This window comes from Paenibacillus sp. NMA1017 (genome assembly GCF_058895805.1).
In genome coordinates this window covers 115344-173014 of the sequence record NZ_JBZXYR010000007.1, presented here as the reverse complement: position 1 = coordinate 173014, position 57671 = coordinate 115344, and the positions used below count along the sequence as shown (strand labels likewise).

Annotated in this window: 54 protein-coding genes and 1 tRNA gene (2 of these 55 cut by a window edge); 20 read left to right on the top strand and 35 right to left on the bottom strand. The window is 45.9% G+C overall.

Features of this window, described 5'->3' with window-relative positions; genetic code table 11:
- Positions 1–1033: the 5' portion of an MFS transporter gene (locus AC5ELV_RS17985; protein ID WP_493431263.1), read on the bottom strand. The gene continues 191 nt to the left of window position 1, outside the view; the window shows 1033 of its 1224 coding nt (coding positions 1–1033); it begins with the start codon at positions 1031–1033; its stop codon lies beyond the left edge, outside the window.
- A gap of 188 nt (positions 1034–1221) precedes the next feature.
- On the opposite strand from AC5ELV_RS17985, the gene AC5ELV_RS17980 reads away from it, so the two are divergent.
- A complete protein-coding gene (locus tag AC5ELV_RS17980; RefSeq protein ID WP_493431262.1) occupies positions 1222–1800 on the top strand; it encodes a TetR/AcrR family transcriptional regulator in 579 nt (192 codons plus the stop codon).
- Positions 1801–1902: 102 nt separating this feature from the next.
- Here the strand turns inward: AC5ELV_RS17980 and AC5ELV_RS17975 are convergent, their stop codons facing one another.
- Positions 1903–2325, bottom strand: a complete 423-nt coding sequence (locus AC5ELV_RS17975) for a MarR family winged helix-turn-helix transcriptional regulator (RefSeq protein WP_493431261.1) — start codon at positions 2323–2325, stop codon at positions 1903–1905.
- Positions 2326–2489: 164 nt separating this feature from the next.
- On the opposite strand from AC5ELV_RS17975, the gene AC5ELV_RS17970 reads away from it, so the two are divergent.
- Positions 2490–3968 carry an MFS transporter gene (locus tag AC5ELV_RS17970; protein WP_493431331.1) on the top strand — a complete coding sequence of 493 codons (1479 nt, stop codon included), beginning with the start codon at positions 2490–2492 and terminating at the stop codon, positions 3966–3968.
- A gap of 48 nt (positions 3969–4016) precedes the next feature.
- Positions 4017–4517: an NAD(+) diphosphatase gene (locus AC5ELV_RS17965; RefSeq protein ID WP_493431260.1), complete on the top strand. Its 501-nt coding sequence runs from the start codon at positions 4017–4019 to the stop codon at positions 4515–4517.
- A 167-nt stretch (positions 4518–4684) separates the two neighbouring features.
- Here AC5ELV_RS17965 and AC5ELV_RS17960 read toward each other — a convergent pair whose 3' ends face one another.
- The 9 genes from AC5ELV_RS17960 to AC5ELV_RS17920 all read right to left on the bottom strand — a co-directional run bounded on the left by AC5ELV_RS17960 (position 4685) and on the right by AC5ELV_RS17920 (position 14962).
- Positions 4685–5761: a Gfo/Idh/MocA family protein gene (locus AC5ELV_RS17960; RefSeq protein ID WP_493431259.1), complete on the bottom strand. Its 1077-nt coding sequence runs from the start codon at positions 5759–5761 to the stop codon at positions 4685–4687.
- Positions 5762–5992: 231 nt separating this feature from the next.
- Complete coding sequence (locus AC5ELV_RS17955) at positions 5993–6406, bottom strand: DUF350 domain-containing protein (protein WP_254326948.1); 414 nt, start codon at positions 6404–6406, stop codon at positions 5993–5995.
- Positions 6407–6501: 95 nt separating this feature from the next.
- Positions 6502–7935 (bottom strand): glutathionylspermidine synthase family protein, encoded by a 1434-nt coding sequence (locus AC5ELV_RS17950; protein WP_493431258.1) that lies wholly within the window; start codon positions 7933–7935, stop codon positions 6502–6504.
- A gap of 1 nt (position 7936) precedes the next feature.
- On the bottom strand, positions 7937–8275 hold the full coding sequence (locus tag AC5ELV_RS17945) for a hypothetical protein (RefSeq protein WP_493431330.1): 339 nt from the start codon (positions 8273–8275) through the stop codon (positions 7937–7939).
- Positions 8275–8832 carry a hypothetical protein gene (locus AC5ELV_RS17940; protein ID WP_493431257.1) on the bottom strand — a complete coding sequence of 186 codons (558 nt, stop codon included), beginning with the start codon at positions 8830–8832 and terminating at the stop codon, positions 8275–8277. Before AC5ELV_RS17940 ends, AC5ELV_RS17945 begins: the two co-directional genes overlap by 1 nt.
- Before the next feature lie 90 nt (positions 8833–8922).
- Complete coding sequence (locus AC5ELV_RS17935; RefSeq protein WP_493431256.1) at positions 8923–9828, bottom strand: M15 family metallopeptidase; 906 nt, start codon at positions 9826–9828, stop codon at positions 8923–8925.
- Positions 9829–9979: 151 nt separating this feature from the next.
- Positions 9980–10705, bottom strand: a complete 726-nt coding sequence (locus tag AC5ELV_RS17930; RefSeq protein WP_493431255.1) for a phosphoribosylglycinamide synthetase — start codon at positions 10703–10705, stop codon at positions 9980–9982.
- A 20-nt stretch (positions 10706–10725) separates the two neighbouring features.
- Entirely contained in the window at positions 10726–13851 is a 3126-nt protein-coding gene (locus AC5ELV_RS17925; RefSeq protein ID WP_493431254.1) for a DEAD/DEAH box helicase, read from the bottom strand.
- Positions 13852–14008: 157 nt separating this feature from the next.
- Positions 14009–14962: a helix-turn-helix transcriptional regulator gene (locus tag AC5ELV_RS17920; RefSeq protein WP_493431253.1), complete on the bottom strand. Its 954-nt coding sequence runs from the start codon at positions 14960–14962 to the stop codon at positions 14009–14011.
- Positions 14963–15067: 105 nt separating this feature from the next.
- Between AC5ELV_RS17920 and AC5ELV_RS17915 the strand changes: the two genes are divergently transcribed.
- Positions 15068–15607 (top strand): dihydrofolate reductase family protein, encoded by a 540-nt coding sequence (locus AC5ELV_RS17915; RefSeq protein ID WP_493431252.1) that lies wholly within the window; start codon positions 15068–15070, stop codon positions 15605–15607.
- A gap of 282 nt (positions 15608–15889) precedes the next feature.
- On the opposite strand, the gene AC5ELV_RS17910 is transcribed toward AC5ELV_RS17915, so the two are convergent.
- From AC5ELV_RS17910 to AC5ELV_RS17900, 3 genes are all read right to left on the bottom strand, one after another.
- Entirely contained in the window at positions 15890–17185 is a 1296-nt protein-coding gene (locus AC5ELV_RS17910) for an ABC transporter substrate-binding protein (RefSeq protein ID WP_493431251.1), read from the bottom strand.
- Between the two features lie 220 nt (positions 17186–17405).
- Complete coding sequence (locus tag AC5ELV_RS17905) at positions 17406–18242, bottom strand: carbohydrate ABC transporter permease (protein WP_025721894.1); 837 nt, start codon at positions 18240–18242, stop codon at positions 17406–17408.
- Complete coding sequence (locus AC5ELV_RS17900; RefSeq protein WP_493431250.1) at positions 18243–19124, bottom strand: carbohydrate ABC transporter permease; 882 nt, start codon at positions 19122–19124, stop codon at positions 18243–18245.
- A gap of 207 nt (positions 19125–19331) precedes the next feature.
- Here AC5ELV_RS17900 and AC5ELV_RS17895 point away from each other — a divergent pair, with 207 nt between their 5' ends.
- Both AC5ELV_RS17895 and AC5ELV_RS17890 read left to right on the top strand, forming a co-directional pair.
- Positions 19332–21146 carry a sensor histidine kinase gene (locus AC5ELV_RS17895; protein ID WP_493431249.1) on the top strand — a complete coding sequence of 605 codons (1815 nt, stop codon included), beginning with the start codon at positions 19332–19334 and terminating at the stop codon, positions 21144–21146.
- A gap of 7 nt (positions 21147–21153) precedes the next feature.
- Positions 21154–22779 (top strand): response regulator transcription factor, encoded by a 1626-nt coding sequence (locus AC5ELV_RS17890; protein ID WP_493431248.1) that lies wholly within the window; start codon positions 21154–21156, stop codon positions 22777–22779.
- Here the strand turns inward: AC5ELV_RS17890 and AC5ELV_RS17885 are convergent.
- The 3 genes from AC5ELV_RS17885 to AC5ELV_RS17875 form a co-directional block, all read right to left on the bottom strand.
- Entirely contained in the window at positions 22745–23332 is a 588-nt protein-coding gene (locus AC5ELV_RS17885) for a GNAT family N-acetyltransferase (RefSeq protein ID WP_493431247.1), read from the bottom strand. The genes AC5ELV_RS17890 and AC5ELV_RS17885 overlap by 35 nt on opposite strands.
- Before the next feature lie 119 nt (positions 23333–23451).
- Entirely contained in the window at positions 23452–24576 is a 1125-nt protein-coding gene (locus tag AC5ELV_RS17880; RefSeq protein ID WP_493431246.1) for an NADH-dependent flavin oxidoreductase, read from the bottom strand.
- A gap of 248 nt (positions 24577–24824) precedes the next feature.
- Positions 24825–25775, bottom strand: coding sequence for a bile acid:sodium symporter family protein (locus tag AC5ELV_RS17875; RefSeq protein ID WP_493431245.1), 951 nt, complete (start codon positions 25773–25775; stop codon positions 24825–24827).
- Positions 25776–26019: 244 nt separating this feature from the next.
- Here AC5ELV_RS17875 and AC5ELV_RS17870 point away from each other — a divergent pair, with 244 nt between their 5' ends.
- Positions 26020–26775: a TspO-related membrane protein gene (locus AC5ELV_RS17870; protein WP_493431244.1), complete on the top strand. Its 756-nt coding sequence runs from the start codon at positions 26020–26022 to the stop codon at positions 26773–26775.
- 222 nt (positions 26776–26997) lie between these two features.
- Here AC5ELV_RS17870 and AC5ELV_RS17865 read toward each other — a convergent pair whose 3' ends face one another.
- Positions 26998–27378 (bottom strand): RidA family protein, encoded by a 381-nt coding sequence (locus AC5ELV_RS17865; RefSeq protein ID WP_493431243.1) that lies wholly within the window; start codon positions 27376–27378, stop codon positions 26998–27000.
- Between the two features lie 264 nt (positions 27379–27642).
- On the opposite strand from AC5ELV_RS17865, the gene AC5ELV_RS17860 reads away from it, so the two are divergent.
- Together AC5ELV_RS17860 and AC5ELV_RS17855 are read left to right on the top strand one after the other, a co-directional pair.
- Positions 27643–28170, top strand: coding sequence for an RNA polymerase sigma factor (locus AC5ELV_RS17860; protein ID WP_493431242.1), 528 nt, complete (start codon positions 27643–27645; stop codon positions 28168–28170).
- The gene (locus AC5ELV_RS17855) at positions 28167–29435 is read left to right on the top strand and encodes a DUF4179 domain-containing protein (protein ID WP_493431241.1); all 1269 of its coding nucleotides are present in this window, start codon (positions 28167–28169) and stop codon (positions 29433–29435) included. The genes AC5ELV_RS17860 and AC5ELV_RS17855 overlap by 4 nt, the downstream gene beginning before the upstream one ends.
- 77 nt (positions 29436–29512) lie before the next feature.
- Here AC5ELV_RS17855 and AC5ELV_RS17850 read toward each other — a convergent pair whose 3' ends face one another.
- The 6 genes from AC5ELV_RS17850 to AC5ELV_RS17825 all read right to left on the bottom strand — a co-directional run bounded on the left by AC5ELV_RS17850 (position 29513) and on the right by AC5ELV_RS17825 (position 35348).
- A complete protein-coding gene (locus tag AC5ELV_RS17850; protein WP_493431240.1) occupies positions 29513–30232 on the bottom strand; it encodes an NAD(P)H-binding protein in 720 nt (239 codons plus the stop codon).
- A gap of 46 nt (positions 30233–30278) precedes the next feature.
- Positions 30279–31724 carry an ATP-binding protein gene (locus AC5ELV_RS17845; RefSeq protein WP_493431239.1) on the bottom strand — a complete coding sequence of 482 codons (1446 nt, stop codon included), beginning with the start codon at positions 31722–31724 and terminating at the stop codon, positions 30279–30281.
- 173 nt (positions 31725–31897) lie between these two features.
- Positions 31898–33400 (bottom strand): HD-GYP domain-containing protein, encoded by a 1503-nt coding sequence (locus tag AC5ELV_RS17840; RefSeq protein WP_493431238.1) that lies wholly within the window; start codon positions 33398–33400, stop codon positions 31898–31900.
- Positions 33401–34153: 753 nt separating this feature from the next.
- Entirely contained in the window at positions 34154–34462 is a 309-nt protein-coding gene (locus AC5ELV_RS17835; RefSeq protein WP_493431237.1) for a hypothetical protein, read from the bottom strand.
- Between the two features lie 99 nt (positions 34463–34561).
- Positions 34562–34684: a hypothetical protein gene (locus AC5ELV_RS17830; protein ID WP_023986778.1), complete on the bottom strand. Its 123-nt coding sequence runs from the start codon at positions 34682–34684 to the stop codon at positions 34562–34564.
- Positions 34685–35018: 334 nt separating this feature from the next.
- Positions 35019–35348 carry a hypothetical protein gene (locus AC5ELV_RS17825; protein WP_023986776.1) on the bottom strand — a complete coding sequence of 110 codons (330 nt, stop codon included), beginning with the start codon at positions 35346–35348 and terminating at the stop codon, positions 35019–35021.
- A gap of 141 nt (positions 35349–35489) precedes the next feature.
- On the opposite strand from AC5ELV_RS17825, the gene AC5ELV_RS17820 reads away from it, so the two are divergent.
- Positions 35490–35858 (top strand): VOC family protein, encoded by a 369-nt coding sequence (locus AC5ELV_RS17820; RefSeq protein ID WP_493431236.1) that lies wholly within the window; start codon positions 35490–35492, stop codon positions 35856–35858.
- On the opposite strand, the gene AC5ELV_RS17815 is transcribed toward AC5ELV_RS17820, so the two are convergent.
- From AC5ELV_RS17815 to AC5ELV_RS17805, 3 genes are all read right to left on the bottom strand, one after another.
- The gene (locus AC5ELV_RS17815; protein ID WP_493431235.1) at positions 35843–37507 is read right to left on the bottom strand and encodes a CoA-disulfide reductase; all 1665 of its coding nucleotides are present in this window, start codon (positions 37505–37507) and stop codon (positions 35843–35845) included. The two genes, AC5ELV_RS17820 and AC5ELV_RS17815, sit on opposite strands and share 16 nt — an antisense overlap.
- 189 nt (positions 37508–37696) lie before the next feature.
- Positions 37697–38989: a homocysteine synthase gene (locus AC5ELV_RS17810; protein ID WP_493431234.1), complete on the bottom strand. Its 1293-nt coding sequence runs from the start codon at positions 38987–38989 to the stop codon at positions 37697–37699.
- A gap of 152 nt (positions 38990–39141) precedes the next feature.
- Entirely contained in the window at positions 39142–39771 is a 630-nt protein-coding gene (locus AC5ELV_RS17805) for a flavin reductase family protein (RefSeq protein WP_493431233.1), read from the bottom strand.
- Positions 39772–39869: 98 nt separating this feature from the next.
- Between AC5ELV_RS17805 and AC5ELV_RS17800 the strand changes: the two genes are divergently transcribed.
- Positions 39870–40559: an ArsR/SmtB family transcription factor gene (locus AC5ELV_RS17800; protein ID WP_493431232.1), complete on the top strand. Its 690-nt coding sequence runs from the start codon at positions 39870–39872 to the stop codon at positions 40557–40559.
- Between the two features lie 16 nt (positions 40560–40575).
- Here the strand turns inward: AC5ELV_RS17800 and AC5ELV_RS17795 are convergent, their stop codons facing one another.
- Both AC5ELV_RS17795 and AC5ELV_RS17790 read right to left on the bottom strand, forming a co-directional pair.
- Positions 40576–41169, bottom strand: a complete 594-nt coding sequence (locus tag AC5ELV_RS17795; RefSeq protein ID WP_493431231.1) for a dienelactone hydrolase family protein — start codon at positions 41167–41169, stop codon at positions 40576–40578.
- Positions 41153–41317: an aminoglycoside 6-adenylyltransferase gene (locus AC5ELV_RS17790; protein ID WP_493431230.1), complete on the bottom strand. Its 165-nt coding sequence runs from the start codon at positions 41315–41317 to the stop codon at positions 41153–41155. Before AC5ELV_RS17790 ends, AC5ELV_RS17795 begins: the two co-directional genes overlap by 17 nt.
- Positions 41318–41610: 293 nt before the next feature.
- Between AC5ELV_RS17790 and AC5ELV_RS17785 the strand changes: the two genes are divergently transcribed.
- The 3 genes from AC5ELV_RS17785 (at position 41611) to AC5ELV_RS17775 (ending at position 43678) form a co-directional block, all read left to right on the top strand.
- Positions 41611–42153 (top strand): GNAT family N-acetyltransferase, encoded by a 543-nt coding sequence (locus tag AC5ELV_RS17785; protein ID WP_493431229.1) that lies wholly within the window; start codon positions 41611–41613, stop codon positions 42151–42153.
- 109 nt (positions 42154–42262) lie between these two features.
- Positions 42263–42628, top strand: coding sequence for a cupin domain-containing protein (locus AC5ELV_RS17780; RefSeq protein ID WP_493431228.1), 366 nt, complete (start codon positions 42263–42265; stop codon positions 42626–42628).
- Between the two features lie 150 nt (positions 42629–42778).
- Positions 42779–43678, top strand: coding sequence for an alpha/beta hydrolase family protein (locus AC5ELV_RS17775; RefSeq protein WP_493431227.1), 900 nt, complete (start codon positions 42779–42781; stop codon positions 43676–43678).
- A 134-nt stretch (positions 43679–43812) separates the two neighbouring features.
- Here AC5ELV_RS17775 and AC5ELV_RS17770 read toward each other — a convergent pair whose 3' ends face one another.
- On the bottom strand, positions 43813–44628 hold the full coding sequence (locus AC5ELV_RS17770) for a DUF2935 domain-containing protein (RefSeq protein WP_493431226.1): 816 nt from the start codon (positions 44626–44628) through the stop codon (positions 43813–43815).
- 227 nt (positions 44629–44855) lie between these two features.
- Here AC5ELV_RS17770 and AC5ELV_RS17765 point away from each other — a divergent pair, with 227 nt between their 5' ends.
- Both AC5ELV_RS17765 and AC5ELV_RS17760 read left to right on the top strand, forming a co-directional pair.
- The gene (locus tag AC5ELV_RS17765; protein WP_493431225.1) at positions 44856–45881 is read left to right on the top strand and encodes an SPRY domain-containing protein; all 1026 of its coding nucleotides are present in this window, start codon (positions 44856–44858) and stop codon (positions 45879–45881) included.
- Positions 45882–46129: 248 nt separating this feature from the next.
- Positions 46130–46771 carry a hypothetical protein gene (locus AC5ELV_RS17760; protein WP_493431224.1) on the top strand — a complete coding sequence of 214 codons (642 nt, stop codon included), beginning with the start codon at positions 46130–46132 and terminating at the stop codon, positions 46769–46771.
- Positions 46772–47082: 311 nt separating this feature from the next.
- On the opposite strand, the gene AC5ELV_RS17755 is transcribed toward AC5ELV_RS17760, so the two are convergent.
- A complete protein-coding gene (locus AC5ELV_RS17755) occupies positions 47083–47733 on the bottom strand; it encodes a glycosyltransferase (RefSeq protein ID WP_493431223.1) in 651 nt (216 codons plus the stop codon).
- Between the two features lie 1134 nt (positions 47734–48867).
- On the bottom strand, positions 48868–49113 hold the full coding sequence (locus AC5ELV_RS17750; RefSeq protein WP_493431222.1) for a WGxxGxxG family protein: 246 nt from the start codon (positions 49111–49113) through the stop codon (positions 48868–48870).
- Between the two features lie 156 nt (positions 49114–49269).
- Here AC5ELV_RS17750 and AC5ELV_RS17745 point away from each other — a divergent pair, with 156 nt between their 5' ends.
- Positions 49270–49788 carry a DUF3231 family protein gene (locus tag AC5ELV_RS17745; RefSeq protein WP_029516021.1) on the top strand — a complete coding sequence of 173 codons (519 nt, stop codon included), beginning with the start codon at positions 49270–49272 and terminating at the stop codon, positions 49786–49788.
- A 182-nt stretch (positions 49789–49970) separates the two neighbouring features.
- Here the strand turns inward: AC5ELV_RS17745 and AC5ELV_RS17740 are convergent, their stop codons facing one another.
- Positions 49971–51392 (bottom strand): transcriptional regulator, encoded by a 1422-nt coding sequence (locus tag AC5ELV_RS17740; RefSeq protein WP_493431221.1) that lies wholly within the window; start codon positions 51390–51392, stop codon positions 49971–49973.
- A gap of 632 nt (positions 51393–52024) precedes the next feature.
- On the opposite strand from AC5ELV_RS17740, the gene AC5ELV_RS17735 reads away from it, so the two are divergent.
- Positions 52025–53017 (top strand): YiiG family protein, encoded by a 993-nt coding sequence (locus AC5ELV_RS17735; RefSeq protein WP_493431220.1) that lies wholly within the window; start codon positions 52025–52027, stop codon positions 53015–53017.
- A 308-nt stretch (positions 53018–53325) separates the two neighbouring features.
- Here the strand turns inward: AC5ELV_RS17735 and AC5ELV_RS17730 are convergent.
- Together AC5ELV_RS17730 and AC5ELV_RS17725 are read right to left on the bottom strand one after the other, a co-directional pair.
- Positions 53326–53397: transfer RNA gene (locus AC5ELV_RS17730), tRNA-Thr, on the bottom strand.
- Positions 53398–53470: 73 nt separating this feature from the next.
- Positions 53471–53818, bottom strand: a complete 348-nt coding sequence (locus AC5ELV_RS17725) for an MTH1187 family thiamine-binding protein (RefSeq protein ID WP_013308518.1) — start codon at positions 53816–53818, stop codon at positions 53471–53473.
- A 527-nt stretch (positions 53819–54345) separates the two neighbouring features.
- On the opposite strand from AC5ELV_RS17725, the gene AC5ELV_RS17720 reads away from it, so the two are divergent.
- Together AC5ELV_RS17720 and AC5ELV_RS17715 are read left to right on the top strand one after the other, a co-directional pair.
- Complete coding sequence (locus AC5ELV_RS17720) at positions 54346–56679, top strand: ribonucleoside-diphosphate reductase subunit alpha (protein WP_341162418.1); 2334 nt, start codon at positions 54346–54348, stop codon at positions 56677–56679.
- Between the two features lie 20 nt (positions 56680–56699).
- Positions 56700–57671, top strand: partial view of a ribonucleotide-diphosphate reductase subunit beta gene (locus tag AC5ELV_RS17715; protein ID WP_493431219.1) — the 5' portion only. 60 nt of this gene lie beyond the right edge of the window; only the first 972 of its 1032 coding nucleotides appear in the window; the start codon lies at positions 56700–56702; its stop codon lies off the right edge, out of view.

Sequence of the window (57671 nt, the reverse complement as noted above, 5' to 3'; positions counted from 1 at the left end):
AACGCCCTCTCGCTTCACTTCCCAAGGAGTAAATCACACGCTGTCCAAGTACAAGATTTCCCGATACAGCCATATCCAGTGTAATCGCTGAAATAAAGAGAAGTACGAGTGCAGCCGTCGAATGACTTTGAAAAAGATAGATGAGCAAAAAAGACAAGGCTGCAATGATCATAGCTAACCCGGTTAAACCTTTGCTCCAGCCTTTATCCGCCAATCTGCCGGCAATCGGAGCAGCTACTGCGCCGCCTACGCCTACTAAAGCAAACAATGCAATCCCTTGTTGAGACATTCCGAAATCATCCGCCAAACGTAGAGGAACAACAGTCCAAAATAGGCTGAAGGCTCCAAATAGGCAGGCTTGATAGAGGGCACGGCGGCGCAGTGCAGGCGTTTGTTTCAGAAGAGTGCCTAGCGAGAAAATTAATTTACTGTAAGATACCGTAGGCACAGGCTTACGCTCTGGAAGGGCTCGCGAGAGCAGAAACGTCAACAGCGTCAAGACAATGGCTGACAAAATAAATACGGCTTGCCATCCCCAGATGCTGGTGATAAAGCTTGCTACTGGCCGTGCGAACATAATGCCTAGCAAGAGTCCGCTCATGACATTCCCAACAACGCGGCCGCGTTGCTCTTCGGATGCTAGATAGGTGGCGTACGGCACCAGTATTTGGGCTACCACAGATCCAATTCCAATGAACAAGGATGCGGTCAGGAACAACGGGGCATTGGTAGCAAAAGCGGCAACAACCAATGCACAGACTGTAATGATTAGCGATACGACCATGAGCCGTCGATTTTCAATAATGTCGCTGAGCGGCACGATAAATAGCAATCCCACCACATAGCCGATTTGAGTCAAGGTGACAATGAAGCCCGCGGCTGTAGAAGAAAGACCCATAGCAATATGAATAGGTCCTACAAGGGTTTGAGCATAGTACAGGTTGGCAACAATAAGGCCGCATGCGGCTGCCAACAAAAACATCATCCAATTTGAGATACGGTTACTTTCTAAGGCTTGTTGTTCTCTTTGCATGATAATCCTCCTCGTTAATTTAAATACTAAACGTATAGTTCATTAATTCGATAGTTAAATAATATACTGAACGTTTCGTTTTGTAAATAGGCAAAATCAACTTTTTATTTTTACATGGTATTTGATATACTGAACGTATAGTTTATTTTTTATGTTTACTTATATCTATTAAGAAGGTGAGCATTCCAGTGCAGAGCAAAAGAGGACGTCCACGTAATGTCGAGACGCAAAAATCTATCCTTAACGCTTCCTATGATTTACTGTTGGAGCAAGGCTTTGGGGCGGTTACGGTAGAAAAAATTGCTGAGCGAGCGAAAGTTAGCAAAGCCACCATTTATAAATGGTGGCCTAACAAAGCTGCCGTAGTGATGGATGGTTTCCTGTCAGCCACCATAGCAAGATTGCCCGTGCCCGACACGGGCTCTGTATTAGATGATATTCTCATTCATGCCACGAATTTAGTGCGGTTCTTAATAAGTCGAGAGGGTAAAATCATTACGGAGTTAATAGGCGAAGGGCAACTTGATTCAGGATTGTCAGAGGCATATCGGACCCGATATTTCCACCCTCGGCGACTTGAGGCCAGGCTTCTTATTGAGCGCGGAATGGAGCGCGGAGAATTGAAGGAAAATCTCGATATTGAATTATGTATCGATCTCATTTATGGGCCCGTTTTTTATCGATTGCTGGTAACTGGTTATCCATTAGACGATTCCTATGTGCGACAATTAGTCATGAATGCGTTCAAAGGAGTTGGCATGGACTGAATGACGTGGTATCAAGCAGCCCTCACAGAGTATCCTCTGTGAGGGCTGCTTTTTCTTTTACCTGCCACGATCCTCTGGCTAACTCCTTATTTGTTTATTTGTTTATTCGTCAGGGTCTATACTAATTTTTTGTAGTAAGCCGATCAGAAGATCCTCTTCCTCTTCGGATAGATTGTGGACAAGGCTGACATTGAGCTCGTCCAATATTCCTTGTAAGACAGGAGCGAACTCTAACGCCTTGGCCGTGGGAGATACAAGTTGGGAGCGACGATCATTCGGGTCCGTTTTACGTTCAATGTAGCCTGATTCCTCCAATTGTTTCACAGAGCGTGCCGTGGTTGCCTTGTCAAATTTAAGTTCATTCGTCAACTGCTCTTGTGTAATGCCCGGCCGCTGCAAAATGAGCTTTAAAAAGCTGTGTTGTCCTCCACTGCCGATTCCGTAAGGGGCCAGTTTTTTGGAAAGTATTTTTTGATTTCGACGGTACAAGTGGGAAATTAGCTTTCCAATCGGTTTTTTTCTCATCAAATACACCTCATTGGCTTGAAAATGACACATCCCCAGTTGGGACCAAAGCAAAGTTTACAACAATATTGTTGCGCACGCAACTAATTTGCTGTACACTAGAACCGTTCATTTAGTTGCACGTGCAACTAAATAGAAATTGTTAACGATAACGAGGTGTAATGATGAGTTCAACTGCTACAACGGCTACAACGGCTACAACCTATCAAGAGAATATGGAAGTCCAGAAGAAACGTTGGCTGATTTTAATTGTTTTGAATCTGTTTACGTTTATGTCCACCTTGGATGGAAGCATCGTTAATATCGCTCTTCCTGTGTTGTCTCGCACGTTACATTTACCCGTGGCACAGATTGAATGGGTGACAACCGCCTATTTAATGGCGATATGTACCGCTATCTTATTTTTTGGCAAGCTTGGAGATATCGTCGGTAAAATCAAAATATTCAAAATTGGCACAATCGTATTCATTCTTGGCTCCCTAATGTGCGGTCTTAGCTCTTCGCTCTCTATGCTGCTGATTTCACGTATTATTCAGGCGATTGGGGCGTCCATGACCATGGCGAACAGCCAGGGGATCGTGACAGATATCTTCCCGTCCAATGAACGGGGCAAAGCACTTGGCCTCATTGGAACCTTCGTTTCTCTGGGCAGTATCGCCGGGCCAAGCTTGGGCGGTATTATTGTCTCGTCGCTGGGCTGGCAGTACATTTTCTGGGTCAATGTACCGGTAGGGCTGATCGCTGTCTTTCTTGGCTGGAAGCTTCTGCCGAAGGATTTGATCAAGGTGAAAGATAAAATTGACGTTCCCGGTAGCTTAGTGTTTGCTATTTTTATTCTCACTTTGTTCGTCGGATTGTTGCTGGGACAGCAGGTCGGGTATGGAGACACACGTATTATTACTTCGCTGGTGGTGGCTGTAGTTGCTTTTGCCATGTTTATTAGGTTGGAACTTCGTCGTCCACAGCCACTGCTACAGCTCGCGCTATTCAAAAATCCGTTATTTTCGCTCAGTATTTTGTGTGCTTTTCTGGTGTTCGTCGCTAATTTTTGCTTTAACATCATTTCACCTTTCTATGCGCAGAATATGCTGAACTTGTCGCCTTTTCATGCCGGGTTCCTGCTGATGCTGCTCCCCATATCGATGGTTATTGTGGCCCCTCTCAGCGGTGCGCTTTCCGATAAAATCGGATCTGAACTGCTTACATTCGCCGGGCTGGTCGTTATGGTTATTGCCCAAATTGGATTGGCCCAATTGCATGCAGGCAGCTCCATCCCGCTCGTGGGTCTGTGGATTGCCATGCTGGGCATTGGCAGTGGTTTATTCCAATCGCCGAACAACTCGCTGATTATGTCCACGGTACCCCGCACACAGCTCGGCTCAGCCGGGAGTGTCAATTCGCTGGTTCGCAACGTCGGTATGGTTGTGGGGATCACTTTGGCTACATCGATCCTCTTTTATATTATGAGTAAAGAGGCTGGTTATCGGGTCACCGGCTTGGTCCCGGGTCATCCAGAAATTTTTCTGGCAGGCATGCATGTAGTCTTTATGACATCCGCCTCCATCTGTCTTGTGGCGGCATTGTTAACAGGCTGGCGGCTGATCGGGGCTAGACGGGCAAGAACGCAGCAAGAAAAGGGATAAAGACCAACATTTACAATTTTAAAAATGGGATACAAGGGTGGAGCTTACATGAAATATTGCTATGAATGCGGAACAAAATTGATGGTGAAGAAGTGTGAAGGCGAAGGCCCTATCCCCTTTTGTCATACATGCCAGGTCTTTCGTTTCCCAATATTCAGCACTGCGATCAGTACCGCTGTATTGAATAGTCAGAGAGATAAGGTGCTGCTCATACAGCAGTACAATATTCAGGGCTTCATTTTATTGGCAGGTTATGTGAACAAGGGTGAATCCGCCGAGCAGACATTGGTGCGTGAAGTTAAGGAAGAAGTAGGATTACAAGTCGTTGAGTATCAATATATGCGCAGCGAGTATTTTGAACGAAGCAATACACTGATGCTGAATTTTGTATCCATTGTGAATGACGATCAGTTGGATGTTCTTAGTACGGAGGTAGATCAAGCATGCTGGTTTACACTGGAGGAAGCCAAACAAGCTATTTTGAAAAACAGCTTAGCTGAATCCTTCTTGCTGACCATTATTCAAAAGATTGAGACAGGATTGATTTGAAGTGATATAAGTGTGGCGATGCCAAAATGATGAAAAAGATGAATTTACAGATATATTGAATTGCTAAACCGCAAGATGGCTGATCTTTCCAGGGAACCCTCTTGCGGGTCACAGCATGTTTATACTCTTTGTCATTGCTGGAATTTCAGCGACTCCCCTCACATCCCCTACATTTCTACTAAACGTCCATTCTCTTTCCATGATTGCAGTATTTTCTCAAGTACCCATTGGTTTTTGTAGCCGTCCTCGAATAAGGGGGCACGATCCACAGACTTTCCCCTTGCCAGCTCAACAAAATCTTCATAGGCCGTATGATTATAGATTGCAGGGACAGTCCAAGTCTCGTATTCGGCACCCGGGTGTTCCAGGTCACGCAGCACGATGCGGATACTTTCCGGGTTATTGAGGCTGGCGTGCAGCGTACCAAGTTCTCCATAGATATCGACTTCGATATCGTGCCGTATGCCGATGGCATTTTTATGAGTGATAAAGGTTCCCACGGTATTGTCGCCTACGATGCCATGAAAGGCAGCGAGATCTTCCACATCCACTTTTACAGGCAGACCCGTGATCGGATCGAACCGCTCGGGAGTAATAGTATGTAGTAGCGCCGCGACACTTTTAAATTCACCCACTAGAAAACGGGCCAGATCAACGATATGTGAGGCTGTATCCCCCACTACTCCAGAACCAGCCTTGGCTAAATTGTGACGCCATGTATACGGGTGCTGACGATACGGCGCAAATGCATCCATTAGATAACGAAATTGAATGTTATAGATTTTGCCCAGCTTTTGCTTATCCAGCAGTTGCTTGGTATATTGGAAGGCTGCGCCGTAGCGATGCTTGTAGTGAACCAGCAAAGGCACCGGATTCGATGTATATAGCTTTTTCAACTGATCCGCTTCCTCCCATGTGAGAGTCAATGGTTTTTCTGCCAGTACAGCTTTGTGTTCTTCCAGCGCAATACGAATAATGTCAAAATGCACATCATTGGGTGTGAGCGACAGAATCGCATCTACCTCTGGGTCACGGATTAATGCTTCATAATGGGCGTACCGCTTGGAAACAGGCAGTTGCAATTGTTCTCCGATGGCTTGAAGGCGATTGGGATTCACATCACTAACGGCCACAATAGATACCCCCAAGATGGTGTGCAGTGATCTCATGTGATATTCAGCGATAAGACCCAGGCCAATGATACCCATCCGAATGGGTATGGTTGGGGAGGTGGAGGTACTCATATGTTCAGAATTCCCTTCTCTTCAATTTGGTTTGAACTCTGTAGCAAATTCCTTTTTGCTATGCAGTATCACCCGTTGCTTTGTAGAATAGTCCCCACAGGAAGTGATCGTCGACCTTCAATTCAACTCAACAGGCTGATGCCGGGCAGTGAATACAATGTTCCATAAAAAAAGGATCTGCAGCTCCGTTGTCCGGTGTTGCAGATCCTTGGTATTCCTTCTCTATATCAACTACATCAAAAATGTACCTACCACAAAAGACACCCCGACGATAATCGAGCGCAACAGCTGTGCCAGAGCCACATTGCCTTTGGCAATTTCCTCGCATACTTTGGTACGCGGCGTCACCAGATCAAAAATCACATACACCAGACACAACACTACAATGCCCACAGCCGACCATGTCAGCATATCGAGCCATGAATGACTGCTGTACGACACCATCCCCACGATGATACACAGACCTAGCAGCTTTGCACCCATATAGATGCCTGCCGCCTCATTGCCGCGTGCGATTTCTTGATTATCGTTATAACGTGTCAGCAAGCTGAACACAAAATAACCTACGATTAAGATGGCAAATAGGATAAGCAGGCCGATACCTACATTGCCCAATGCGTTGCCCAAACTGATATAAGAGTCCAATTTTCTTCCTCCCTATGATACTTCAGGATTTTGCAAAATCCTCACTTGTGAAAATGAACAGATATGTTCAAATATTGTATATTGTTTAATTCAGCTTATATAACGTGCGGATTAGGAGATGCGGTGACAACGGCGGCGGCACAATAGTAGGCCATATCACCGGTTACCTTTTCACCGATTCGCGGCAGGACACCCGCAAAACGCCCCCCAATTACAAATATGCCTGTCAGCATATAGCCGTAGAATAGCCCTTCCTCGGTCTGTACCTCTGCGCTCTGCATCGGCCACAGCCGCTGATAAATCTTAGGCTGTCCCTCGTAATAAGCAGCAATATGTGCGGCTTCCTCCTGCTCAGGCGTTCGTGGAGCATCAGCTTGGTGAAGAAGATCGGAGTTGTCAGTCTCCGCAGGTTCAGCCTCTCCCAAGGCGCCTTTTAGCATCTCTTCGGATTGAGGATGTTCAATCAAGTGCGTCCCTTTACCCTCCCGTCCCCATATGCCTTTGGCCACATAAGGCTCTTTATTTTGCATAAACACCGAGGGTTCAAAATACGTAGGCAGCAGGTAGGTTCGTATCACCTCCAGCTCGCGGTCGTCAAACAAACGAAAACCGCAGAATTCTGGTGTCTGCTCATTGCGCTCATACAGTGACCACACGGTTGCGGTGAACCCTTTACTCTGGGTAATGATATGCTGCGGCGGGTTGATTAATCCTATTTTCCCGTCTGCCACCATATTCATTAGCGCCTGCCCCACCTCAAGCCCCGTATCCTCCTCCCGGTCATCAATGAGATACTCCAGCGGATACAGGCGATAGAGAATGTGGATTTGCTCTCCCCGGTGATATAATCCTTCATTCGGGATGATCTCCAGTTCTTCCAAAGGCGCATAAACCACTTCAAACCCGGCTTGTTCACATAAACGCATAATATATTTGGTATTTGTCTGATCCTCAATGTGCCAGTCATAGCAAGTAAAATACACCTTTGTTCCTAATCCCTTATTGCTATAAAAATGAATGAGCTCCGTCAAGGCAGACTGAATCGCCTCGTCCATTCCAGTTGAGGGTCCATGTAGTGCATTGTCATCCTCCGACATTCCTCCCTTACTCAGCACCTCCAGCAGCTTTCCTTCGAGATAAGCCACCTCGGGAATCCCGGTTGGGGTATCGGTGTTATTCTCAATGCACTTGATACCCGCTTCCCCCACAATCCAGTCCTGGCGAGTTATCCCATCCGGCTCGGTCTCCATTCGTGCAGCACGCAGCAAGCCCGGATGAATCCCCAACCGTTCCACCAGGTATTCATCCGGCATATAGCGCTGGATAAATTGCTGGACCTTGCGATAAACACGATGTACCGCCTCAGAAGCAGCCTGAAGCTCTGCCAGTTCGCTTTCCTGATACACTGTTAAGGCCGGCACGCAATAGGACTTGCCGTACATGCGATGATACGGAATCATACGGCTGATTTCACCCTTAAAAAGCTCGTCATGTTCATAAGGCAATTGCCGAATCGTGCGCATGCTCATCTTAACCCCCAGAAAAAAAGCCGCTGCGTGATCCGCTGCTGCCAAAACCGCTGTGTGAGCTGGAAGATGAGGATGAGCTTTTGCGGTATGAGCTGGAAGAAGAACGACTGCTATGGTATGAGGAGCCTCCACTATAATAGGTCGATCCGCCATAGTAATACCCGCTGCTGCCTGAATCCCGACACGCCGTTTGCTCCGATACAGGAAGCTCATCGCAGTCATAATACTCGTCGTCACCGCAACCCGTCAGAGCGGCCGGGACAGCCAACATCAGGGCAAAGGCCGCCATCCGTGTACGAGAGCCGGGCTTGGATTTCATTTTTTCCCAAGTATGCTCCATCACAGATCGACCTCCTTCACAAACAGATGTACCTTTTTCAACTGAGGGTCCAGTACCGAATATATAAATTCATATGTTTTGCCACCTAGTACTGTATAGTGATCTAATAGCCGTTGGGCCAACTCCAAGGTAAATACCGAACCATCCCGCTGATCCATACTACGGAATGCAGGTTCATGCCATATCCAGTACATTGCACTGAATGTGGAAGTGTAACCTCCCTCACTGGCCAGCACGAGGTCTGTGATGGACGCACCATAAGGCTTTGCACGTTCCCCTGTAAATTCAGTCACATAGACGGAATGATCCGTATGTTCCTCACTTTCATTCGAGATATGCGACCATAGTTTGTCATGGAGACGCGTAGCGTCTACAAGCTTGCGTAGAAACAGCTCATCTCCCGATACGGATTCCCGTGTCAGGCTGCGCAGTTCCTTTTGAGTGTCTTCCGACCATTCGCGATACGTTAATGAATAATAAATGATGATTCCCTTCCCTTCCTGTACGCTTCTGTCATGAGGTTTGCAACAAATCAAAGCGCTTCTGTCGTCGTTCACTATACGAGATTCTACCTTGAAAAGGTTCAATTTGGAAGAAAAACACGACAAAAAGCCGCAATCCCTAAGATTACGGCTTGGTTTTAGCTGCTACAGCTTAATATTGTTCTCGTCGAAATATTCCTCCAACGTCATCCCCTGCTTGACTACATCCTCCGCAATGTCTGTTCCCACATAACGAATATGCCAAGGCTCGTACACGTAGCCGGTTACATCTTCCTTACCCTTCATATAACGAATAATAAATCCGTATTCCGGTGCATGTTTTTCCAGCCATTCGCCTTCCTTGGAAGCTCCGAAGGATTGCTCCAGCACATTACCTACACTTGGGCTGGATACATCAATGGACAAACCTGTCTGATGCTCGCTCGTACCCGGTACAGCACTAACTTTAGAGGCATATTCCTGCCCCTTTGTCTTTACATTGTTGTTGAAAATAGATACCTGACGCTTATAGGAACGGTATCCCGATACCGCACGCAGCTCGATGCCGTCTTTTTCCGCACCGTCGAACAGCTTCTCCAGTGCCTCTGCCGCTTCCTTACGCAAATGCCGCTTTTCATGCGGCCCCTCGAAGGAAAATGGCACCTGCGGCTCCACCAGGTCATCCGGGACATAGCCTACAGGCAAGCTGCGCTTTTTGTTCACAACGACTGTATCCGAAGTCGCATTGGTGACGATCGCGGTTCCATCCTCTTCCTTAACCGTGGCTTGCAGCGCACTCTGGCTTCGCAACGCCATCACAGGGTCGGCTTGTCCATTTTCTGTACCCACAGAGACTTGTCCAGCGCTAGTGCTGCCATTGCCCGCATCCGGCTGGGTGGAAGGCTGCACATTCTCCTGTACCGCTGTAGATGACTTCAACGGCTCGCTTTCCTGTCCACCTGATCCTCCCTGCTGGCAGGCTGCCAGTAACAGACCTGGCAGGATCAGCCCTGGAATGAGCGCTTTGGTCCAGCGCTTAGTTGCTCGCGTCTGTTGTATATGTCGTTTCATGCTGGTATCTCCTCCAATATTGCATTTGATGCATGACTTGCTGTGACTTTTCCGTTTCCCCATTGTAACTGAACTTTTGGCACTCTTCGAAGCCTTTATCCTGTTCGATGAAGGCGAATAGACTCGAAAAAGGAAGTATATACCCGAATTGTTACGGAGTATGACGTTTTTGCGGGATTGCCGCTCGGGACCGCTCGGCTACCCGTTCACGTATGAGTTTCAATGCCTCTTCCGCACGAGGTAAACCCGGCAGCAGAGACGTAATATCCGTTTCCTTCTTTGGAACAAGCTTCTGCGGCAGACGAATCTCAATCGCGTGAAAGCCCGCACCGGGACGGTGCAATGCTCCTTCTGCAGCAGACTCTGCAATCCATTCGCTAATCGCTGCCGATCCGCTGCGTCCGCCCTCCGGCCGCGAGGTAGACTCAAGCGCGGGGGATGTCCCCTGCACATGGGATAACTCCCCGGCCCAAGCACTGAATACGTACTCCAGCAGCTCTTCCCGTGTCATTCCGATCAGTTCTAGACAGGTCTGCGGCTCGCTTTCCAGACCGGTTTGAAGAGCTTTCTTCATATCGTCGACTACACCCACGCCATCCTCCATGCTGGAAGTGGCTGCCTCAGCTGCTAGCTGAACGATCTCATCCAGCGATAGACAGGTTTTCCCTTGCAAAAAACGGTAGATGTCCAAAGGATCTGCTTTTAGCTGCTCCAGCCATGCTTTTCGCTGTTCGGGGTTCAGTACAGGCGCTGGGCCAGTCCATTGGACAGCATGTGTGGAAGGTACACCCGTTGATTCGCCTTCCAACCCATTTCCGTCTGATTCCGCTATCCATTGACCGTCAGTTACTTGCAGCTTCACTCGCGGCCTCGTCATCGCCTTCATCCTTTCTCTGCTCACTCAATCCATACATCATTTTGCAACGCAATCAGACCGCGCAATTCATCATCAGACATTTCAGTAAGCCAATGTTCACCGGAGCCGACAACCTGCTCGGAAAGTGCCTTTTTGCTCTCGATTAGCTCGTCGATTCGCTCCTCCAGCGTACCTTGGCAAATCAGCTTGTGCACTTGTACATTGCGACTTTGACCAATACGGAATACGCGGTCCGTCGCCTGATTTTCCACTGCAGGATTCCACCAGCGGTCATAGTGAATGACATGGCTGGCACGTGTCAGATTCAGGCCCACACCACCTGCACGCAGGGAAAGTACGAATATATTCGGCCCTTCCCCCTGCTGGAAGTTGTGAACCATTTCATCCCGTCTGGTTTTCGCCAGTCCTCCATGCAGAAAATACGGCTCTTCCCCGAAGATTTTGGCCAAACGAGAGACCAGCAATTCTCCCATCGACACATATTGGGTGAATATCAACGCCGATTCGCCGTTCTCGCGAATCGTCTCTACCAATTCCAGCAGTCGCTCCATTTTGCCCGAATTTTCAGTTTTACCACTATCAGCCCGCCCCGGAATGATCAGACCCGGATGGTCACAAATCTGCTTCAACTTGGTCAGTGAAGACAGAACAAGCCCTTTGCGGGCTATACCGATCTGGCCATCCAGTGTTCCCAATAATTGATCCACCACGCCCCGATACAACCCGGCCTGCTCTGGTGTCAGTACACAGTAGGATTTCAACTCCAGCTTCTCCGGCAAATCCTTGCGTATATCTGGGTCGCTTTTGAGTCGACGCAGCATGAACGGGGAGACGAGGCGATGAAGCTCACGCAACGCGGACCCCCGCTCCTCTCCCGCCAGACTGTACCGTTGGCGGAATGAAGAAGCCGTACCGAGGTAGCCTGGATTCAGAAATTGAAAAATAGACCACAGCTCGCTCAGCCGATTCTCTACCGGGGTACCCGTCATGGCAATCCGGTGTGGAGCAGACAGCTTCATGACGCTTTGTGCTTGCTTTGTTCGTGCATTTTTTATATATTGCGCCTCATCCAACACGATGGAGGACCAGTGTACCGCAGATAAATCGCTGCCGTCCCGGCCCGCCAAATGATAGGTAGTGAGGACGATATCATACTCACGTACACTTTCCTGAAACAGCTCGCCGTGAAGTCGCTGGTTGCCATGGTGAATATACAGCGACAAATCCGGTGAAAAGCGCTTCAACTCGCGCTGCCAGTTGCCGAGCAAGGACGTCGGACAGATGATCAACGCCGGACGTTGATCATCTGCGCCGATGCCACCGTCGAGCAGACAGGTGATAACCTGAATCGTTTTACCAAGCCCCATGTCGTCCGCAAGGCAGACGCCAAAGCCCAATCCACGCATCGCGGCCAGCCATTGAAAGCCGCGCTCTTGATAGGGCCGTAATGCACCGTGCAGCGTCTCCGGCACAGGCCGCGGCTCTACCGAACGAAGTACGCCCCCCTCAGCCAAAGACGCAAGCAATCCGGCGGATTCCGCGCCAAAGATGGACAAGCCTTTCCACGAGGCCTCGCCTGCACTTTCATTTTCTGCAGCCAGATGCATCCATTCGGACAAGCTCATCTCACCGTTTTCCCCGCGCTTGATAAAGCGCAGCACCTGACGAATTTCCTTAGGATCGACCTCGATCCATTCCCCTCCGAGACGTACATAAGGCAAATTGGCCGCGACGATGCTTTCCAGCTCCTCCATCGTCAAAGTCGTATCACCCAGCACAACCTCGGCATCAAACGAAATCATGCGGTTAATGCCGACAGACGATGTATCGGCAATCACACCATCTGACTTGGAACCCTGCTCTGTCGAACGCATTTTGAGCCGCAAGCCTGCACGTCTTCGGCCCTCCCGGCTCCAGCGTGAAGGCATTTGCACGGTGATACCGTTCTTTTGTAATGCAGGAACGGCTTCCGTCAGGAAGCGGAAGAACAGCTCTGGCTCCAGTGTCAGCCCTTCGGGATAAGGGCGGTTCAATGCTTCTTGCAATAAAGGTGCCGCTTCAGACGCCTGTCCGAGCCTCATTAGCAGTTGCGCCTGCACTTGACGATATACAATTCCGCCGCGAACCAGATCACGTTCAGAATGCGCCCATAGTGCCAGAGCAGGCAGCCGCAACCCCGGCTCAGCATCGCTTTCTGTCCAAAAGGTAATACGCCATTCCTTCACACTCTCTTCCAGCGAAGGCTCCAAACGAAGGCACAACCGCAGTTGCCCTTCTATCGGCTCCTTGTCTTCCCGTTCCGTGACAGGCATTGCGCTCCCCTCAAGAGAAGACGCTTGAATCACCAGCTCCTCCATCTCAGCGGGCGTTCCCTGAATCGCCACCGGGCGGGAACCTGTCAGCAGACTGTTCCACCACAGCTCTGCCAGCGGCGACCCTCCGCGCCGATACTCTGCGCGATATCGGCCCAGCTCACGGTCTGATGCTGCCAGCACCGCGGTCGTTTCCGCATGGATGACCGCACACAAGAAGGAGTACAGCACGATTCCGGCTGCATCCTCGCGTGTTTCAGGCTCCTTACCCGCGAACACGGCCGGAGCCGCCATACAAACAGCCGGCATCGCAGCAGCCAGCTCATGGAAGCGGCGTATGTCCTCCTCTTGACACAGTCGAGGAATCCACACCCCGACAGCCGCTTCCGGACCGCGACGACGCGGTCCCGATGGACGCGCCTCTGTAAGCGATGGCGCAATTTCGCCCCGCTGCATCAGTTCTAGCGCAAAATAAGCGGCTTTTCGCCAATATTGCATTTCCTCGCCCAGCGTAATGCCCGATGCCGCACAGCCCTTCTCGTCCATGCGGGTCAGCAGTGCCATCGTCTCGCGCGGTTCCAGCGCCAAACCCTCCAATGTACGCCCCAGCATGGAACGTCTTTTGCCAGCTCTGCCCGCGGTTTCCACACGAGCAGTATTCGGTATCCGTACCTCAGCAAGACGCAACGCAGCCTGCCGAAACGGCCGAAGGTCTCCCTTTAGCGTCAGCCTGCGGATTACACTGCTCCACGCATCGATACGTGGTTCCGACGTCTCACCAGAAAAGCAAAAAAACACATCTCCGAGCCATATTCCATAAAGCGGTTGATTCATATCTGTCTCCCGTCCAGCCTTTTGAATTATTACTCTTCATCATATACGAAAACGGGCTCTTTTCAAAACTTTATCACAAAAATAAATGGAAAGTCATAAGTCAATAACCTTAAATATTCATGTGGTTAACTATAAATAAGAGAATCAATTTACAGGATTAATTGTCTTTTTCTTCATCATCCGCTTTTGCATCCTTCAGATAAGGGTTCAGGCTGTCTTGCAATAGTTGCTTGACCTGTACACGCAGTTCTTTGGGATATACGACCTCGGCCTCTGGCCCGTATTTTAACAGAAGTCTGGATACATATCTAAACTCTTCGACCGGAATATATCCCTGCCATTCCTGACCCTGCCCATCATGATGGGCAACATTTTGGAAGAGGGCATCTGATCCGGCCAGCCTAGCACCCAATGCGGTAAATTTTATTTTAGACGGAATTCCTAGACGGGAATCCTCCGAAGCCAACCATTCCTGAAGTGTGGGGAGGCTGTCCAAGGTGTCGTCCAGCATCGTTATTGTGATCACCCGATCTGAACGGTACAAAATGATGCGATCTTTGTTATGCGCTGGCATATACCAATATCCGTGATCAAAATACAGCCCAACCGGATATACCTGGGTCCACTTTGCCCCGGATGCAGAGCGGTAGTGCATGTTCACCCTGCGCTTATTCAGCGCAGCCTCCAAAATGATTGAGGTGTAGGGTGACTCTGCGTGAGTGGGCAGCATACGAAAAGAAATGTACTCCTTTAATTGATCGATACTGTCCTGCACATCCTGTGGAAGCTCGGCATAATAATGCTCGGATAAATGCTCACGAACCGAGCCAAAAGGGATATCTGGAATGTTCTCCAACAGTTGCAGCATGAGAAAAAGACCCAGAGCCTCGTCGCGGGCAAGATGAAGGGGAGGAAGAAGCCGATTGGGAAGTGCCCGATACCCGCCATGAGGGCCCATTTCGGTATAAAGGGGTAACCCGGTCTGCTGCAAATAGTCGAGATCTCTTTGTATCGTCCTGACGGAGACACCAAAACGTTCAGCCAGCTCACGTGCCGTATATTTTTTTCGGGAATCCAGTATCCTCATAAGAGCAATTCTGCGTTCGTTCATAAGGTACCCCTCGAATCAAAAATTAATTTTAAATGACCGTTTAACTACGACATACGATGTCATAAATACATTGTAACATTGGGAAATAGAAAGGAGGAATGAACTATGGAAGATTTGAAATCAAACGCAGTTGTGCTGTATATTGCCATGAGTCTCGACGGGTATATCGCTTTGCCGGACGGTTCGGTGGACTGGCTGTATGATGTTAAAGGGGATGGCGGGGACAATGGATATGCCGACTTTTACGGCACCGTAGGTACGGTGCTGATGGGCCGGCTGACGTATGAGGAAGTATTGAAGCTCTCAGATGATTTCCCTTATGCTGGCAAGCCATGCTATGTGCTCACACGAGCATTAACGGAGCAACAGCAAGCGCCACATGTTACATTTACGGACGAAGCTCTGTCTGAACTGGTTCCACGTCTACAAGGACAATCGGAAGGTGCGGTATGGCTAGTCGGTGGAGGCCAGTTAGTCCAGGCCTTCTTACAAGCTGGACTGCTAGAGAAGGCTATCATTGCGATCATTCCCAAAGTGCTTGGACAAGGAATACCGTTATTTCCAGAAGGAACACTACCAAGTACGTTTGAGCTTAAAGAAATAGAACGCCGCGGGGATATTGTTCTTCTCCATTATAATGTATAAGCCGCACACGAAAAATGAACATAAAAACGGAGTAGGCGGAATGGTGCTGTACAAGCGTAGCGGTCGCTTTTGTCCCCGGATTTCTCCCCTATATAAACGACAATATTCAAGAAATCCGGGGGCGGTGGCGATGGGAAGCACCATCCGTCTGCGCAGTGGCACGATAGGCAACCTTTAAATTGCAGCTTTGATATCTATAATTGTGTTCACAAAAAAGCCTTCGTATTTCAGGATCATGCAATCTCCCTGAAATATGAAGGCTTTATCGTGTGCTTTTGATCATTATTTGGTCTTCAAATTATCCCATGTTCTCTGGAAATCCTCGAATAGCTTCCCGGCATCTGATTTACCTGCTACATAGGCTTGCATCTGACTTCCGAATTCTTGCTGTGCTCCTTCAGGATAGCGGCTAAAGAACCAGCCCAACAGCTTGTTTTCCTTACTGTATTTCACTACTTCTGCACCCAATTGGCCCATATCAGCCTCTGCCCCTTCGATATTCTTGAACGCTGGAATAAACTTAAATTCCTTGGTGATGTACTTTTTACCCTGCTCGGATGTCACCATCCAGTTTAAGAACTCCTTCGCCTCGGGTTTGACAGCCGAATTTTTATTAACCACCCAGTTGTTGGCGACACCTACAAACAGCTTATCTCCGGCTGTTGCGTCTTCACCAATCGGCATAGGCAAAATCCCCAAATTCAACTTCGGATTAATACCGTCAATTTGGACCTGAGTCCAGTTCCCTTGCTGCATCATGGCGGCCTTTCCAGTGGCGAAGTTCGTTACCTGCGTGTTGTAATCGGTCGTGAGCGGCTTCGAATTGCCATACTTCAGTGTCAGATCGAACAGCTTAACCCACTCAGCGAATACAGCGTTGCCCGGAATCTTTGCAGTACCATCATTCAGTCCCTTGACGAAGGCCGAAGGGTCCGGCTGATTGGCAAATGCCACGTTCAGCAAATGATTGCCCAGCACCCAAAACTCCTGATATCCATTCGAAAAAGGTGTAATCCCTGCGGCTTGGAGCTTTTGCGCAGCTCCCTCCAGTTCAGACAATGTATTAGGGGTCTCCGTAATCCCCGCCTTCTTGAACAAATCCTTGTTATAAATAAAGCCGTATCCTTCCAGATTCATCGGCTGGCCATACAGCTTGCCGTCTTTGGTCATCGGCTCTTTGGCGACATCGACCACATCGCCAACCCAAGGCTGGTCAGACAGGTCCTCCAAATATTCCAGCCACGTATCTAGCTCGCGGTAACCTCCTACGTTAAAAATATCTGGCTGCTCCCCGGAGGCGAACTTCGCCTTTAACGCCGCTCCATAGTCACTTCCCCCGCCCACGGTCTGAATATCGAGCTTGATCCCTGGATGAGACGCTTCGTATTCCGCCTTCATACGATTCAGCGCTTCTGCAATCTCTACCTTAAACTGAAAAATGTGAATTGTTTTTTCCTTCACTTCCTCTTTGCCTGCATTTTGTCCGCCACTGCTGTTACAGCCTGCCAAAACCAGAGCAAAGGCCGCGAGAAGCAAGATCAGTGCTTGAGCTTTCTTTTTAAAAGTATGCGTTTTCATATTCATGTTCCTTTCTATTCTAAATTCATATCAGTTGAACTCGAAAAATTCATGTGAAAACGAAGCAAACGGAATGGTACTGAACAAGCGATAGCGCTCACCTTTGTCTCTAGATTCCCACCTTTATTCGTTTATTCAGGGAATCTGGAGGCAACAGCGATGGTAAGCACCATCCGTTTGTGGAGTGGCACACCGTGAACATTTTCAACTCATCCCACACTCAACCCTTGACCGAACCCGCCATAATACCTTGTATAATGTATTTTTGCATGGCCAGAAAGAATACGATGACTGGCAAGATACCCAGCACCAAAGCAGGCAATGCCAAATCCCACTGCTTCGTGTATTGTCCGAAAAAGGCATAGGTCGCAATCGGAATGGTGCGCAGCTCAGCCTTTTGCAGCACCAAAGAAGGCAGGAGATAATCATTCCAAATCCAGAGCGTATTTAAAATAATAACAGTTACCATCATCGGCAGCATCAACGGATACACAATTCGGAAAAACACTCCATAAGGCGTACAGCCATCCACCGTAGCTGCTTCTTCCACCTCGACCGGCACACCTTTGACGAATCCATGAAAGAGAAAGATCGACATAGGAGCTCCGAATCCCAGATAACAGATCACCAGACCACTTATACTGTTCATTAAATCCAGTGTACTTACAACCTTGACCAAAGGAATCATCACCGATTGAAAAGGAATAACCATGGCAGCTACGAACAGGCTGAACAACACTCGATTATAACGCGTCGGACGCCGGACCATTCGGTAAGCTGCCATTGAGCTGATCAGTACGAGCAGCAGATTACTAACTACCGTAACTACAAGTGAATTCCATAAAGCTTCGGGAAAACGTGTGATGCTCCATGCTCTAGCATAGTTGCTCCATACAAAGGTTTGTGGCCAGGCCGCAGAATCGGTGAGCAGGTCACCAAAGCTTTTGACCGAATTCACGAATAAAAAGTAAAACGGGACGAGGAATAACAATGCGACGAGGATCATCACCATCTCGGTCGCCCATGTTCCAAAGCGGTAGCGCTTGCTTGTTTCCATTTACGCTTCCACCTCCCGACTTTTCGTCAGTCGTACCTGAAGGCTCGTAACCAGAGCAACAATGATAAAGAAAATGAGTGCTTTAGCTGTTCCCAGTCCATAACGATTATTCACAAACGCTTCATTGTAAATATTGAGTGCAACCGACTCTGTGGACCCGAAAGGACCTCCCTTGGTCAGTGACAAATTGAGATCGAACATTTTGAACGACCATGATATCGCCAGGAAAAGACATACCGTAACGGCAGGCATAATCAAAGGAAGTATAATCGACCGCAAAATTTGCATCCGGCTTGCTCCGTCAATTTCGGCTGCTTCCAGCATATCGCGGGGCACATTGGTCAGGGAAGAGATATAAATCACCATCAAATACCCGGCGGTTTGCCAGATAAACACAATGACTATGCCCCAGAAGGCCGTGATCTCATCTCCCAACCAGGACAGGTTGAAGAAGGACCAGTTCGTGCTCTCTCCGATGGCTGCAAATCCCTTGACGAAAATAAACTGCCAGATAAAGCCCAGCAACAGACCTCCGATCACATTAGGCATAAAAAAGATGGTTCTTAGTACATTTTTTGTTTTCAGCGGTTTGGTTAGAAAGTACGCCAGCAGAAAGCCAAAAATATTCGCAGCCACCACTCCTACCACCGTAAAACGGACCGTAAACCAGAACGCTGTCCCAAATTTGTCATCATTCCATAAAATGTGACTGAAATTATCCAGCCCGACCCACTTTGCCTCATTGGCTACCCCATTCCACTCTGTAAAAGAATAGTACATTCCGAGCATAAAAGGGATTACAATAATGATAACGAAAAATAACGTCGACGGCCCTACAAAAATGCATTGCTGGAGCCATTGCGACGACTTGGCGCGATTCAATCCGATCCCCCCTTTTGTTGTCTGTTGGTGTCTGGAACGCTCCCTTACGGCTTTCTTTCAGCAGCATGATGCTTGGGCCGTACGGATATGCGATTCACATGTTCATTATGTCGAATAAGCGCTCTCGAGAACACGTAGGATCGTGAACCATTAGGGGGGAATATATTGACCTCTGGCTCACCTTGAATTGTGAAAGGAGCTCACTGCATGAAATTTCACAGCATTCGTTCCCGTCTAATCTGGTTTTTGCTCATTGCGGTCACCCTGCCGCTGCTGCTGTCGATGACCATGACCTTCGTTCTCACCAAGCAATCCTTGCGGGAGCAGGCCACACAAGAAAATGAACGGCTTATTTTTCAGGGAATTACGAATCTGGATAACTATTTACAAGGATTGAATCGCGCGTCCATCGGAGTCTATAATGACCCTCATTTTCTGCGTAATTTGGCCAAAATCCCAGATGATTACCGGGCCGTCGCTGAAATTTACACCACGCTGCAAACGATGATGAATGCTTCGTCAGGCATTGACCAGGTGTATTTGCATTCTTTTGAGGCTGGGCAATCGACATTGATTACCAGTACAGTCCCTCTACGGGAATTCCGGCTGGAGCCATTTACCGGCTCTATTCATTACGGCCCTTCCGGACTATTCATACAGCCTTCGCACATGAAGCATTTGTACGGTTTTTCAGCGGTTTCCTATACGGAGCACAGCACAGAGCGTCAGGTATTTACACTTCATCGGGCGATTCGGAACATTCCTGCCTCAGAGACGCTTGGGGTACTGGCTATAGATGTTGATCTGGAGCCGCTGCGCAGTATTTGCCGTCAATTGTATGATGCGGATACAGAGGAGCTGTTTTTGATCGACCGGAACGGAACGATCATATATAGCGGAAAAGAAGCATCAATTGGAACACACTGGAAGGAATCTGGCCTGCTCAATCGAATTTCTAAAGAAGGCGAGCACGGAGTGATTGAGGATGATACAGCATTGCACGTGTACGGCAAGCTGGATGCCAACCTGTCAGGCTGGACGCTCGTCAAGAAAATTCCACATCGTACGCTGTATTTACGGGCTACTCGCCTGACTCAGATCAATGCGGTCATTACAGGCACAGCGTTGCTACTTGTAATTGTTGCCACGTTATGGATTTCGATAAAAATCACAGAACCTATTAAGCGACTGACTCGCTACATAAACCAGATTCAGTCCGGTCAACTGGATGTAGACATTCGGGCCATGAGTAACGATGAGATCGGAGTACTGTCGCGCCGTTTCAGACAGATGATGGATACCATCAACAACCTCATTTTGCGGGAATACAAGCTGGAGCTGGCTAACAAGACACATCAATTGAAAGCGCTTCAAGCACAGATTAATCCTCACTTTTTATATAATACGCTACAGTCTATTGGAACCCTGGCTCTACAGCATGAGGTGCCGCGAATTTATTCTCTGCTCTCTTCCCTTGCCAAAATGCTGCGTTATAACATGCGGGACCATACGGTCGTTACACTCAAGGAAGAAGCCGAACATGTAAAACAATATCTTGATTTACAAAAGGAACGCTTCGGTGAGCAATTAGAGGTCACTTACCAGTGGGAGGATGAGGTCCTGAATGATCGGGTGCCTAAAATGATTCTCCAACCGTTGGTGGAAAACTACTTTAAACACGGTGCCGATCCCCGACTGGGGCCCGGTGAAATTCGCATTACAGGTAGCCGAATCCGGGAAGGCATTGTGAAAATAACAGTGGAAAATAACGGAACTTCCATTCCGCAGGCCGATTTGGAGAAACTCCAGCATATGTTAAAACGTCCACTGAAAGCCTACGAAGAGCCAGACACTAGCGCGCAAGACTCCATTGGCCTTCGTAATGTTTTATTGCGTATTCAGCTTCATTCGGAGGATGGTTCTAACACCCTGTGCGTAGACAACATTCTGCCTCATGGCGTCCGTTATACACTCGAAATTCGCACTGAAGCCCATACGGAAATTCATATTAAGGGAGAGTGATCTGTCAATGAAAGTCCTGATTGTGGATGATGAGAAGCATGTACGCCATGCCATACGGATGCTCGTACATTGGGAAGCCTGCGGTGTGAGCGAGGTGATTGAAGCTGAGTCGGGCGATCAGGCGATTGAGGTCATTACCGCCCTTTCCCCACCCGTTGTACTCACGGATATGCGGATGCCCGGCAAGGATGGAGTAGCACTGATGGAATGGATTCAAGTGAATTCCCCAGCAACTAGAGTCGTGGTGGTCAGTGGCTATGATGATTTTGACTTGGTTCGACAGGTCATCCGCCGGGGAGGCATGGACTATATTCTTAAGCCCGTGGATCCAGTGGAGATTAACGAGGCTTTAAATAAAGCCACTCAAGCCTGGCGGACAGCGGAGCAAGACCGGAACAGGCAAACGATGCAGGCAATGGAGGTCAATCGCATGAGGCCGCACTATGCTGATAAGCTCCTGACTGAAATTGTTTCCGGTATAGCGAATACCCCTCTTTCCATTACGCCCTTACGTGAGGAGCTACGTCTTCCCGCAGCTATTCAGATATGTAATGCAGCTGTCATGAGTACCACTCAGCTGGATGCCGATATACTGGACAAATATAAAACGCGCCGTGCGCTTTTGAGCTTTTCCCTCATTAACATCTGCAACGAATTTCTCGGAACTTCTCAAACTGGAGTTGCATTCCGTCATCTAGAACGTATGGATGAAATTATTCTGCTGTATTGGGGCGAGCCATCTCGTTGGTCACCGCTTTTGCAGGATATTCATACAGGAATCAAAACGGCTTTGCGGTGCTACATGCACATCGGAGTTGGCTCTTTTGGTGCCTTTCCCATAGCGGCAGCCACTGCCTACCAAGAGGCACGGCAAGCGTTATGGAAACGGGATGTGTTGCAAACCGCCGACTGGATGCACCAGAATTCTCAGACACGGCAGAGCATTCGTCTTCCCCAGTTGCCTGAGATGGAAGAGGAACTACGGCTTAGTGCGCTCAGCTGTAATGCCAGTCGTGTGTCTATAGCGGTAGGCCGCTGGATAGCAGCCGTAGCCGAGCTGCCTTCGGTGACAGCAGAGCAACTAGCCAGTTGGAATCAGGAGCTGGACTGGATGCTGGCCCGCTGGCTGAATGACAGACCCGGAGATACCGATGGCGAGGAACTGGCAGATGAGTCCGGCTCCATCCATGCCTTGCCGATCGACAACCGCGGCATGCTTTCGTTGCCCTTATGGCAAAGACAGGTCGAAAACCGACTGCTGGCAGCCGGTCAGGCACTTACACCAAGCCATAGCCCAAACAACCCGACCATCCGTGATATTGCCCGCTATCTGGATGCACACTACGACGAGGACATTTCTCTACAAGATATGGCGAGCCGCTTTTACCTCAGTCGGGAATATATTTCTCGTAAATTCAAGCAGGAGTACGGGGTTAATCTGTCGGACTACTTGTGCCAGATCAGGATGGGCAAGGCGAAACTGCTGCTGCTGAATGACAAGCTGCGCCTGCATCATATTGCCGGTATGGTCGGGTATCAGGATGAAAAATATTTTGGCAAGGTGTTCAAAAAACTGGAGGGGGTCACGCCTGGTGAATTCAGAAGACGCCATTCTGCAAATCCTCAGCCGTGACCGCATACAGCACGTGATCTTCCCACACACCATTAATCTTCAAATAGTTGAGAGCCAGCCCTTCGCGGCGAAATCCTGCCTTTTCCATCACTCGATTGGAAGGCGTATTTCTTGGCATCACTCCAGCTTGAATACGGTTTAGTTCCAACTCATTTAAGGCGTAGCGTACAATATCCTTCACAGCGGAAGTGGCATAGCCTTGTCCGTGGTATGCAGGATCTACAAAGTAGCCCAGATTGGCGTTTTGAAAAGGGCCTCTAGCGACACCCGACAGCTCCATTCTGCCAATCAGCTTATTATTTTCCGGCAAAAAAAGTCCAAACGTATATCCCTGTCCGGCTTGTGCCGCTTCCAAACCGTTGGAAATCAGACGCGCCTGTTCTTCTAGCGTAAAGTAAATTTCAGGTCGTTCCGGCTCGAACGGTTTGAAAAAATCAAAATTTTCACGTCTGATCTCTAATAAACGTTCTGCATCACTTACTTGTAACAATCGAATCTGTAGCCCTGGATGGGTGGACTTCATCGAAATCGTACCCTTAGTTTCATTTAGCATTTTCATTCGCCTTCTTTCTCTGTTGCTCCTCTATTATTGTAATTGTAATTCACGGTCACGAGACAGGAAAATACCCCAGGTGCATGAGAGCAGCCTAGGGTATCTCCATCTTTCAAAATTTAGTCCGTAACAGGCATCCAGCCTGGAAGGGTCGTCAACACATTCCACAAATAGTCAGGAATGACTAGCTCCTGCTGAGCTTGCTTGGATAATGTCGTGCGAATGGTATCTTCTGTACCGTTTTGCACCTTCTGAACCCATTGCGGCTCCATCAAAAGTGGACGTCCCAGCGATACAAGCGGTACACCTGTCTCCAGTGCTGCAAGCGCCTCGTCCGGTGTATTCAGCGACCCGACTCCCATAATCGGCACACGGTTACCTACCTTCTCTTGGATGAGAACGGTACGTGACCGTTCGTCACTACGGTCACGGAACGAACCACCAAAGAAATGATTTACGGAAATGTGCAGGTAATCCAGCCCTTGATCCGCCAGACGGTCTACAAGCACCATCGTATCATCCAGCGTAATGCCTGGCGTGTGTCCTTCCTCAGGAGACAAGCGGTATCCGAAAATGAATGGACGCTTCGCATGCTCTGCGATCACTTTCTTCACTTCGTGAACAATCGCCAGCGGAAAGGCCAAGCGTTTCTCAAGGCTTCCTCCCCATTCATCAGTACGGATGTTGGAATGCGGGGAGAAGAACTGCTGCACCAGGTAACCGTTCGCTCCGTGCAGCTCCACACCATCATAGCCTGCTTCAATCGCGCGGCGAGTTGCTTCGCCATAGGCGCGGATGACGCGGTGGATATCGTCGGATGTCATTTCACGCGGCACAGGTGCGCCTTCTTTTTCCTCAGCTACTGCGCTTGCACTAATCGGTTGTCCGTCTGGAATCTGATCCGGTGGACACAGACGGCCACCATGATAAATTTGCAGGATCGCTTTCGCGCCCTCCTGATGAATCGTATCTGCCAGACGGCGCAGGCTAGGAATCATTTCATCCTTGTCCGCACCAAACTCATTAACAAATCCTTTACCATCTGGAGTTACATACACACAAGCGGTAATAACCGCGCCCACACCACCGGAGCGTTCACGGTAGTATGCCAGTTCCTCGTCACTGACTTCACCATTTTCGTGGGAAGCAAAGTTAGTCATAGGTGCCATGGTGATACGGTTCTTCAACGTAACACCGGATGGCAGGGTAAAAGCTTCAAATAGTGAATTATATTTTGGGTTCATTCTTTCTCTCTCCTTCAGTTAAATCAGATCAGATAATATAAGGCTGTTGAGCATGAAGCCGAATACGAATTCGATGTAGCTTTCCTCCATAACGAACTCAAGCTACTGTTGCTTACTTAAATACAGTGGTTATAATAACCACAGTATAATGATCCGCAACTATAAAGTCAAATCTATCCTTTCTGATCATCCCTAAACTGTTCGAAAAAGCTGAACCGTAGCCACTTGGCACAATCCACTAGCAAAGCTTAATGCTTCCCGGCTGTGCTTTTCTTCTCCTCCCGGCGGGAAAACCAAGTCGCGAGCAGCGAGCCGGAAATATTATGCCACACGCTAAAAATCGCACTCGGTACAGCAGCAATCGGATTAAAATGAGCTGCTGCCAGCGCAGCGCCCAGTCCGGAATTCTGCATTCCCGTTTCCAGCGTAACAGCTTTACGTTTGGAAAGATCCATGCCGAACAGCTTGGCAAACCAATATCCAAGCAGGAACCCGATTCCGTTATGCAAAATAACCACACCAAAAATAATCGGACCTGTCTCCAAAATCTTGCCTTTGCTGCCTGCAATCACAATAGCCACGATGAGCATAATCACCAGTGTTGATATGAGCGGTAGCGCCTGGACACTGGCTTCTGCCTGTTTGCGAAATAGCGATTTGACGATAACACCCAACACAATGGGGACAATAACCACGATGAAAATATCCATGATCAGCGACTTCGAATCAATATTCATCCAACGTCCAGCAAGCAGGTTAATCATGGCCGGGGTAGCTAGTGGAGCAATCAGCGTCGATACTGAAGCAATCGACACGCCCAACGCCACGTCGCCTTTGGATAAGAGCGTCATTACATTGGACGCGGTTCCACTCGGGCAACAGCCTACCAAAATGACACCTACCGCAATATCCGGTGGCAGCTGCAATACTAATGCCAATCCAAAGGCCAGAAACGGCATAATCAGATAATGCCCGACCACACCAATAGCCACATCCACTGGACGCCGGAATACTTCACGAAAGTCAGCGGCAGATAAAGTCAGCCCCATCCCGAACATGACAATGCCCAGAAATAACTGTATGTATCCTTTCAACCCTGTAAACGCCGCAGGAAAGAAAAATCCCAAGCATGCAAATAAAAGTACCCAGATGGAAAAGGTCCCTCCTACAAATTTCCCTACTCTCTCCAAGCCATTCATTCTACTTATCTCCTTACTTCTATATAAGCTGAATCTGAGGAATTTCAGCTTATATAGTGCTTAAAATTTTCACCATTGTACTACATATGACTGCATATACATACAAGTTTTTATGATTATACCGGGATCAAGAAACTTTTTCCCGTTCGGACATATTCGAAAGCAAAGTGGGTATATTCATAATAGAAGTTTGTGACCAGTCGGTCATTTTTGGATTATCATTCGTTGAGGAGGAGATATCCCTATGTCACGAAGCCACCCGTATAAATGGTGGAATATTATTGCATTTATCGCTGTCGTTCTCGTTAACTTTCTGGCTTCTACACTTCCTATCGGCGGCAGAAGCACTGCTGCTGTATCCAACATGTACCCTACCTTGATTACACCAGCAGGTTACGCTTTTTCCATCTGGTCGGTCATCTACGTGCTGCTCGCCTGCTTTGTCGTGTACCAAGCTACACCTACAGGGCAAGCTAAGACAAGTGTTCAATCCATCGGTATTTTCTTTATTCTAAGCTGTATTTTCAATATCATCTGGATTTTCCTCTGGCAGTATGTATACGTAGAACTGTGCGTCATCGTCATTATTCTATACTTGCTTTCCTTGGGCGTCGTGTATGTACGTACCCGCACGCCGCAGCCAACCCGCGGAGAAATGTGGTTCGTCAAGCTACCGTTCAGCCTCAACCTCGGTTGGGTATGCGTTGCTACTATTATCAATATTGCAGTGGCACTGGAAAAGAATGAATGGAGTGGCTGGGGACTCAGCGATACGACATGGGCGATCATTATCCTGCTCATCGGCACCGCATTGGCAATCATAGTCAGCTTCCCTTATCGCGACAGCATTTATCCTCTCGTATTTGTATGGGCCTATATCGCCATCGCCGTCGAGCATCCGAACAATGAAAATGCACGGCTAGCCGCATTGATCTTGGCGGCAATCATTCTGGTGTACGCGCTATGGCTATTCTTTGCCCGTAATCGAGACCGGGATTAAAGAAAACGAATATGATCTCTAGCAAGAACAAGCGAGTTTGGGTCTGAATCATCTAGCCCAAGCTCGCTTGCTTTGTTTATTCATTTTTAACCATGTGATTAGGTATAGACCTTAATCAAATCTATAAGCTTGCTTGTCGAGTGATCTGCACCGGGTGTCTCTATTTATTAGGGACACCCGGTTGCCATGCAAACTTTTTATTTTATGAACGGATCTTTCAGACTATTCGCTCTTCAATGCAATGACTTCAATCTCTACCAGTGCATCCTTGGGCAGACGAGCTACCTCCACCGCACTGCGTGCTGGATAGGGTTGCTCAAAGAAAGAACTGTACACCTCATTGACGCTGACAAAATCGTTCATGTCCTTCAGAAATACAGTCGCTTTCACAACCTGGTTCATGTTGCTGCCTGCCGCTTCCAGAATGGCTTGTACGTTGCTCAAGGACAGGCGTGCCTGCTCCTGTACATCCTTACCAAACTCACCTGTTGCCGGATTCAGTCCAAGCTGTCCCGACGTGTAAATAAACCCGCCTGCCTCTACCGCTTGGCTATAAGGGCCGATAGCACCGGGTGCTTTTTCAGTAGCAATTGTTTTTTTCATATGGGTTGGATTCTCCTTCCTGATACTGGTTCACCGTATTATAGCATGTGAAGTCCAAAGCCACTATTCCGTGCGACGGAAAAACGCCCTGGGTTTCTTTTAAGACATCCCATTGCTACGTTGCTATATTTTTTTATCTTCGCTGTAACCTTTAGCGTCTATGTATCATCTAACTCCTATAACCTGCAACAAAATAAATTCTACAAATCCAGATACAGGTACAATGATCATAGCTAAGTATAGACGGGAAAGGAGCACCATCCTTTGAATCTCGAAACAAACTTACACCAAGCAAGGCAGGGGGACCGCAAGGCATTCGTCGCCTTGATGAAACATATGGAATCCGATATGTACGGCATGGCGCGTTCCATTCTTCACAGCAATGAAGATTGCGCGGACGCGATGCAAGAGGCGATGCTCAAGGCATACCAGTCTCTGGGTGAGCTGCGTGAACCTCGCTATTTTAAAACATGGCTGCTTCGCATTCTCATTAATGAGTGCCATCTCATTATCCGCAAGCAAAAACGGATCGTACCCGTGGCGGAATTTATAAAGGAACCCTCCACCTCAGGTGGATATGAAAAAATCGAACTACGCGAGGCCATCGACCACTTGGAGGAATCCATGCGAACCGTAATTTCCCTGCACTATTTGCGGGATATGCCGATCAGAGAAATATCAGAGGTACTGGATGTATCAGAGGGGGCCGTCAAAACACGATTGCACCGTGCTCGCAGAACATTAATGGACCTGCTACAAAATCGCGGAGAAAGGAAGGCGACCTTTCAATGATCCCTTCAGAGTTTGAGAAACAGAATCAAGAGCTGGATCGGAAATTACAATCAGAAAAAGAAAACTTGGAAGCCGACACGGTAATGATTCCCGATTTGGTAAGAGAACGCTTAGATGCATTTTACACACAAATGGAATCGGCTGTAGAGCCGTTATCCAAGTCTCCTTCCTTACATCGACCGGTCAAAAGATTTCTTCGGGGGACCGTAATTGCCGCTGCTTCTGCGGCTGTCATTAGCGTTATGATCATTGGTAGCGCCTTTGTTTCGCCAACAATGGCAGAATCATTGAAACGGGTTCCCCTTGTAGACAGCGTGTTCAGACTTGCTGGGGATCTCGGGCTGCAAACCGCTGATCAGAGAGGGTTGGCAACTTCCTCGAATCTTAGTGTTACCCATAGCGGTATTACATTAAAGGTACCACAAATCATATTTGACGGGACACGCTTGGTCGTAGCGTTGGAAAAGAGCGGCGGAGATTCGCAACATCAAACCCTATATCCGGCGATCCAAACGCAAGGACAGCCCGAAGAGGACATTCTGGAGAAAGTGGACCTGTTCATCAATGGGACATCGGTCAATAGCAATAATGGCGCCTTTAATTTCATGTATGGCCGCCCAGGCAAAGATAGTAATTCTATGCTGATTGCGTATATGCGTGACCCTGCCAGTGGTAAACCCGCCTTACCAGATCAGTTTGAGCTAGAGGTATATGCCAAGTTAAAAGGTGTAGCCGAGCCGTTTCACATACAAGCCACAGTTCACAAAACTAAAATAAATAACAAGATACTTCAGCTGCAAATGAGTAAATCTAATCCGTATCTTGCATTTACGGCAGAAAAGGTAGAAATCACACCCATCACGACCAAGATCACAACGTCATTCAAAATGCTGACCGATATTGCACATATGCCAGATGATTACACCGTGGAGCGAGAGTACAATTACATCAAAAACGGACAAACGATCCAGTACACCAAAAAAGAATTGGATATGCTTGATTATGCTGTATTCGACGAGCAGGGAAGAGAACTCCAACTCCTAAGCGGCTCTGGAGTTCCCCTTACTAAAGAGCGTAACAGCAAAATGATCACCCTATTTACTCCTTTTGTGGACACTCCTCAGAAGATCATTTTCAAGCCTTATATCTTGCCAACACAACCAGGAGGCAGTGCCCTACTCGATGCTCATGGCAACTGGACACGCCATTACATGGATGAATTAGAGATTACGATAGATGTGCCGCAGAACACAAACCACCCATAAAACACAAATAACGTCGCTGTTGTCCGAATCATCGGGCAACAGCGGCGTTATTGTCATTTTTAACCCTAGTCGTGGTTTTACACGTTTACATCCGTACCCGTTCCTGAACCAGGTTCCTCATCATCGGATGTTAGTTCCGCACCGATGACCCGAATGATGTCGTTCGGATAAATATGTACGCCGCTCGCCTGCGCAAGAGCAATTCGTACCATGGCTCGTGCGATGACCGGGGCCGGGATGGCGCGGTAGGAAGCGAGCTTGCCCGTCATCAGGCCGTCCAGCGCTTTCATGACAACAGCGGCAGCGGCTTCGCCTAAACGTCGTTCAGGCCTCGCGCCCAAAATCAGCGACGGACGGAACAAATGCAGTGCAGGCAGTCCAATAGCAGCAAGCGCCTCTTCAGCCTCACCCTTGGTGCGGTTATAAAACACGCGTGAATCTGGATCGGCGCCCATCGCAGAGACCGCAAGCATCTGTACCGCTCCAGCTTCTTTGCCCAACTGGGCTGCCAGCACCGGGTAATCCAGATCCACCTGACGGAACTGCTCCTTGGAGCCTGCCTTTTTCATCGTTGTCCCAAGGCAGCAAAAAACATCATCCACCCCTTCGAAGGCGAACGCCGCTTTCTGTGGCTGTTCCCAATCGATGAGCGCCTGCTCCAGCTTGGGATGCTTGATGTCCAACGGACGTCTGCCCATAACCATGACGCGGTTGTATTCCTTTTGCACCAGCAGCTCTCGTACAACATAACCCCCGACAAGCCCTGTTGCACCCACAACGACCGCTTTGCGTTCCATGATAAACCTCCTTTGTGCCATAACGCTCCTGCTCCTACAATTGCGATTAGGTTAATTTAAACGGCTGTTCGTCCGCCTCCTTGCTTTTGGACGGACACATAGGTAGGTACAGGGAAAATGCACTTCCCTTGCCCTCCTCACTCTCCAGACGGATAAACCCGCCCAACAAGCGGGAAAAATCACGGCTGATGGACAATCCCAACCCAGTTCCTCCATATTTACGATTAATGGAACCGTTCGCCTGCTGGAATGCCTCAAAAATCACATGCTGCTGAAGCTTGGAAATACCGATACCCGTATCTTTAACAGCAAATACAACCCAATCTCCCTCCTGTCCCTTTCGATCCAGATGCTGTGTGCTGATTTCCAGCAATACACGTCCTTCATGAGTGAACTTAAAGGCATTGGACAACAGATTACGCAAAATTTGCTGTACGCGTTTGGAATCAGACCGGATTTCATTCGGTATAGGCTCATGCTCCTTTAAGCTGAATTCCAGGTTTTTATCCTTCGCAGTGACTTCAAAATGCATCATCATCACCTGCGCAATCTCACGCACATTGACCGGCTCACTTACGATTTCCATGTGCCCAGCCTCGACCTTGGACAAGTCCAAAATGTCGTTAATCATTTGGAGCAAATCATGCCCCGAGGCATAGATGAGATCGCTGTATTGGTATAACTCGTCCTCATCCAGTTCTTTTCCCTGCTCGTTAATAATCTGCGCCAGATTAATGATGCTGTTAAGAGGTGTACGTAACTCATGCGACATCGTTGCCATAAAATCTGATTTATATTGGGAAGCCATCATCAGTTGCTTGGCACGTTCCTCTAGAATGACCTTTGCCTTCTGCAACTCATCTCGCTGCTCTGATAACAACTCATTCGCCTGCTTAATCTGATGATTGCGCTGTTGCTCCATCTGAAAGTCCCGTAAAATCAGAGCAAATAAAAAACTGAGGACGATGCCGATTGGCAGTGTAAGAGGAACAACCTCCGCTACATAATAGCGCCAGGGAATGACGCCCAGACAGGCAATATTTAACGTATTTACGATATTAACCGCTAAAATGGTCACCGATGCCTTAATAATCAGACGCCAGGTGGAGCGGCGCATCCAGTAGTTCAATCCGGCGCACAGGACGCCCAGAATGCTCATATTCAAAAAGCCGACCCACGCCGCCATATGTAGACCAAAGGTAAATCTCGTAAGTCCGATTGCGACCCCAATAATAATAAGCGTATAGGAGCGGGGATACACCAATGCCGCAATGATCAGCGGTACAAAACGCAGATCAAAAATAACCGTTTCACTAAAGTTAAAACCAAAGCAAGAGCTGACCCATCCGCCAAATATCACTAGCAGCACCGAGCTGACATATTTGAACCGCGAAGAGGTACGACTCAAACCATATTTATAAATCACATTCGCCACATAGGCAACGGCAATCAACATCCCTAAATTCATTAAAAACATCATTGAAAATTGCATGGACTCACACTCCCATAGCGCAAAAAATTGGATGCCAGGCCTATGTTAACCGCGTTTTCCTTTCTTGTACATCATAACATGAAGCCCCATCTTTCGACATGTCAAAAGATCTTACATCCGTATATAAAAAAAGCGAACCTCAATGGCTCGCCCTAGTGCTGATACCTATAGAGTCAGCTTGTGATGCCTTTGTTTCGGCGCCACTCTTTGACAAATAATTCGGCAAAATAAGGGTCCCATTGGGTCCCCTTTCCCTCTTCCAATATCATAACCGCCTTCTCTTCCTTCATACCTTTCCGATAGGGACGATCAGACGTCATCGCATCATAAGCATCCGCTACAGCAATGATTCGCCCAAATAAAGGGATATCTTCCCCAGCGAGCTGATCAGGATATCCCTTGCCATCATAACGTTCATGGTGCGAGCGCACGCCAGGCAAATAAGGGGCCATAGCATAAGCCGGTTCAACTTGCCGAAGAATGCTCTCTCCCATAACCGGGTGCATTTTAATCTGATCAAACTCCTCGTCCGTCAGCTTGCCGTCCTTGAGCAGAACAGCGTCAGCTACGCCGATTTTACCGATATCATGCAACAAGGCTGTTTTGCGCAGCAAGTCGAGGTCTGTCTCATTCAAACCTCCCTTGCGTCCAATGAGTACAGAGTACTCAGCTACACGTAAAGAATGTCCTGCGGTGTAGGCATCTCGTGCATCCAGTGCTGCCGCCAAGGTGGCGAAGTAACTGTCCAATAGCTGACCGTTCTTTTCTTCCCGTTCCTTCAGGCCCTCGATCATCATGTTAAAGCCTTCAACCAACTCGGCAAATTCGTCGGAGTACAAGTCGCTGGCATTACTGTTCAGGCGGCCTTCCTTCACTGCATTCATTTTTTCCAGCAGGTGGTGGATCGGCTGTTCGATCTCACGGGTCAGCAACCTGCCTCCCAGATAAGCAAAGGCCACACCAAAAATTAAAATTGTACCCGCCCATGCCCAATAGGAACTAGAATTCGCCGCCTCCAAACGTTCCAAGCGAATCTGTGTAGCTAAACAAAATAAAAATAAAGGAAAAGCACCAATGAGCGTCGCACTTAACTGAAATTTATGCCGAAGCGATAGTAGGACTCGTCCTCGCAGAGACAGATTTAATCCATATCTCTGGTAGGTTCGATCACGAATTTCCTCCAGCAGCGGCCTGATTGCTCTCATTGTCAGGAAAAATTCAACCAGTGCGTGCATGGAAGCGACCAGACAAGCTCCTATACAGGCGATTCCTACATAATAAAAGGGAAAGGTAAGTTGTCCAGTATGTATCATCCATAAGGCAATGACGGTTGCCGGGATAGAGAAGCCTAACAAATGCGGTCCTACAATACGTAAAACTGACAAATTAGGCAGATGATGAACCCGGATATACACCGCTTCTACATCCTTGAGCGTTTCCTGGTTACCTAGAAAAAAACGATGAACCGGTCTCAAATGGATTCGAAACACTATGGTTTCACAAGCAATCATAATGACGCTGGAAAATGCAATAATTTTAACAAGACCCAGAATTTCATAGTGGGCTACATTTAACGTGGAAAATACAAAAATCATACCTACCAACAATACAGCGATAAACGAACCTATAATATAGTTCAGGATAACATGCTGAATAAAGCGCTTATAGGTCGGCAAATTGCTACCCCTCTTTTCATCCGTACACTCTAAAATATCTTGTGTATTCAATATCGGAGTCCAACCATCAAAAGTTTACCTTCTTGCTTGAGCATTTTATATAAATACGAGGACGGCTTTTAATCTGCAATTTATAGATAGGAAATCATTTTTAGCCAACATTTTTTCCAGTCTATCATCAAAAAGCCAAAAATGACTTGTGTTTTATAATCATTCTTGCTATACTATTGAAGTATGTATTAACCCCATAAGATTCCACGCAACAAGCTATTACTCCTAATCACCGTATGGAGCTTCTCCAAATTTTATGTATAACCCTAATGTAGAATTTTGAGCTTTTGCCGAAGATTTTCACATTCACACTGGCGCGGTCATCGGAGCCGCAAGGACGAAAGAGAGGTAGGGCTTTTGTCGTTTGGAAAATGAACAGTGGAATCACACTGCCCCTTATGAACATGCTGACCATATAATGCAAGGTAGCAGGGGTTGAATATATATTATGCCATCAAACGATGAAGTTTGAGCAGGCCGTGCAGTATATGCAAACTGCACCCATCCTCCGGATGATCCCCGGGGGATTTTTTATATTATACGGAAAGCGTATCTATGAACAAAAAAGTGGCCCTGCCGATACATCGGCAGGGCCTATAGCTTGATCAAAAAGGGGTTAATAGGGTCATTATAGTCTCGCTTTCTTAAAACTAAATGATATGCACCTTAAAAACTCATTAATTTTCCAGTTTTATATACCTTCTAATAATTCGTCCAATATTCTGTACCATCGGGCGGCATCGTTTGCGTAGTGGAACGTCTTGTTTCTACTTGAGTGCGCCTTTGGGTCGAGGGACGCTCCCACCCTTCCAGTAAAACAACATGCTGGGTATCCGAATTGTTTTCCCAAGTGATGTAGCGTTCCTGTTCCATATGTCGTAAGGCGACTGTAATTTCAGCGTCTCGCTTGCCCGTTTTTACGGTCAATTCCGCCATTGTGGGCATGTGGCGATGCTGGGCGAAATAATTATACAAAATACGTAGCAGCTTTCGTTCCAAATCTGGCAACATCGTCTTCCCTCCTGTAAAGAACATATGTTCCCATTATAACATATAAAAATGCACCCTCCTACTGGAAGATGCATTCGAGCTTGTATGCCCATGTTGAATTTAGTTTTTTTCCTTCTCCTGACGACCGACAGAGCGCAGCCACCAGGCGATTCCACCTACACTTCCAAGTGCCAGAACCGTTAAGAAAATAATATAGAACAAATGAAATGCACGATCACTCATGGCAATCGCCTCCTTACTTTATGTATACACTTTCCAGCTAAGCCTGTAAACCTCTTTTTAGTCCCACATTCTAATTTTCCCCAAGCACTCGACAATAGATACTTGCTTGAGATCCGACGGTACATACTAACTAAAAGTGGTTAATACCAAATATGAGACAGACCAAGGAGGTTATTGAATATGAAATTCCTATTGATCGTGATCATCGTCGTGCTGATCGTTGTATTGCTTATGAGAAGACGCAGATAAGCAGAGACATCCTTCATTTAAAAAAATACAAAAAAGGCTTTCGGCACATTACCGAAAGCCTTTATCCATCTGAGGTAAGGCTAAATTACGCCTTGTTCTTCTTGTTATATTTAATAAAAGCAATTACAAGCGCTACAGCAAACAATATTCCGCTGACCACCCATGTTGTCAGAAATGCCATACCCAAACCGACATTAGACCCCATCGTCGGGTGATTCATGGCGGTAAACACTGATCCCTGCATCATAAATATGGTACAGAACAAAACAACGGGCGCTAAAATAATCGTGCTTGCTGTCTTCCGAGTACCAGATACTGCGATCACGCACAGAGCGGAAATCACCAAGATCACCCAATATATAACTGCTTCCCAAATCACTGAAGTGCCCACCTGTTCAACCTCTTTTCTATCCATTCGTATATGCCTCTTCTATTGTAACAGACGTCACACAGTGAACCAAGCCATAATTTGATCAGAAAAGGGGTAAACCCTGCGGATAACGTAAATAATGTACAGTAGCAATCCTACATCAAAAACATGAAAGGAAATGATTCCATGAGAAGTGCAAGTCCTTTTGTCATTGTAAACGATGTGCAGCAGTCAATTGACTATTACCAATCGGTTTTAGGTGGAAAAATCAAAGTGCTAAACAAGCAGGAAGGCAGACTCTTGCACGCTGAACTTCACCTGGGTAGCAGTCATATCCATTTTTCGGATTCCTACGGCAAACCGCTGAAAGCGCAGCATGTACAAATCATTCTCGACTGTGAAAGTGAGGACGAGCTTAAGCAGGCTTACCACGCACTAGCAGAAAAAGGTATGGTTACCGTGGAGCTACAGGATACCTTCTTTGGTGCGCTGCACGGTGAAGTAACGGATCACCTCAATCAGATTGGATGGGTGATGAACTATTTTAAGAGATGATCACGTTCAGCCATAACCGAATACGTCTTATAGCCACCATCAACGTTCCTCACCCGATAACCGTATTGGGTCAAAATTCGGGCCGCAATATAGCCCCGCAGACCGACTTGGCAGGATACAGCGATCTCCAGATCACTAGGGATTTCCGCCATCCGCTCTCTAATCTCGGCCAGAGGAATATGAATCGAACCTGGAATAGCTCCTGCCTGCAGCTCCACTCCATCCCTAACATCAATAATAAGACCACCCTTGCGGTGAAAATCATCAACTTCATGCCACTGTATCGTTTGAACCAGCCCATCCATGATATTCGAAGCCACGTACCCCGCCATATTCACAGGGTCTTTTGCTGAAGAATAGGGAGGTGCGTAAGCAAGTTCAATATCAGCCAGTTCACGGACGTTCAAATGACCACGAATAGCCGTCGCAATGACATCAATCCTTTTGTCTGCTCCATCAGCTCCAACAGCCTGCGCCCCATAGATCATTCCGTTCTCGGGATTAAAGAGCAGCTTCATAGCGATGGGTGATGTGCCAGGATAATAACCGGCATGCGAACCAGGATGAATATGAACAGCCTGATAAGGAACGCCCAGCTGCTGCAACGTTTTTTCATTATTACCTGTAGAAGCTGAAGTCAATGCAAAGGTCTTAATTACGGATGTTCCAAGCGCCCCATCATAAGATATTGCCTGACCGTTAATATGATCCGCTGCCAAACGCCCCTGACGATTGGCTCCCCAGGCTAGCGATACCATCGTTGCAAACCCATGATTGCGGTCTTTGACCTGGATGGCATCCCCCACCGCATAAATGGCCGGATCGCTGGTTTGCAGTTGGGCGTTTACCTGAATAGCGCCTCGAAAACCAAGTTCCAATCCGCTTTGCTTGGCCAACTCATTTTCAGGAACAACACCGATCGCCAGAATAACCATGTCCGTCTGAAGCACACCCCCAGAGGTTAAACGAAGTTGTGTACCCTGCTCTTCAAATGCCGTGACTCCTTCCTCTAAACGCACCTCCACCCCATTCAGTCTCATATGCTGTTCTACTAATTTGGCCATTTCAGGGTCCAGCGGATTCAATAATTGTTGTCCCATATCAATAATGGTTACTGCAAGTCCACGCTCCCGCAAATTCTCGGCCATCTCCAGCCCAATAAATCCGGCCCCGATCACTGTGACATGTTTGGGATGTCTTTCATCTACATATGCCTTAATAACGTCTGTGTCATGAATGTTTCTTAATGTAAATACATTTATAGCTTCATGTAATCCGGGAATGTCCGGTATCATCGGTTTGGCTCCCGGCGACAATACCACAATATCGTACCGCTGCTCATCTGTTTCCCCTGTAATCATATCCCGGAAACGGACAAGCTTTTGCTCGCGGTCTATTTGTATCACTTCTTTCAGTACCCGCACATCTATATTAAAGCGGTCTCTTATCCCTTGAGGTGTCTGGAGAAACAGCTTCTCCCGCGCATGGATTGTCCCGCCAATATAGTAGGGAAGGCCACAGTTCGCAAAAGAAACATGCTCTCCGCGTTCAAACAGAATAATCTCGTCTTCCTCATTCCATCTACGCAATCTCGCAGCAGCAGAAGCTCCACCTGCTACCCCGCCAATAATAACTATTTTCCTACCCATTTCTTCCCCTCCTTATATACCCTACGGGGTATAATATATACCTATGGGGGTATGGTGTCAACCGCAAAAAAAGACGGAGGTTGCCCCCCGCCTGCTAAACAATGAACGAATACTGATCTGGGTCGAAAAATCACTTGCGATGCTACACGAATGCTCTGTCACACTTAGTCTAAGAAGAGTCTACTGCTACTACTGCTGGCTGGCCGCGATCGCCTGCTCCAGATCGTACAATATATCGTCTATCGCTTCTGTCCCAACAGATAGGCGTAACAGCTCTGGTTTGACTCCGGCAGCAACCTGTTCTTCCACATTCAACTGCTGGTGCGTTGTGCTTGCCGGGTGAATAATTAAAGACTTGGAATCACCCACATTCGCCAAATGGGAAAACAGCTTCACATTCGCAATCAGCTTGCTTCCCGCCTGGCTTCCACCTTTAATACCAAAGGTCAGGATTGCTCCTTGTCCTTTCGGCAAATACTTTTGAGCTAATGCGTAGGACGGATGGCTCGGCAACCCGGTATAGCTGACCCACTCCACATCCTTGTGGCCTTCGAGATATTGCGCTACCTTCAAGGCATTCTGACTATGTCTTTCCAACCGCAGATGAAGTGTCTCCAAGCCCTGAAGCAGCAGCCATGAATTGAACGGAGAAATGGCCGCTCCCAAGTCCCTTAGCAATTGCACCCTTGCCTTGATAATATATGCGATAGGCCCCACCGCCTCGGTGTAAACAACTCCGTGGTAGCTCGGGTCCGGCTCAGTCAGTCCTGGGAAACGACCACTCGCTTTCCAGTCAAACTTGCCGCTGTCCACGATCACCCCACCAATAGACGTACCGTGCCCGCCAATAAACTTCGTTGCAGAATGCACGACAATGTCTGCTCCGTATTCAATAGGACGCAACAAGTAAGGACTTGGGAACGTGTTATCCACAATCAGCGGAATACCATATTCGTGCGCAATCGCCGCTACAGCTTCCACATCCAGCACATTGCCCTGCGGGTTACCAATCGTTTCGGCAAATAATGCCTTTGTCTTATCCGTGATGGCTTTGCGGAAGTTCTCTGGATCATCCGAATCGACAAAATGTACTTTAATGCCCAATTTCGGCAGGGTTGTAGAAAATAGATTATATGTACCGCCATACAGACTGGAGGCCGACACAATTTCATCCCCAGCTCCCGCAATGTTCAGGATGGAGAAGGAAATCGCCGCCGCACCCGAAGCCGTTGCCAACGCGCCAGCCCCTCCTTCCAACGCGGCGATCCGTTGCTCAAATACATCCGTGGTCGGATTCATCAGACGCGTATAAATGTTGCCGAATTCTTTCAGCGAGAACAAATCAGCCGCATGCTCCGCATCCCGAAATCCATATGAAGTGGTTTGATACAACGGAACGGCGCGGGCAAAGGTAGTAGGATCAATTTGTTGTCCGGCATGGACTGCGAGAGTTTCGAATGACAGCTTGCGTTCTTCTGACATGGTTATTTCCTCCCTTGTTATACGTGCTGTATGAATCGTATCTTCCTGTATGCGTACTCATGGATGATTTTTCAATCATTCTCGCACAAAAAGAACGATTTGGGAAGATAATTCTCATTATTCAGGTAGGATATTATATTTTTACTAAAATATCAGGTTTCAGATCGAAAGGTTTTGCCCAAATGCTCACCCAAACCAAAATAATGACGGAAGTTATAGATGAGTGGGCTCCACTTTGTCGGATCAATATGGTTCTCACCGAGGATGATATCCTGATGAACATGCACCTGTATGGCTTGAGTTTCGACGATCGCAAAATAAGGAGAATGGTCAGGAATCCTTACCTCCTTCACTTTGGCTTCAACTTGAATAGGGCACTCCCTGATTCGGGCAGGCTTGACCCTATTCGACTCAATCGAAGTGAGTCCGCTGATCTCATACTTATCTTTATGGTGCATAAATCCATTTTCCTTCTTTTCCGCTGGAACAGGATTCTTGCCTGTATAAGGAGCCAAACGTTCTACATTTTCCCACATCGAAGGCCCCGGGACGTTGATTACACATTCGGGATGCTGCTTCATATTTTCAAATGCTTTCCCACTAATTCCAATGCCTAATACCACATAATCTCCTAATGCCCACGAGGAGGAAATGGGGCTAATATTGGTCGTTCCATCCTCATTCAGCGTATTGAGTAAAATCACAGGGGTTCCGTAGTATAAAATGCTAGGGCTAATCGTTTTAACGTCTAGGCTATGATTCATCTGATTTATTGGGTTCATTATCTCTTCTCCTTCTATTCAGATCTACCTCCCTATTGTAAAATATAAATATTTCAACCTTCATCGAAGTGTGGATTACAAAGGGGGATAACCGTGTCATGAGCACCAAGTCAAATGTAGCCATGATTGCTTCTCTTGTCAGCGAGCCTTCCCGTGCAGCTATACTCACCGCTTTATTAGACGGCAGATTCCACACGGCAAGTGAATTGGCCCATATGGCAGGCATCAAACCGCAAACCGCCAGCTTCCATCTGGCTAAAATGACCGAGGCACACGTCGTTACTGTGGAAAAACAAGGGCGTCACCGTTACTATGGCATTCAAGACCCCGAGGTTGCCCAGGTGATGGAGTCACTTTTATCCATAGCTCCACCTGTTCCAATCAAGTCATTCAAACAAGCCTCCGAAAACGAGGCCATACGGTTGGCAAGAACTTGCTACGATCATGTTGCCGGTCAATTAGGCGTACAGCTCATGAGTTTTTTCATGCAAAAGGGGATTCTTTCCGAGGATCAGGACGGGCTTCATATTACGGAACCAGGAGAGACTTTCTTCACTGACTTTCAGATTGACCTGAAAAAAACAAGACAAAAGCGCCGCTCCTTCTCACATAAATGCCTGGATTGGAGTGAACGACGCCATCACCTTGCAGGTGCTTTAGGAAGTGCTGTTCTGGACAGATTATTCGAATTAAATTGGATCGAGCGTCTGCCCACAACCCGAGCGATACGCATTACAGCCGAGGGTAAAAGAGGTTTTAAGGAGATATTTTCGATAGAGGTCGACTAGATGAACAGTTCATTGATCAACCTTCCTTGAAAAACTCTACCATTTCTTTAAATGATTGCTGAGCTGAGTGTACGTTATATCGGGGAGAGTACGGGTCACTGAATCCGTGCTGTCCACTGAATTTATGTACCCGGATATTACGGTTATCTAAAGTTGAAATGAGCTCATCCACATTAAATGATGGTTCTTCCTGTGGAAAAAAAAGCAATGTTGGACAATGTGGAGCTATTTCTAAATAATTTCTAATACGAGACCCATAGTATCCTACGATTCCATCAACGTACTTTTCTTTACTACACAGCCAGGCAATCGTTGCCCCTATGCTAAATCCGACGATAAATACCTTTTTATAGCGCGCTCGAATACTTAATAATAAAGTTTCGATATGATAGAAAGCCCGCTCGAATCCTATATTATCCATAAAATTGGTGTAGGCAGTTTCCACTTGCGAATAGTCATAAGGCGTTTCCTCGCCTAGTAAATTTGGACAAAAGACGTCATAACCCTGATTCGATAGTAAGCTGCAAAATTTTCGTATATGCTGGTTAATCCCATAAATTTCATGAAGCACAACGATTAGGGTGTCCGACTTCTTATCTATGCTTATCATATTGCACCCCTAACCAGGTTTGAATATGGGAAAACAATTCATCCGGATACGCATAATTATACTTAGCCGCCACTTCCGAGGATAACCGGTTGAACAACTCCAGGGATACGATCAGTGCTTCCCAACTATGATTGGGTTGAAAACTCATCAAAAGGGTTGTCCTTTCTTGCCCGGGACCCAACGATATAGACCGCTATAATCTCATCATTAGAAAGCCCCCATTCGGATATGCGCTCCTCGAGCACTTCGTAAGCATTATTCATTACAATATATCCTCCTTTTTTTAGAAAACATTATATCCAATTCAATAATTACGGTATATATTTTTTAGTTAACATTCAAAGGAATACTTCCTGATATACACCATTCATCAAATCGATTTCCCAATCTTCAGCCTGTGGTATAATTCTTTCAATATTACAGTTTGGAAGGATGGTGCAGATGTCGGAGCAGCGAGTATACATCCGGTTCTCTGAGGAGAGGGACGCCGCAGAATTGGCAGCAATGTACAAGCGCAATCAGGAGTTCTTTGATAAGTTTTCGCCAAACAACCAAGAGAAGTACTATACGGAGGAGTACCAGCTACAGACGATTATTAAGAGCAAGGCCGACATGCTGGAGGACCGGAAATATTCCTTTGTGGTATGCCACAAGGAGGACGACCGGATTATAGGCAGCATAAGCCTATCTTTTGTGGTGAGAGGACCGCTTCAGAGCTGTATGATCGGATACAGCCTAGACCAAGCATATAACGGCAAGGGCTATACGACGGAGGCGGTGAAGCAGGTGGTAAGCTATGCTTTCGATGAGCTAAAGTTTCACCGAATCTTCGGGGAAGCCTCTCCTCGGAATCCAGGATCCATCCGTGTGCTTGAGAAAGCTGGCTTTCACAAAGAAGGCATCTCTCGAAGCAACGTAAAGATCAACGGAAAGTGGGAGGATCACCAGGTACTGGCGATTATAAATCCGTCAGAGGATATCTAGTTTTTCAGAGCGAACAATCGTTTAACCATTGTAGGTGGTAGATAAAAGTACCAAATTTCAATATTCTTATTATTGTAATTGAATTTCGGGAAATTCCAAGGAGGTTATTATGAAGTATCAATCAATCAAACTGAATGAAAAGTTATCTAAATTTAGTGATCATTGGTCTCCAAAAGTTATTGGTGAAATGAATGACTATCAATTTAAATTGGTGAAAATAGTTGGGGATTTTGTATGGCATGATCATCAAGATACCGACGAGGTCTTTATTGTACTCGAAGGTGAGATGTTCATTGATTTTAGAGATGGACGGGTACAAGTTTCTCAGGGAGAGATGTTTATTGTACCTAAGGGGGTCGAACATAAACCTTTCGCCCATGAGGAATGCCATATCATGCTAGTAGAGCCGAGAGGTGTAGTAAATACTGGAGGAGCAGAGTCAGAGTTAACGGCAGTCAATGATATTTGGATTTAAATATTTAATAATAATTGGAAGATAGTGAACAAGAGAAATTGAAGCTGCTCGGAGATGGAGCCGTATGTACCCGGTAGCTGCCCACTATTTCATTAAGCAACGGGCAGGAGGATAGTTAAACAAAATTTCGAGAAAGGAAAGGTGTGGTGGATGATAAAAAACGCAGAATTTAAGAATAGTTATGCAGGATGGCGAGAAGTAGAAATAAAGGATTCCTCTCTAGGCATTACATTTCCCATGATGGTAATGTATCCAGCGGACGAACCCGAACAAATAGAGCGATTGGGTCCATACCAGTTAGAGTTGGCGAGAGAGGCAGATCTATCGGAAGGAAGATTCCCTTTGGTTATCATCTCTCACGGTACTGGCAGTACACCGCTTGTGTATCGGATTTTGGCGCAGTATTTAGCACGCAACGGTTTTATTGTCGGCATTCCAGAGCATCCATTTAACAATCGAAATGATAATAGTTTGGAAGGAACAGCCCAGAATCTTATCTATAGACCCAGACACCTTAATCTGGCCACCGACTGGTTTTTCGATAGTATGCTGTTCAAGGACAAATTAATACAGAATGCTGTGTCGCTCATTGGACATTCCATGGGCGGTTACACGGCATTAGCGGCGGCGGGTGGCGTACCGACTTCTTTTCCTCACGAGACCTCGGACGGAAAGCCCCAGCTTATAGAGGTTACACCCAATTACCGAGTAAAATGCCTTGTTTTGCTAGCGCCAGCGTCGGTCTGGTTTCGAGCTGAAGGCAGTTTGCGTGCGGTTAATCTACCTATCTTAATGATGGATGCAGAGAAGGACCAGTATACTCCCTCTTTACACGCGCGTATAATACTAGATGGCGTGCTGGATCCTAAAAAGGTACAATACAAAACAGTAAAAAACGCCGGGCATTTCTCCTTTCTGAGTCCTTTCCCGGAATCAATGAGGAATCCGGCATTTCTCCCATCGCAAGACCCTCCCGGCTTTGATCGCGAACATTTCCATAGGATGCTTAATGCTGACATATTGGATTTTCTATGTACTCATACACGTTAGTTGAATGATAACAGCGGCTGTCTAAGACTTTATTTTTCAAGTCTTGGTCTGCCGCTGTTTGATTTTTTGTTCAGTCTAAAGCTTTATTTCCACTGGATATTTTAAAGAAACTGTATTCGTTTTGCAGGACTCTCTCAGTGCATAATTTCTCTCTTATTCACCTTAACACCTGATAAGGATTGATCAAACATATCGAGAATAAAAAGGAACCTCTCAGCTTCACGAAATACATGATCGGCCAATAAAGGATGGATAATGCTTTTTATTCGGCACTCGTCGATTAAATCACGCGCGGTTTTCTTAAAATCACGTAAGGACTTCACAGAGACACGGTTTTCATCAACAAATTGACTCAGGAGTGGAACGGTCTGTGACTGTGGTCGCATATGACTTAAATCAATCGCTTGAAACATCAGCGTATCAAAATCATTACTAAACTCCCTAGCTTGTTCAACCAGTTTACGTTCGGATGGATCAAGCAAATGGCCTATAAATTTTGCGTGATCGGCCATGATTTTTAAGAAAAATACATTTTCATCAATAATTGCATCGGGTAATGGTTCGAGTTTTCCTGAATTGAGTTCCCCTAAACGGTTTCTGAAATAATTTGCTTCCCGGCTTATGTGATCTACCAGTAAAGGAAAATTGGTTTGTCCAGGAAGCTTGCATTGTAATATAAGGCCCAATACCATTCTCTTAAATGCCCAAATATTCGTCGCCGCATTCTGAACTTCCGCATTAAACTCTTTGATTGTATAAGGATCTGTCTCGATATTAAATTCATGCGACCTTTTCTCAATATCCTCAAAAATGGCGTAGAACTGATTGGCTTCTGTTTTAAGTTGAGTATCTTCCGCTCGAAAACCTAACCCCAGAAAAAAGGAATGCTCCTTCATGATTCTGGACCAAAATCGTATTTCATCTAATGAGCGTGAAACGAATGCATCCAATCATATCCCTCCTCTATGTGAGCAAAAAAGCACTTACTTAGTCATATGGGATATGCCTTGTCATTATGAATATTGAATTCTACGCCTCATACTAATCTAATTCCGAAGTTAACAAATTAAATTCCATAATAATACTCATATTTGAATATATATCATTTAATGTTTGGACAATTCTCCCATTCTAGTTCTATAATTCACTTGTTATTACATATATTTAGGAGGAAGTCATGAAAAATATTATATTCAAAAAACTAGGAACAATAGTGCTAGCCCTTCTTATTGGAGCTTCGGTGTTCTCCTTGTTTCCTACTGTTACAAAAGCTGAGACTACAAATGTGACTTGGTCCGATGGATCTCTAACAAAAACAATTCCAGAATGGAATCAAACCGATATTGCTAATGTAGGTAAAAGCTCAGGGAAATGGTATTGGGAAGTAACCCTTAATAAAGGAAGCGGCGATATTGGAGTCGCAAATTCAGACAAGAAAAAACAAATCAGGTACACTGGTTATCATGGAGGTGGTCATGGTCCTACCAGCCAATCTTTTGGTACAGGAAATTATGATTACGGGGCCGTTTATACAGTAAATGATGTCATTTCGGTCGCTTTAGATCTAAGTAATAATACAATTATTTTTTACAAAAATGGAGTTTCACAAGGTGTTTCTAAGTACACTCCTTCTTTATTAGGCGATACTGTATATCCCTACATAAGAAACGATCAATTAAATGGTTCTGTTGTATATACTGCTAATTTTGGAGCAAGTGATTTTAAATATCCTATTCCTGAAGGATTTTTACCTTATCAAGAATCGGGTACATCTACAACACCAGATCCATCTACAACACCGGATCCATCTACAACACCGGATCCATCTACAACACCAGATCCGTCTACAACACCGGATCCATCTACAACACCGGATCCATCTACAACACCAGATCCGTCTACAACACCAGATCCGTCTACAACACCGGATCCGTCAGATACCGATGGGGCCTCCCAGCCAACTGGTGATCGCGCCATTCTGACTGTAACCATGGACAATGGGTTTGATAAAGAATACGATTTGAGTAAAAAAGAACTGAATGCCTTCATCGCTTGGTATGACGCTAAAGATGCTGGTAGAGGTGCTTCTTTCTTTGCCATTGACAAGCATAATAACAACAAAGGTCCATTCAGCAATCGCAAAGACTACGTAATCTTCAACAAAATTCTCACATTTGAAGTAAGCGAATATTCAACTAAATAAACATGATGAAGTCCTTCTTTATATTTACTTAATCTCGAAATCACACCTGAATTGCTGTACTGGATGATACATTTTTTCTAGACTAAAGGTTGGCAAATCGTTTTATTTCAACAAAAAAAGCGCAGCTTCCAAAAAGCCTGGAAGCTGTGCTTTGCTTATATATTCAGCACCAATATTCGATAATAAAGGTAACTAGATAAAATGAGCAACTACCTCAACCGATGAGGATACTCGCAGGAGAATTCGTCATGTTAAAAAAAGTTCTATCCATTGCTCTACTTTCTGTAGCTCTAACAGCTTGTGGGAGCAATTTTAAAGAAACAACGACAAGGTCTGGGTCTTCAAGTACATCTTTTGCTACTGAACAAACAGCAAGCAATGAAAATACTGCTCAGCAAGCTTCTACAAATGAGGTCACAGATAAACAATATGTATTTGCCGAATTCATGAAAGATGGGACACCCGTTTTAACAGAAGATCAAGCTTCTATGGAACAAACCTCTTATGACTTCATTGTTAAAAACAGTGACTTATTTCCTTCCACGGATAAAAGCAAAATCATTAATCTAGTAGACAAATCCGTAACAACAAAGCACTTAAATAAAAATCTGAACTTATACTTAAACAAATTTGTAAAAATAAGCGGCGATGTAATAGATATAGAAGAAGATAACATTCCTATAGGGACAACGGCTATCGTTTATATTAGTGATGAAAATGATAATACAGTAATGGCAGTTTATCCGGGAGCAAGTGGAGAAATTTTTGAAGGAGACGTTGCTTCAGTTATTGGAGTTCCTATCGCTAATTTTTCATATGAAAATATTTCAGGTGGCTATACGAATACTACACTGTTAGCAGCTTCTTTTCTCACGAAAGAAAATCAATAAATTTTAATCATGTAAGCCCTTCGGGGCTTTTTCTTAAGCAAAAAACAAAACCCTTACATTCGAAGTAAGTGAGCATTCAACGAAATAAACAACAAGAAGGACTTTAACCGGCTAAATGCCCATAGAGTCCTTTTTTACATGTGACTAAAGGTTTGCACACTGTTCGCATTCTTCTTACTCCACCAGAAAAGCGCGGTCTCCAAAAGCTTGGAAGCCGCGCTGTGCTTGAGTTTCATAGTATGCTGGTAAAGGGAATTTACCCCTCCCCCCGGCCTACGCATTACGAGTGCGCCAAAATCTATAGCGATCACTTAAAATTTATCAGGAAACTGTTTGACAATGCCTTCTGTTAGAATGTCCGCTAAGTGAATCATATGGATCTCGTTTTTGTCGGTTGCTGCAATACCCGCTTTCCAATCTCCTTTGATATAGTCAAGGACTAATTCCGTAATCAACTGAAGGTGCGTATACAGCATATCTTGTAACGTTTTAAACTGCCAGTTCGGATTCGCATCACTTAAAAATTTGGCGATATCGTCGGCGTTTGTATGCCAATCCGCCTCTAGCTTTTTCACATCCGCCTGATTGCCCGCTTTGGCAGCCGCTACAATTTTGCCTGCGATCAGAATATGCTCCCTCAGGAGATCAGCCAGCTTATTACCGGCGGCTTCCCCATAATAAGGCTTGATCAAATTGCCTATATCCTGCTGGTTCCGTAAAAGCCGGTCCAATACGTCCTTCTGATCTTGGAGATTAGATAAGGCGCTGACAATATAGTTTCTCGTCCATATTGTATGGTTGATCCATACCTTCTGCATATCGCCCTTCAGTTGCACCATTTTGGAACTTAGGCAAGCAGGATCCTTCTGCTCCCCTATTTTAGCTTGCGCGACTACTAACGGAGTCATGCTAAAAACGAGCGCCAAGGTTAACGGCAAAGCCAACAGCCATTTGTTTTTCAATTTTATCTGCTCCTCTGAACGTTTGGAATAAAACAGGCTGTCTTATTATGGTTGAAATATCCGATTTTATACAGAGGATTATTGATTATCTACAGCTTTCCGTCATTGTGCAAAGCCATGCACGATCAAGAGGTTTTGTTAGAAGGTAAATTGAGGCAACAAGACATTATCACATTAGTTAGAAAATTGTTTCAATGGAACAAATAATCAAAGAAAATAACAGGAAATACCGATAATATGTATGGCAGATAAAAAGCAAATACCACAACCGATGTGGATATATGATAGAAGTATTCATGGGCTTGTTTGCACTAATTCTTATATTATATCCTTTCAAAGTACTGGTACGATGGTTATTAGGATTCTTAAATTTTAAAAATGTCGTCACTTCCTTTATTACTTTTGGCACGCTTGCTTTGTCGTATCTAATATTTATTACACTTAGATCACAATCAATAGAGGATATATTAAAGGGAGCTTTGATTGCCATACCTGTTTTTGTACTATACTTAATAATTGATCTTCAAAAAAGTAATGAACATAGTAAATTTATAAAATTTATTCATCATCTGGCGGTAAGGATTATTGTCTCTGTCTTTACTTTTATTTTGGTTTTGTCTTTCTATTATCAACAATTACATGACATTTTCTATATAAAGTCATTTTTGATTGCTATAGTTTATATGTTCGTCATTCTTAGACGGAGAACTAAGAAAACAACAAGAAAAGTTAAAAATAATGAAGAGAAGGAAGCTGCATTACCCACTACTACATAAAACAGAAAAGATACCCTGACGTTTTAAGTAAGTGAGTAATCAAATAAAGACTCTTATGGCAATATATTAGCGGAGTCGTTTTTCACATTTACTCTAAATTCACATTGATCACGGGGCCACCATACTCTACAATGTCCATCATATTATTACTCAACAGCTGGACAACATAGATCTAACCTGGCTTATTGCAGCCTGCGGATAGTTCTATATCCGACTTTAACACTTCATATGTATGGTTCATGCTGATCACCTCAAATAGCTATTCGTTGATCGGTGTGGTGAATTCTAATGTTAACAATCCCCGCCGGCCAAGTATGGTTAGCGGGGATTGTTTAGTTGTTTTTGAGTGTATTTACGATTATCTTTTACTGTGGTTTTCAGGCTCGCGACGTTTTAAACCTGCCAATCCAATTAACCCCAACAGACCAAGCCACCCCCAATTATTATTATCGTTATCATTATTATTAGTAGTAGTTAGCATTTGTGTTCTACCATTGTCGTTTGTGCCCATATTGTTTTCACTGTTTTTGGCAAATGCTACTGCCGCTCCAAAACATGAAATCATTAATGCTACAATAACCATTATCTTCATTTTTTTCAACATACCTAAACCACTCCTTTAAATTTGTGTTTGCAAATCAATTTTTTAATGTATTTAGCATGCCCAGTAGAACTTATTTCTTATGCACACATTAAATCTTCACTACTGGGAATCATAAATTTGTACATCATTAAAATTAAAAAAGGAGTGGTTTTTATAATGGGTATCCTAAGCGGGAATCCTAAAGACGAGCCTATGCATTACGGAGAAGTTTATAGTGTGTGGCAGTTTTCAGCGTTAGCGAAAGGCAGCGTTTCATTTTACCAAGCATGTTTAAACCACGCAGGAGACAAAGAACTCAAAAAAATACTGGATGATCTTATTGATCAAGCTAAACTGGAAATCCAAGAATGCGACGCAATGCTTACGGATAATGGTATTGCCCCAGCTCCTATTTTGCCTGAAAGACCCCCTGTGAAACTTGAGGATATCCCGGTTGGTGCAAGGTTTACTGATCCCGAAATCGCAGCTAAAATCGCATTAGATACCTCTGTGGGATTGACATCTTGCAGCCAAGCCATGGGTCAATCCATTAGAGAAGACATCGGGGCTTTATTTGCGAAGTATCATCTAACGAAGACTGCTTTGGGAGTCCGTATTCTAAAAATGAACAAAGAAAAGGGTTGGCTAATACCTCCCCCTCTTCAATTAAAAAGACCTGAACCCGTTAAAGCCTAAATTTCCTGTACGATTCCTCAACACACTGTTCCTTAGATCGTTCAACAAAAATCCCCGCCGACCAGTTAGGGTTAGCGGGGATTTGCTTTGCTTACGTTTAAGCACCTCCGATGGTAACGTTAGGCTGAATACTATTGTGGTGGTTAAGGGCTTGATCCGGCATAGTAACAATAAACAAAAAGCTAGCCGCGATGATCAGAAGTACCGTTTTTTTCAACATTGGTCATCCACACCTTTTCAATAAAATTTAAAAATGCTGCTTTGGTTTCAGGAGCCGCATAATCCCGAAAATGTAAAAACAAACCCATACAGTTTATAAAATAAGTCTCATTATTTAATGTATGATAACTTACTAATGAATACATCAAATGTTTAAAACCATCAATGTAAGAACCGCGATGTAAATAATAATAAGCTAACTCGTAACCAAACCACGCGGTGTAATCCGGTATCACCTGTTGAGTATACATATCATCTGATGATGGTTGCTGTTGTGCAAAAGCATTTATTTCGGCTTCAAATTGCTGAAGTATATCTTCCACATCTATACTATATTGGTTTGCTGAAATTATAACATTCAACAGTTTTGAGATTTTCTCATTCTCGTTAGTGGCTGATGTCGCTGCAATATATTCAACATAATCTTGAAGCACACTTATATCTCCTGACAACAGTTTATATACGTAAGTATTACCTTCTGCCCAACTTTTGAACAAGCTAACCCAGTGTTGAGTATCGTCGTCAGTCTCTTTGACCCAATCTAGATTAGCGTAGGTGTATGTATAATCTAGAGCTTGTTGATAGTCGCCTTGGGCTTCACAGACACTTGCACACAATAAATCGGCATATGAAATATATACAAACAACGGGCGACTTAGCTTCTTGGCAGACTCATCACGCTCTCGACTCTCTTGTTGATGTTTTAACGAATATTGAGCTTTCGCTTTCTGCTTCATTTTTTTCGCCGCTTCATCTACCTTGTTCCATTTGCGCAAAGACCTGTACACATTAGCCAAGTCCTTCAATGCATCAAGCTGGTCTATTTCATCAAGGCGTTCAACAAAAGCTTCAAATATCGTAGCTGCACTGAGATTTCGGCTTTGATCGTCTCCAACTTGAATCGTGAATATGCGATATTGACAGATGGCTAAGCGCTCAGAATGTTGGTACTTCTCCGCTTCAGCTACACCCTTATAGAGCAGCAACGCAGCAGTATATCGTCCCTGTGCTAATAGCGCTTCTGCCATATCAAATAGTTTAGGCGAATAGAGTAGGTTGTCCATGATGGTTTCTACCACTCGACGGATCGCATCCAGCTTGTCCAACTCCGCACAGCGAAACAAAAACGGCTCGATTCGTCTCATATTCGGGGGAGTGTCGATGATGTAGTTTTCTATAAATAAGTCGTAAAAGTAGCCCTCCGGTAAATCCATAGCTTCAGTAATCAGGTCAAGCTGGTTAACAGACATAGACTTATTCCCCGTCACAATAGCACTTACTATTCCCCTATTCATGCCTGCTATATGCCCGAATTGCGTTAGACTCATGCTCTCTTGTTTTAAGTATCTGTCTAATTCTGCTCGTATCGTAGGTGTATGCTTCATGCCATAGCCACCCTTCGCATAAATATTCCATAATTTTTAAAAACATACTTCATTTTTCACCATAATTGACCAACTGTCAATATACCGTGCAACTAATGCTAGAATTTAATTTTTAGCATGAAACGAAACAAAAAAACTAATTATATTTAGCACAATAATCCTACTAAAAAGACCTCAGCGTAGAAGATCGCTTACTACAACAAAAAAGCGCATCCTCCAAAAAGCTTGGAAGCCGCGCTGTACTTGAGTTTCATAGAATGCTGGTGAAGGAAATTGAACCCCCGGCCTAAGCATTACGAGTGCGTAATAAATATAGTTATCTTGCTCTAAAGCAAGCAGCCTCATATTCAGGAATATTTCCAATGGGGAAACCACCACTGAGACCAGAGGATACAAGTATTTAGGAAGTTAACAGAACAATCGTCAACAACAAAGAAATTTATAAAATTATGCTCCTCAAGTCTCAAGACCTATTCACCAAATAAATTTAAAATTGAATAGATTGTTTCACAATCAACATTAATATGCGGCGAATGGGAATTTAATCGACCATGAAGGGGTCAGTTGTTCTCTATTCAGACATCTTACAAAAGAAAAGCACGTTAAATTACTCAGTCGGAGGAATCACTATTTTGAGAAAGCTATCATTCTTTATTTCCATTATCATGTTGGGTGCAATGTTGTCCGCTTGTTCTGCCATTACATCCACCGTGGATCAAGCGACTGCAGGCGTTACGTCCGGCGAGAGCAAAGAAATCGAAAAATACAATGCGTATGTGAGGCTGAATAACTTGATGACAGGCAGAATCAATGAGGTTCTGGTTCATTATTTCGAGAAGTTCGGAGTTGATACACAGCCTGTAATCGAGAAGAACTTCAGCTTCATCATGCTCGGCGTTGCTGAAACTGAGCGGGAAGTTATTGATAAAGCGAACGGCTATACCGCAAGCCAACCTGCTTTTGCGAACGCAGACCCCGTAGTGATCAAACTGACACCGGTCATCAATGATCTGTTGTCCGTCCTGGACGAGATGAAAACCTACTATGATACAAAAGGCTACGTGGATGATGATTTCGCAAAAGGAAAACAGCTGCATACCAAGCTGGTAAGTGCCAATCTCGCTTACGAGACTGTCTCCAAACAATACTTCACGGCTATGCAAAAATTGGGTAACGAGCAGCGTCTGGCTGAACTGCAAAAGCTCAAGGATTCAGACCAGCAGATCAGGTATAATGCCTTGAAGTTCATGATAGATGCCGAGGCTACGGCCATTGAAATGGATGAGCAGGGTATCACCGCCGACAATGTGCTGCAGCTTGATATGACGAAGTTTAAAGCCAAATACGACATTATGACCGCAGATCTGAGTGCGCTCATGACAATCTCAAAAGACAAGAATCGAGTTCAAAAAGAAGGGGTTAACAGCTTTAGTATCAGGAACTATGTTGATTCAGCCACTGAAGCAAAAGCGGCTGCTTCGAAAATCATTGAACGCATCAATAAGAAGGAACCTGTATCAGATTCTGACCTGAACGGCCAGTTTCTGAACACTACGGATGGCACACCTGAGAATTTCAATTATAAGCTAAGCAAGGCAGTTGAACGATATAATGAAATAAATTAAGCGTATCTAACGATAAGGGCTGCGAAAACAAATACGGAGTTCCGGTAACGAACAAGCTCTGCCAACCATAAGGTTAGCAGAGCTTTTGCTATAATGTAACTCTGGATACCTATTCACATGTTCTTCCGAATCTCCAAGAAGCGGTGTTAAAAAACATTGGCGATTCAATCACAGGAGAGAGCATTAGCACCGAAAAACCCACTTTACTAGACTAAAGGGTAGAAGAATGGTAGAAGAATGCTCAATTCAACAAAAAAGCGCGACCTCCAAAAAGCTTGGAAGCCGCGCTGTGCTTGAGTTTCATAGAATGCTGGTGAAGGGAATTGAACCCCCGGCCTACGCATTACGAGTGCGTTGCTCTACCCCTGAGCTACACCAGCAGGTCAGTGTAACTGACAACAAAAACTATTATACTCTTAGTTACATAAAAATCAATCACTTACATCAACTTTTTCAACTAGGATTTGGATTTAGTTCGGTAACATTTCCTGTCGCGGTGCCAGATAGTTTCTCTGCGACGGAACGGAGCTTTTGGTGACTGGAGGAAGGCTTGTCACGGCGATCATCAATTTTGACCGAGGTGGAAACACGCTTGGCTCCAGACAGGAATGGCGCTTCGTGCAGCGCAGCAATGGCGGTGAACACATCGTCCAACGAACCTTCAATAATCGTACTCATAGAGGTAAGCTCATAGGTAATTCCTTTTTGCGTCTTCAACACTTTTTGCATCTGGGCAACGTAGTCGCTCAGGCTTGTACTCCCCGTTCCAATCGGGATCACTGTCACTTCTGCAATAGCCATCACCAAGTTCCTCCTTTAATTTTAAAATCGTCGCTTCTTTAAAAATCTAAAATCTCAGTCCGATAAAGCGAGCAACCTTATTTCAAAAAAATAGTTCATATGTATGCTGCTTGTTTCTGTAGGAAACATCTTTATCATTCATTGTACCGTTCAAACTGCCTCAATTCAAATACAGCCCGCGACTTCTCTGCATATTTTGATTTTCCATTCCTTTTCCTTTACGTATGGCTTCGAATGTTGCTATAATATTCCTTGCACTTATTTGAAATTTTAAGTTTATACACACAATATGTTGGGTTAAATATTCATAACACGTCTAAATATAGTGATGTAGCCGATAAATCGTACGGGAACCATCTTTTCCCCCTTCATTGGCAGGTGCATCGCTATTTCTATGTTATTGGATTACATACAGCCCCCAAATGCTGTCTGACCATCGCTTTTTTCGCCATTATCTTCTCACCATGATCATTTTCATGCCTATACCCAAGTATGATTCCAAATCAGGAAAGCGAGGAATTAATCCTATGCCACAACTCGTAACCAAACCAAACAATCGCCAGTTGGCTTTTGACGAAATACGCATCTCCGTATATGCCGACCGTGTACTCAGCGGGCTGGACAAGTTGGATAAAGATCGACTCATTCGCGGTGTAACTAGCAAGCTGCGCCGGGATGAAGTCACGGGGGATGACATTAGCAACGCGTTTGCGATGGCTGCCCTTGAATTGGTTAGTAAGGAAGAACCGGACTGGAAATTTGCCGCTGCACGTGCTTTGCTCACTTCCTTATATAAAAAAGCGGCTACTCACCGCCGTTACAAATCCTATGCGGACGAGCCTTACGGCGCCTTTTATCCACTGATTACCGATTTGGTCCAAAAAGGAATTTACCGTCAAGAACTGCTCGACTACTATACCAAGGAACAGATTGATGAGTTGGGCGATTCTATATTGCCGAAAAATGACCTGCTGTTCGATTATATCGGGCTGTTAACGCTGTCTGAGCGCTATTTGGCCAATGATTTTGACGGACGCGTAATGGAACTGCCACAGGAACGCTACATGATCATCGCGATGTACCTGATGCACCAAGAGCCTGCTGACAAGCGTATGGAGCTGGTCAAAGAAGCTTACTGGGCGATGAGCAACATGTACATGACGGCAGCTACACCAACCATGTCCAATGCTGGAAAAAAGGTGGCCGGACAGCTCTCCAGCTGCTTTATCGACACCGTAGACGACTCGCTGGAAGGCATTTTCGACTCCAATACGGACGTAGCCCGTCTTAGCAAAATGGGCGGCGGCATCGGCGTGTACCTCGGTAAAGTACGGGCGCGTGGCTCCGATATCCGTGGACATAAAAATACAAGTTCCGGCGTCATTCCGTGGATTCGCCAGTTGAACAATACAGCTGTTAGCGTAGACCAATTAGGTACTCGCAAAGGTGCAATTGCCGTATATCTGGACGTATTCCACAAGGACATTCTCGCGTTCCTTGACCTGAAACTTAACAACGGTGACGAGCGGATGCGTGCACATGACGTGTTCCACGGTGTATGTCTGCCCGATCTGTTCATGGAGCGGGTCGAAGCACGGGGCGAATGGAATCTGTTCTGTCCGCATGAAGTGAAGAAGGTGATGGGCTGGAAAGATGACAAGGGCCGTCCACTGGGCCTGGAGGATTTTTATGATGAAACCTTCGGTTCAGGTACCTTCCGCGAGAAATATGAGGAGGCGTCACAGCATCCTATTCTCTCTCGTATTACGGTGCCTGCCATCGACATCATGAAGCGCCTGATGAAGTCGCAACTGGAAACAGGTACACCGTACATGTTCTACCGTGATACGGTAAACCGCGCCAACCCGAACCGTGCCCATGGTATGGTGTATTCCTCCAACCTGTGTACGGAAATTATGCAAAATCAATCTGCAACTGTAGTGGAAAAAGAGGAACTGGTCACCAAGGACGGACAAACACGCATTGTTATTTCCAAAATTCCTGGCGACTTTGTTGTGTGCAACCTGAACTCCATCCATCTGGCTCGTGCGGTTCCGGCAGGTGTGCTGGATCGCCTCGTACCGATTCAGGTACGTATGCTGGATAATGTTATTGATATTAACAACATTGAAGTACTGCAAGCACAATATACAAACAGCCAATATCGCGCTGTCGGTCTGGGTACATTCGGACTGCATCATCTACTCGCATTGGAAGGTATCCGTTGGGAATCCGATGAAGCAGTAACCTATAACGATCATTTGTATGAAAAGATTAACTACCTGGCCGTCAAATCCAGCATGGAGCTAGCGAAAGAAAAAGGCCGTTATGCCAAATTCGAGGGTTCTGATTGGTCTACTGGGCATTATTTCACTTCCCGTGGCTATACGGACGGTACACGCGAAGGCAAATTTGTCACTACGTCCGAGTGGAGCGAGCTTGCGGAAGAAGTCAAACAAAATGGTGTCCGCAACGCATGGTTGTTCGCCATCGCGCCTAACGGTTCCACGTCTATCATCGCAGGCTCAACCGCTAGCATTGATCCATTGTATGAGCTGCTTTCCTATGAAGAGAAAACAACTTACAAGATTGCTAACCCTGCACCGGATTTGAACGAAAAAACCATCTGGTACTACAAGACAGCTTTCTTGCTGGATCAACACGCTTCGATCAACATGGCTTCTGCACGTCAGCGTCATATTGATCAAGGCCAAAGCTTTAACCTGTATGTACGTCCTGATATTAAAGCAACTGAATTTTTAGAGCTGCACATCCATGCCTGGAAATCAGGTATGAAATCGACCTATTATGTACGCAGCCGCGCACTGACGATTGAAGAATGTGATAGCTGCGCATCCTAAACTAAAGGAGAGAAGCTCTCATGCAGTTACAGAAGATTTTTAACACGGAAGCGCCAAATCGCTCTACCCGCATTATTGAAGGCGAAAGCTCTGGTATTTTGAATTGGAACGATATTCGGATGCCGCATATGTACAAACTGTATAAAGTGCTACTGCTGAACCACTGGATTCCAGATGAAATTCCGATGTCCAAGGACGCGTCCCAGTTCCCTGTGCTGGATGCCGAGGAACAGCGCACCTTCAAAATTAATATCGGCCTGCTGGCTGTACTGGATTCGATGCAAACGATGTTTGTCGGGGATGTAAAACGCTATTTTACCGATTCCTCGCTGGAAGCTATTTCAGCGATTATCGGGCAGCAGGAAGTGGTGCATAACCAGTCCTACTCCTACGTTCTGTCTTCTTTGGTGTCAGACCAGGAACAGAAGGAAATTTTTGAATACTGGAAAAACGATCCTGTCCTGCTGGAGCGCAACACATTCATCTCGGACATTTATCAGGAGTTCCGCAATGAGCAGAACCCACAGACCTTTTTCCAAGCGATGGTAGCCGATTTGATTTTGGAGGGCATTTTCTTTTACAGCACATTTGCGTTCTTCTACAATTTGGCTCGTGATCAGAAAATGATGGCAACCAGCCAAATGATCTCGTATATTCAGCGTGATGAGAATCAGCATTGCTACTTCTTTGCCGAAGTGTTTAAGCAGCTATTGTCCGATTTCCCTGAGCTGAATACCAAGGAAAATACGGACTATGTCTATCGTATGATTGACCGCGCTGTGGAGCTGGAAACGAACTGGGCGCATTATACGCTCAAAGAGGTTCGCGGCATCGACTTGAACGAGCTGAGCGATTATATCAAATACATGGCAAATATGCGCCTGAGATTGCTTGGTATGGACAAAGCATACGAAGGTGTAGATGTAAACTGTATGCCTTGGATCAAACCATTCTCAGACGAAGCGCTGAATGCGACAAAAACAGACTTTTTT

Bases quoted from the DNA above. Each gene is read 5' to 3' on its own strand.
- AC5ELV_RS17825 (WP_023986776.1), bottom strand. From the start codon at position 35,348: ATGGATAGAAAAGAGGTTGAACAGGTGGGCACTTCAGTGATTTGGGAA.
- AC5ELV_RS17950 (WP_493431258.1), bottom strand. From the start codon at position 7,935: ATGAGCATGCGCACGATTCGGCAATTGCCTTATGAACATGACGAGCTT.
- AC5ELV_RS17965 (WP_493431260.1), top strand. From the start codon at position 4,017: ATGAAATATTGCTATGAATGCGGAACAAAATTGATGGTGAAGAAGTGT.
- AC5ELV_RS17750 (WP_493431222.1), bottom strand. From the start codon at position 49,113: ATGTTGAAAAAAATGAAGATAATGGTTATTGTAGCATTAATGATTTCA.
- AC5ELV_RS17835 (WP_493431237.1), bottom strand. From the start codon at position 34,462: ATGTTGCCAGATTTGGAACGAAAGCTGCTACGTATTTTGTATAATTAT.
- AC5ELV_RS17810 (WP_493431234.1), bottom strand. From the start codon at position 38,989: ATGTCAGAAGAACGCAAGCTGTCATTCGAAACTCTCGCAGTCCATGCC.
- AC5ELV_RS17850 (WP_493431240.1), bottom strand. From the start codon at position 30,232: ATGGAACGCAAAGCGGTCGTTGTGGGTGCAACAGGGCTTGTCGGGGGT.
- AC5ELV_RS17855 (WP_493431241.1), top strand. From the start codon at position 28,167: ATGATCCCTTCAGAGTTTGAGAAACAGAATCAAGAGCTGGATCGGAAA.
- AC5ELV_RS17885 (WP_493431247.1), bottom strand. From the start codon at position 23,332: ATGCTAAATGAAACTAAGGGTACGATTTCGATGAAGTCCACCCATCCA.
- AC5ELV_RS17880 (WP_493431246.1), bottom strand. From the start codon at position 24,576: ATGAACCCAAAATATAATTCACTATTTGAAGCTTTTACCCTGCCATCC.
- AC5ELV_RS17820 (WP_493431236.1), top strand. From the start codon at position 35,490: ATGAGAAGTGCAAGTCCTTTTGTCATTGTAAACGATGTGCAGCAGTCA.
- AC5ELV_RS17960 (WP_493431259.1), bottom strand. From the start codon at position 5,761: ATGAGTACCTCCACCTCCCCAACCATACCCATTCGGATGGGTATCATT.
- AC5ELV_RS17785 (WP_493431229.1), top strand. From the start codon at position 41,611: ATGTCGGAGCAGCGAGTATACATCCGGTTCTCTGAGGAGAGGGACGCC.
- AC5ELV_RS17925 (WP_493431254.1), bottom strand. From the start codon at position 13,851: ATGAATCAACCGCTTTATGGAATATGGCTCGGAGATGTGTTTTTTTGC.
- AC5ELV_RS17805 (WP_493431233.1), bottom strand. From the start codon at position 39,771: ATGAACCCAATAAATCAGATGAATCATAGCCTAGACGTTAAAACGATT.
- AC5ELV_RS17845 (WP_493431239.1), bottom strand. From the start codon at position 31,724: ATGCAATTTTCAATGATGTTTTTAATGAATTTAGGGATGTTGATTGCC.
- AC5ELV_RS17865 (WP_493431243.1), bottom strand. From the start codon at position 27,378: ATGAAAAAAACAATTGCTACTGAAAAAGCACCCGGTGCTATCGGCCCT.
- AC5ELV_RS17930 (WP_493431255.1), bottom strand. From the start codon at position 10,705: ATGACGAGGCCGCGAGTGAAGCTGCAAGTAACTGACGGTCAATGGATA.
- AC5ELV_RS17895 (WP_493431249.1), top strand. From the start codon at position 19,332: ATGAAATTTCACAGCATTCGTTCCCGTCTAATCTGGTTTTTGCTCATT.
- AC5ELV_RS17875 (WP_493431245.1), bottom strand. From the start codon at position 25,775: ATGAATGGCTTGGAGAGAGTAGGGAAATTTGTAGGAGGGACCTTTTCC.
- AC5ELV_RS17800 (WP_493431232.1), top strand. From the start codon at position 39,870: ATGAGCACCAAGTCAAATGTAGCCATGATTGCTTCTCTTGTCAGCGAG.
- AC5ELV_RS17775 (WP_493431227.1), top strand. From the start codon at position 42,779: ATGATAAAAAACGCAGAATTTAAGAATAGTTATGCAGGATGGCGAGAA.
- AC5ELV_RS17870 (WP_493431244.1), top strand. From the start codon at position 26,020: ATGTCACGAAGCCACCCGTATAAATGGTGGAATATTATTGCATTTATC.
- AC5ELV_RS17830 (WP_023986778.1), bottom strand. From the start codon at position 34,684: ATGAGTGATCGTGCATTTCATTTGTTCTATATTATTTTCTTAACGGTT.
- AC5ELV_RS17815 (WP_493431235.1), bottom strand. From the start codon at position 37,507: ATGGGTAGGAAAATAGTTATTATTGGCGGGGTAGCAGGTGGAGCTTCT.
- AC5ELV_RS17920 (WP_493431253.1), bottom strand. From the start codon at position 14,962: ATGAACGAACGCAGAATTGCTCTTATGAGGATACTGGATTCCCGAAAA.
- AC5ELV_RS17745 (WP_029516021.1), top strand. From the start codon at position 49,270: ATGGGTATCCTAAGCGGGAATCCTAAAGACGAGCCTATGCATTACGGA.
- AC5ELV_RS17720 (WP_341162418.1), top strand. From the start codon at position 54,346: ATGCCACAACTCGTAACCAAACCAAACAATCGCCAGTTGGCTTTTGAC.
- AC5ELV_RS17945 (WP_493431330.1), bottom strand. From the start codon at position 8,275: ATGGAGCATACTTGGGAAAAAATGAAATCCAAGCCCGGCTCTCGTACA.
- AC5ELV_RS17790 (WP_493431230.1), bottom strand. From the start codon at position 41,317: ATGAGTTTTCAACCCAATCATAGTTGGGAAGCACTGATCGTATCCCTG.
- AC5ELV_RS17760 (WP_493431224.1), top strand. From the start codon at position 46,130: ATGTTAAAAAAAGTTCTATCCATTGCTCTACTTTCTGTAGCTCTAACA.
- AC5ELV_RS17910 (WP_493431251.1), bottom strand. From the start codon at position 17,185: ATGAAAACGCATACTTTTAAAAAGAAAGCTCAAGCACTGATCTTGCTT.
- AC5ELV_RS17975 (WP_493431261.1), bottom strand. From the start codon at position 2,325: ATGAGAAAAAAACCGATTGGAAAGCTAATTTCCCACTTGTACCGTCGA.
- AC5ELV_RS17890 (WP_493431248.1), top strand. From the start codon at position 21,154: ATGAAAGTCCTGATTGTGGATGATGAGAAGCATGTACGCCATGCCATA.
- AC5ELV_RS17765 (WP_493431225.1), top strand. From the start codon at position 44,856: ATGAAAAATATTATATTCAAAAAACTAGGAACAATAGTGCTAGCCCTT.
- AC5ELV_RS17905 (WP_025721894.1), bottom strand. From the start codon at position 18,242: ATGGAAACAAGCAAGCGCTACCGCTTTGGAACATGGGCGACCGAGATG.
- AC5ELV_RS17970 (WP_493431331.1), top strand. From the start codon at position 2,490: ATGAGTTCAACTGCTACAACGGCTACAACGGCTACAACCTATCAAGAG.
- AC5ELV_RS17725 (WP_013308518.1), bottom strand. From the start codon at position 53,818: ATGGCTATTGCAGAAGTGACAGTGATCCCGATTGGAACGGGGAGTACA.
- AC5ELV_RS17740 (WP_493431221.1), bottom strand. From the start codon at position 51,392: ATGAAGCATACACCTACGATACGAGCAGAATTAGACAGATACTTAAAA.
- AC5ELV_RS17795 (WP_493431231.1), bottom strand. From the start codon at position 41,169: ATGATAAGCATAGATAAGAAGTCGGACACCCTAATCGTTGTGCTTCAT.
- AC5ELV_RS17935 (WP_493431256.1), bottom strand. From the start codon at position 9,828: ATGAAACGACATATACAACAGACGCGAGCAACTAAGCGCTGGACCAAA.
- AC5ELV_RS17780 (WP_493431228.1), top strand. From the start codon at position 42,263: ATGAAGTATCAATCAATCAAACTGAATGAAAAGTTATCTAAATTTAGT.
- AC5ELV_RS17915 (WP_493431252.1), top strand. From the start codon at position 15,068: ATGGAAGATTTGAAATCAAACGCAGTTGTGCTGTATATTGCCATGAGT.